We start from the raw sequence: 57,671 nt of genomic DNA, 5'->3' as shown, positions 1-57,671 counted from the left end.
GAACAAGCATCGGATGCATATCCTTCATCTCGCGGCCGGCTTGCGGATTGCAGTCGATCCAAATAATGTCGCGTCGTTCGGGCGCCCATAGCTTGCCCCCCATTACATGGCCTCCGCGCCCACACGCTGCGTGGCCATGGCTTCGCCGCCGTGCTTGATAGGGTCAAACAGAGCAAGCTTTTCCGCGAGAGTGAGGGCACGACGACCAACTGGTCGAACTGTTACACCAATCTCATCGACGGACACCTCCACTTCCTGACCCTCGACGAAATGTGCAGAACGAGCCACCGCAGTGGGGATCCGAACCGCCAAGCTGTTGCCCCATTTTTGAATCGTTAGGGTTGCGCTTTTTCGCATGATACAAGCCTCGAAAAGATGTTGATACAAGTATAAACATAATGAGGCCATGTTTCAACGCGTATCTACTTCGCTCATCTATCTCTTCCATGGAGGTCGATCGCTCGAAGGACGTGACCATCTCCGGCGGGAAGAACCGAGACGTGTTCGACCGTCACGCTGTGCTGATTGCCGCTGTAGTGGCACAGCTGGATGCACATGGGGGCGAGTCTTCGTGCGCAGTCATCGAACTGAGCCGGCTATCGATGTGCGGCCGGCGCGCTGATCGCCGATGCCGTCAGCGGCGATGCCTCACGATTCTTTTGGCGAATACAGCATCACCGCTTTTCGGCGGGGCTGTCTTGCGCACGCTCGCACTGGTGTTGGGGATGTGGTACCACAAACTGCGGGCTCTGATCTGAGGCTGCGTACATGCAAATACCATGCTGCAACCGCCCCAACGTGCCTTCATGACTGGTGCCCTATCCTATGGATCTTGCAGGGCGCCCGCTCCCCCTGCATTTCCTAAGCCTGCCCGAGGTAATCCGCGCCGGTCCCATGTCACGGGGCCATCCGCGCTAGTTCGATTCACATCGAGGCCATCCCCGGCGGGCAAATTGGTCATTGAAGCACAGCCAACTGACCAGCAGCGGCGCCTCCAATATCTGGAGCCGCTAGTTCAACCCTGCCTCGGGATCAGGTCGGCATGGAGGTCAGCGACAACGCCATTGCAATCTGGACACAGCGCGACGGCTAGCTTGCGGGGGCGCCGTCGGATGAAGCGCTGGCCGTATGGGAGCTGAGCTAACTGGCCAGCAACAGCGTCTGGACTAGCCGTTTCGGCGCCAGCGGTAGCTGCGATGCAGCCCGGCGAGCTTGAGCGCGACGCCGGGGTCGACCAGTCCCAGGGCGACCCCGCCATTGCCATGGACGGCAGGGGCAACGCCACGCGGGTGCGGGGGCAGTCGGATACGGCGAACGACACCATGCAGAGCACCCTGGAGTCAGCGGTATACCTCGGCGTGGCAAAAACCAGGGTCCAGGTGGCGCCGTTCACACCGTCAAAAATCCTGGCAAGCCGCTACACGGCAGGCAGGCTGGGGGGCGGAGGTTTTTTTGCTATGCCCAAATGACGTCGGCGTGCAGAACCTGCGTCCGCAGCCGAGGGTGACCTGGGGCCACACGACAATGCGCTGCTGGCAAGCCTGGCGCCGGCCAACAGTGCCTGGGTGCCGCTGCGGTACTGTTCGACGCCAGCACGCGAACCCCGAGCCTGCGGGAGGCCCCTTCATGACACGCACGCAGAAAGGCCAAGTCCCAGGCATCGGGAATCGGGGATCCGGCACGACCGCTGGCGAATCTGTGCGGCAAGGCCAGCACGCCGCAAGGCATCAAACAGGAATTCTCCGAAGATGCCATTTCTCCGACTTCAGCAAGGCGACTGACTGCGCCCCGGCGCTGTGCAGCCGAACGCGCGAAGGAGTTTGCCGGCCAGCCCGCCTACCTGAGTGGCGCCGCGTCGGGCTCCGGTTACCTCACCGGCGCCATGCTGCCGCAGCCGCGTTTCGCCACTGCCAGTTTCGACATGATGGCGATTAGCAAGCGCCGAGCAACTTTGCCAGCTTTCGAGCTTCCGCCAGTATTCGCGACCGAGGTGGCCCGGTGTTTGTGCGATTCGTAAAAGGCTGGCGTGGATGTTTTGGATCGCGTGGTCACCTGATAGCAGTTCACCTTTCCCGCATTCCAGAGGCTAGTCACCGACCAGCGCGAAACAGATCAGCACGGGAAAAGATGGTCTCGCCCCGGCTGCGATAGCCCTTATTCGCCCCTTAGAAATTATCGGCATTGCGTTTTGGTGTGCATTTCGCGCCGGTAATACTGACGAGTGCGCAAAATTTGTTAAGAATCAGTATCTTATCGTGCGTAGCCGGCGTCTCTCTGCCCCAGCCGAGGGGGCAACGGATGGGCTCGGTCTCGTTGCGGAATGCCTGGCAGACCTTGGGACTTCGGTGCCGCGACGGTTACCAATGCGTGCCGGCAGCCGTGACGTCCCCGTCAACGAAATGGGTGACTCTGCGGTCGTGCTTGTGCCGCGCGGCCTTAACGGACGCGAACCGGACCAGGGCCGAGACGCATTCCACCCCGCAAAGATGCCACTCCGGCCTTCGACCCCTTTCTCTGCGGCGCACTGACTTTGTTTGTCATTATCCGAATAATGGTAACTGAATGACTGGTCTGGCTATAATGCGTCGCATTGGGCTGGAGAGCCGCCGCGGGCCTGGCCCGGCGACGCGCCGACCTGCCTCCCACCGCCGCCTTGGCCCGCCATGACGACTGCCCAGACTCCCCTGCCCCTGCTGCCGATGGATGCCTCGGCGCTTCCGCCGAATGCGCTGGCTAGCCCGGTACTGCCAGCCGGTCTCTCCGATGCCGAGCTGGTGCGCGCCTGGCTCGAAACCAAGTCCGCCGGGGGTCTCGGTCTTCGCACCAGCACGCGTAGTCAGTACGAACTCGAGGCGCGCCGACTGCTCTGGTACGCGCACGCGATCGGCCGGCCGCTCGCCACCTGGCAGGTCGCGCATGCCAGCAGCTACCTAGCCTTCCTGCGCGACCCGCCGGCGCACGCGGTCGGCGACGGCCGAGCGCGCCGCGCCAACCCTGGCTGGCGGCCGCTGCGCGGCCCACTTTCCGAGGCGTCGCGGCGCCAGAGCGCAGTCATCGTGGGCATCCTGTTCGACTGGCTGGTACGGGTCGGGGCGTTGCGAGTTAATCCGTTCGTCATGGTTCCGCGTGCTCGTGCCGTTACCGGCCCGGGCTCGCAGCGGCGCTTCCTCGAACTGGAACAGGTCGCCGCGGTATTCGAAGTGATCGAGGGTCGCCCGGCGCCGACGTTGTGGGCGCAACTGCACAAGGCGCGCGACCGCCTGTTGCTTGCGCTGCTGGTCCAGACCGGGCTGCGCGCCTCCGAGGTTACCGTGCTGACGTGGGCGGACTTCGAACTCCAGCCTGGCCGGTCACGCGCCTTCTGGACTGTGCGCATCCGGCAGGCGAAGGGTGGAGACGATCAGCTGGTGCCGTGCGACAACGCGATGGACGAACTGGCGCGCTTCCGTCGCCTAGTGGGGCTGCCGCCCGCGCCGAGCGCCACTGACACCATCGCGGTCATCCCGGCGATCAGGGTCGGCCGTCAGCGCGCCGCGCCGATAGCCGACCCGATTGAGCTACATGCAATGCTGGGCCGGCCGCTCCGTACGCGCCAGGGCATCTACGCGATCGTGCGCTCGGCCTTTGCCGAGGCGGCCGACCGCCTAGAGCGAGAGCACCAAGGCGAGCAGGCGGCCAGGCTGCGCGCCGCGTCGACGCACTGGCTGCGGCATACCCATGCCACGCAGCTGCTACGCGCTGGCGTGCCGGTGACCGACGTGCAGCGCGCCTTGCGACATCGCGACATCAACACTACGCGGCGCTACACCCACGAGGCGCTGGAAGACGTGGCACTCGCGTTGGCCGGCAAGATTCCGGGCGCCGCGTAGGGGGCTTCCTCGAAGGACACTCTCGTATTCGGCTCGATTGCCAAGCATTCCCCGCAGTTGGGCCAAGCTGCGCCGCATACTCGCACGCGCTAGCGGGATCCTTCGGTGCATTCGGTCGAATTGGCCGTGACTTGATGACGTAGACAAGCGCCGCCCCGGCGACTCTTTCCACTGAGCGCTGAAGCAAGAATTGTGTCGGTATGCAGTGCTGCGCTGGGGATTCTTCTCTCTTCCCAGGCTTGGCTGCACCCCATCTGTGTGGCCTGCTGCCCCGCACGCGCTCAGACATACCCTTGGGAGCCGGGCCGTCGGCCGCGAAACAGTACCCCGTCTGAGAGCAGAAGCGGCTCGTCTCGGCGATACGCAGCGGCATGCGACGTGGGTCCATCGGCCGCTTGGCTAAGCGTCTCTGCAAGTTCGCGCCAAGTGGGCACGGCGCCGGCAACTCGCCGCGCTCTATCGCAAGCGAACGTGGCACTCATGGCTAGGCGGTGACCCGGCCTTCCTCGGGTGAAGGGGTCAGCCTGGCGGCGGATATACCGCTACCCAAATCCACTTTCTCAACTGTCGTGACCTCCCGGGACTTTGAGGTACGGAGACGGCTTTCCCAGCTTGGTGCCGTTGGGCACATCACCAAACAGTTGTGGCATCCGCGAGCGGCACTTGGCACCGTCCCAACTTGGGAAGGTCATGAGCCGGACTTGGCCCCGTCCCAGCTAGGGAAGGTCTGCGAACCGCCCCGCTCACCGTCCCATCGGGGAAGGTCTGCGAGCGGCAATTGGCAGCGTCCCAACTTGGGAGAGCCGGCGAGCTGCAATGTGGGGGGCCGTCCCACCCCGCATTGGGAGCGCCAGCGAGCCGCGCCGGGACCGTCCCACCGAGAAAAGGTCTGCGATTGGCACCGAAGCGTCCCAACTTGGGAAAGTCTGCGGCCTGCGTGTCCGCATCTTGGGAACGTCGGCAAGCCGGGCCTGGACCGTCTTAACTTGGGAAACTCGATGAGCTGCGACTACCACTGCCCCAGCTTGGGAAGGTCTTCGAGCCGCACGTGGTCACCGTCCTACCGTGGGAAGGTCCGCGACTCCCTGAAGCGTCCCAACTTGGGAAGGTCGGCCGGCATGGGGCGCCGTCCTTGGAAACGTCGGCTTGGCGCGCCGGACCGTCTTAACTTGGGAAACTCGATGAGCTGCGACTACCACTGCCCCAGCTTGGGAAGGTCTTCGAGCCGCACGTGGTCACCGTCCTACCGTGGGAAGGTCCGCGACTCCCTGAAGCGTCCCAACTTGGGAAGGTCGGCCGGCATGGGGCGCCGTCCTTGGAAACGTCGGCTTGGCGCGCCGGACCGTCCCAACTTGGGAAACTCGATGAGTTGCGGCTACCACTGTCCCCGCCTGGGAAGGTCTTCGAGCCGCACGTGGCACCGTCCTACCGTGGGAAGGTCCGCGACTCCCTGAAGCGTCCCAACTTGGGAAGGTCGGCCGGCATGGGGCGCTGTCCTTGGAAACGTCGGCTTGGCGCGCCGGACCGTCCCAACTTGGGAAACTCGATGAGTTGCGGCTACCACTGTCCCCACCTGGGAAGGCCTTCGAGCTGCACGTGGCACCGTCCTACCGTGGGAAGGTCCGCGACTCCCTGAAGCGTCCCAACTTGGGAAGGTCGGCCGGCATGTGGCGCCGTCCTTGGAAACGTCGGCTTCGCGCGCCGGACCGTCCCAACTTGGGAAACTCAAAGAGCTACGGCTACCACCGTCCCAACTTGGGAAGTCTTCGAGCCGCACGTGGCACCGTCCTACCGTGGGAAGGGCTGCGGCACTGAAGTGTCCCAACTTCGGAAAGTCCGCCTGCATACATGTGGTGCCGCCTTGGGACGTCGGGAACTGCGCCTGGACCGTCCCAACTTGGGAAACTCGACGACCCGCGGCTAGTAGCACCGTCCCACTTGGGAAGCTCCGCGACCCCGCAGTCAGAATTTGGAAACTCGAGCCGCATTTGGTACCGTCCCCAACTTGGGAAGTTTGCAAGGCGGCGCCTACCAACGCCCTTAATTGAGAAAGCCCGCTAGCTCCCGCGATAGTTGGCGTCGAAAAGACAAAAAAAGCCCGCTCGCGGCGGGCCATGTATTTCTAGGGGAGCTTATTTGGGCTGGTGGTGGAACGTCTCGCTAATAAGCTCACGTATCTGCGTCTCCAGGGCTGCGGTTAGCACCCCAGCTTTAATTTTCACCGTGAAGCCGTTGACGTCCTTCGTAATGGAACCTGCTTGTTCCTTGCCCGAGAAGAATTTGTCAATGCTTCGCTCACTCGCGGCGCTTGGCTCCGAAGCGCGCCGGGTCGCAAGTGCCTTGATAGCGCCAGCGGCTTTCCCTTGCTCCATCTTTCCCGATGCAACCAGTGGCCAAATCTCTTTAGCGGCATCATTCCCCGCCTCGCCATACTTTCGGATTGTTGTGACGATTGCTTCCGCCGCACTCCCACCGAGCAGACGCGGCTGAAGGTCGAGGTCCTGCAACACGAAATCTGGCAATTGCCCGAAGCTCAGGAACCGATAGAGGCCGCTTTTGGACAGCCCAAGCGCCTCCGCGAGTCGCACACGCGACGGAAATTCCTTCTCCGTCTGCCGAATAGACAGGGCGATTTCATAGTCGGACAGGTCATCGCGGCTGATGTTTTCCACCATCGCGAGCACTGCCATATCGGCGTCAGAACACTCCACGACAACCGCCTTGATCGTATCGAGCCCGAGCATTTTGTGAGCGCGCCACCGGCGCTCACCCGCCACGATTTGGTAGCCGCCTTCAGCGCGGCGGACCACGATGGGCTGCATCAGCCCGACTTCACGAATCGACTCCGCCAGTTCCGAGAGCTTGGATTCGTTGAAAACGCGCCGCGGCTGCCACGGATTCGGCCCGATATCCGCAACAGCGAGTTGCGAAGCGACGCCGGCCGCCTCCAACTCCTGGACACGGATCTGCGCTACGGCCAATGCGCCAGCGAGGCCCGGTGCCGTCTGCGTCCGGTCGTTACGCTTGACCTCGTCCTGCTGAATCGCCGAGGTCTTCCGGATGCTGGCCGTCTTGGCCAACAGCTGTTCCCGCATATTGCTCATTGCGCGTTCCTCCACTTTTCCGCATAGATTTCGTCCAACCATCGGCAGTATTCGACAATCGGCTGGCGCACTCGCTGCAGCGACTTGGCTGCGCTATGCGTGCTGCTCACATCAAAAACTGTTGAGAACGCCAGAGCTCCGGTGCTCATCACTGAACTCGCCGGCACTTCAATCGAATGCAGCCAGCTCTCATAAGCGCTCTGAGCCCAGGCTCGTACGATGGGGGCGGACGAAGTGCGCCCATAGTCGACCTTCGAGAGCAGCAACGAGACGAAGTCGTATTTCTTGTCCGCCTCGTATTTGATGAAGCTCTTGGAGACGTCTGAAAACAGGCGCCAGAATGACAGCGAGCTGATGAAGTCCAGATTCTCAGGGACCATCGGCATGACCATCGCGTCTGCAGCCAGCAAGGCGTTCAGGTTAAGGTACGAAAGCGACGGCGACGTATCCATGAGGATGTAGTCGTAGTCCTTCCGCAATGGCTCCAACCCCTCCCGTAGTACGGTCCAGAAACGAAAGCCCGGCTTCATCTTCTGCATAGCGGGCAGATGGAACTCTGCCCCAATCAACTCGGTGTGCGCTGGAATAATGTCAAGGCCATCCCAATAGGTCGACTGAACGCGTGCCTGCAGCCCACCTTCGATCTGCTGGTCATAGATATACGGCAGGATGGTGTCTTCCGGCGTGACGTCTTTTTCGGCATACAAGCCACAGAGCTCCGAGAGCGAGGCTTGAGGGTCGAGGTCGACCACCAGAACTTTTCGGCCGCGCAATGTCAACCCCTGGGCAAGACACATCGTCGTGGTGGTCTTGGCCGACCCACCCTTGAGCTGTGCGGTAATGACGATTTTTCCTTCAGGCTGTCTCGTTCCAGTGACGAGCGGCGTCTGATAAATGTCCGAGACCTTCTGAACCCAGATGCGAGCCTCCGCCAGTGTGAAGGTCCTGGTACGCCCGGTACCGGCCGCAGTACCAGGGGGCAGTTCGCCATCCCCCTTGGTCGCCAGATACTGAACTTGGGAGTGTGAGATGTTGCACATCTCCGCAATCTCCCCTGTCTTGAAAATCGGTGCGGTTTTTCTTGGCCGCGGTGCGAGAATCGTCTCGCGAAGTTCATCCGTAAAAATGGTGACCTTTTCCGCGAACTGGGATATCTGCTCAAGCGGTACAGTTCGGTCGACTGCAGGAAGTTGGCTCGTTTTCACCATTCTGAGGTTTTTCCGGAAAATTCGAGAAAGCTCACAATACAGGAAATACTTGAGCCGCGGCTCATAAACCGCTGTTTTTTAAACAAAGACTCTTCAAAAACCACAGTTTTGCCTAAATTTTAGGCACTTCCTGTAAGCCCCGGGGGTCACAAAGGGCAAGTCAGCCTGCAGGGTTCCTTCCGTCCCTTGGAGGCGGTCACCGAAAAGTGGCACAAATGACCTCACCTTCAATGGTCCGCATCCTTGAACCCCATCGGCAAGGTGAGGTCGTTTGTGCAATTCAGCGGAGCTCCACAGCTGTACTTGCACCGAGGCGGCACAATCAACCTCACCTTCATTTGCCCCGTGAGGCCCAGGGGTAGTGCGGAAGGGAGTAGGTTCCTTGTTTGTGCACAATCGACCTCACCTTTGCCCTGTCGGACAAAAAAGCCTCAGCAGGGAAGCCAGTCAAGGTGAGGTTCTTTGTGCCGCTTAACGCCCTGGCTTCCGCGCTGCACAAACAACCTCACCTTCGTGACACGTTGAATGCGTTATCCAAGACGAGCAGCGGGGAGGGCGGCCCGAGGGGTGGCCCGCAAGGGCGTGCCCCCGATACAGCACAATGAGCCTAACCTTGAGCCGTGGTCCTTCTGTGGCGCAATGGTGAGGTTCATTGTGCGACTGCACGTTTGGAAGTTGGGGTCAGCACAATGAACCTCACCTTCAATCCTGCACAAATAACCTCACCATGATGCTGGGCGCCCGGGTGCATACGTCTATGTGCACGCTTCGCGCGTGCCATTTCCTGCGGTCGTAAGGGGGATTTTGTTCGGCCGCACGAGCACTTGCTCCGCTTCCTGCCCTGAGCTAGGGCCTATAGGAAAGCCAGGAATGCATCCAAGGATGCCGGCTCGGTACCGCAAGTCTGGTGCTCCGCAGTGAGCGGCTGGTATGCGCGGACAGGTTTCATGGACTGGGGTCCGGTGTTGGTTAGGTTTTTTTGGAACTAAACAAGCCAACCTACAAACAAGGAACGCCGACTTCCTTGTTTATCAATGACTTAACATTCAAAAGGTGAAGTTCATTGTGTCAGAGGTGAGGTTTGCTGTGCTGCAATGGTGCAGTTTACTGTGTGGGCAAGGTGAGATCTGTCCAACAACAAGGTGAGGTTCGTTGTGCTCGTGCCACGAAGGTGAGATGGATTGTGCGTGATCTGTGGAGATGTCTTAGCTACCCAAGCTAGACAAGGGCTAGAAGGAAACGGCCTACTGATGTAGGTGAGGTTGTTTGTGCGTGTGGTGAGGTTCGTTGTGCGCGTCGACCGGTAGGGCCTCGGCACGTCGTCAATGGTGAGGTTCATTGTGTTGACAGAACCTCACCATCACATGCTAGAGTGCTCGAGCACCAAAACGAGCGGGAAGACGAGTATGGCGACGGACAATCCGGTGGAGGCCGCAGCAAGGACAACGCCTCGCCAAATGGCGCTCGCGTTGTTCGAGGACATGTTTGACCTCGGTATGCCTATCAACGAGGCCAACCGCGAAATCGGCTATCAGCGCAACAATTTCTTCACGGAAATCGTCAACATGGGGTTGGCGGCGAGACGGTTCCTCGATGCCGCGTATTTCATCGTCGCACAGGAGCCAGAAGCTCGTGACCAATACGATGTCGAGCTGAACTACTTCAAGTGGTTGATGCGCTATGACAGCCGCAACCTGAAGCATCTGCGTACCATCGCGGACGAAGCACAGAACGCGAAGATCCGTGTCACTAATACGCCGTCAGACCGTGAGCCCGATGAACAGGATATCTGGGTTCAGGTTCAGCTGATAGGCATGGTGGCTCTGCACCGCGGCCGCGTCCGTTTCGATGTGCATCACAGCTTGATTCCACACATTCGAGACCCCCGCAAGTCGCACTGGCTCAGCCTTCGAATCTCCACGTCTTTTACCCGCAGCCTCGCGCGTGCGATCTATGACAAGGTCCTGCCAAGTGTGCCTAACGGGCGTACCGACTGGATCAAGCTGGATGAGATGCGGACCTGGCCGGGAAAGATGGGCGCGAATGCGACCATCTTTAAATACTTCAAGCGTGACTGGCTTGAGCCGGCAGTCCGTGAAATCAATGAGATCTCGGACATCGACCTGTCATATGAAACCAAGACCGAATCCACGTCGTCGAAGAAAGTCGACCGGATTCGGTTCCTGCTCAAGCGTAAGGACACTGCCGACGCCGTCATGGCCAGCCTGTCCGATGCCAGTCAGCTCTACAAGATTCTGAAGGAAGAGTTCAACCTCTCCACCCGGCAGTTCAGCGAGATTTCCGAGAACCGCGAGACGTGGAACGATGATCGCATTCTGCAGGCCATCGAGTACACCCGGTTTAAGTTGAATCGCGGTCAGATCAAGAAGAGCCCTGCCGGGTATCTGATGAAGGCCTTGCGCGACAACTGGCGGATGTCAGATGCCGAACGGACGATGGTTCAAGTCCAGACCAAACTCCTCACCGAGGAAGCAGAGAAGGAAGCCGCGAAGATAGCTGTCAAGGCAACTGTGGAGCGCAGCGTTGCCTCGCGCGAAGACGAGACCCGCGCTCGTATGAACGAAGAATCGCGGCAAGGGCGGGAATCTTTCACGTCATCGGAGGCCAAAGTACGCCGAGAACTCGTTCGAGCATGGCTTGCCTCGAGGGAAGGCAAACTCGTGCTAAGGCGGATGAAACTTGAGCCGTCGTCGGTGCCCGAAGAGGTCATCCTGGCAAATCCGGATTTGGCCTGGTATCTGGGCCAATTCGTGTTCGGGCGCATCAAGTCCCAGCTGACATCCTCCCCAGCCTGAAAAGGCAGGAATTCCTGCCCCGCTCGCGCGGTGCTGTGGATGAAAGGCCTCTATGCCTGCGCCGTGCGAAACCTCGACACCGCCTAACGCTCACCCTTCAATACTGCGGGAGAGGCCTTCTTTTGGCCCGACCATTGTCTTTGCCGGAAGGGTTGCTGCTTGTCTCATAACTTCTCACTCATTTTGAGAATTCTCATCTGAAATGAGAAGAGATGATGCAAAATTCGCCGTCCCTTGGCACTTTGCCAGACCTGAGTTGGCCACGGCCTACTTGGACGCTTTCGACCTGAAGCTGTCCGCAGCCCGCGGACTCCATACGAAGCCAGCCCGGAGAGAGAGGTCAAACGCGGCACTGATCGCGCGTTTGACCGGGTCCTCGGCCCCGAAACTTAAGCATCCACTCGCGAACCCCATCGAGGACAAGGGAAAAGGACTCGTGGTCGCAGAGAGCTTGCACGGCACGCGTTACAATTGCCGTACTAAGAAGTGCACGCGCAATTGCTCAGGGCCGGACGCCGTGCTAGTTGCAGGCAGCGGACTCATGCAGGCAGCGGACTCATAATCCGCCTCCGAGAGGACACCGTGGGTTCGAATCCCACCCGGCCCACTCTGCGCAACGCAGAAGCCCGCATCAAGCCGACTGATCTAGCGCCTTCAAGCGCGCCTTAGCGCGCCCAAGCGCGTTGAAGCGCATTGAAGCGCGTAACTCTCACCCCCGCGCGGTTCACGTAGCGGGTTCAAGCGCGTTCAAGCGCCTCCAAGCGCGTTGGATCGCGTAACTATGCTCCCCGAGCTCAGCCCCAAACATGTTGGGAGGCCTGTCTGCCGCCGACGAGGCTGCGAAGATGCTCAATAGCCGCGTGTGCCATGGCCGACGATGATCGTGTCGCTGACGACGGTTGGGCCAGGGAACGCGAGAGCCCAGTCGCTGCTCTGTCCATCTCGATGAGCCAGGCTCGCGCCTGGCCATGCCCTAATGAACTTCGGCGGCCGTTGGTCTCAGTGATCACGACCGACGCCGAGTCGACCTCATAGATCCGCCCGTCGGGTGCTGACACCCGTCTACCGCGGTACCGCTCAATGAGTTGACCAACCTCCTCCCGGTCCTGCGCGGCCCGAGCGTCGGCTGCGTGTCTCTCGTCTTCTTGGGCCTTCCGAGTCCGGACCACATGGCCATAATCGATGGGCTTTCCGAGGAGCGACTTGAGGTAGGCGAACAGTTCTCGCCCCCGGAGCGGCCCGAGTGCATGGCCGGATGCCGAGACGACGTCCGACAGCCGGTGGCCAGCCTCCCTGGCGAGCCGCATCAGAAGGAAGAGGGCGGACGTCTTCAGCTCTTGATCGCGCACGAGAGGCGCCAGAGAACAATGGGCACTGCCCGATCGTCAATTTGCACAAAGGCTCCCGGCCCAGGATGTTTCTTCGTAGAAGACTGCTTGGGTTTGTTTACGCCACTCACCGGTGCGAGACATGCAGAGCTGGACCGCGACGCATCGGAGCCGGTCGAAGGTTCAGGATGGATAGCGGACCCAAGCTGCCGGCCAGCGACCCCGATGCACTGGAGCAACTTTGCAGTGAACCCGATCCGCCCAACGACCTCGAGGTGCGCACTGGTGCGTTGCTGCCGTTCACGCTCAATCAGCCCAGCATCTTCAACTGCTCCAAGCGCTCGATAGACAGTGGCCTCGCTAATCGCGAGGTGCTGCGCAATCGTTGCCTTCTTTATGGAGGCGAGCGAGGTGGGATCCTTCTGGTTCAGTGCGAAGCGGATGAGCGTGGCCAGGACTTGGCGATTCGTGATGTGCAAAGCCCGGAGCCCATCGGCTCGTAGGCCAACGCGATCGCTCTGAGAATCCGCTCAGGCAGCCGGCCGGCATCGCACCTGGCTGCCTTGGGTTGCCGGCCGGCCATCGATGTCGACAGGGGCCGGAGCATGCGGCGCACCACCGCATGCTGTTGTTTTTTTGGGCAATAGGAAGCCCTTCGAAGCCAAAATTCATCTTCGATCAACGCGCAAATTTGTGGAGGGAGCATTGCCAGCGAAGGGCGAGTCTTCGTAGACTCGAACTGTCTTAGAGGTCGAGTCAAGAGGGTTTCGAAGCCTGCCACCCCTTTTGTCTATGCCGATAAAAAGCCTGGAGCGCCAACTCCAGGCTTTTTTTGTTGGGGGAATGCCTACGGACTCAACGACAGCTCCTTCAAAATCCGAGTGGTCACGCTACGCTCAATGAAGCGTCGGGCGGGAATAGGATTGGCGGTCTGCGGGGGCCGCCGCCATCGGCAATTCGATCCGAGGGTTCCTTGCGCGCAGGTCTGCAATCACCTCATCCGGTACGTGCTCGCCCCGTTCGCAGGCCGCGACCACCAGGTCACAGTGGACCATCGAACGGACTGAATGTGGATTCAGGCGAGGGTTGTCCGCGTGAAAGAAGATCATCGCCTTCGCACCTGCCATCTGGAACGTCCGGAGGTCGCTGTCCAGAGCGCGGTTCAACAGCTGCGTCACCGACGATGCGATCCATTCCTGCCGCGGCGCCAGCTCTAGCCCATTCTTGCCGACGGTCGCGCGATCGTAGATGCGGCCAAGCTCGGAGCGGAGCGCGTTGAGGTCCTGAGCGCCGGCCGGGGCCTGAGCGCCTTCAACAACCAGCAGACGGGACTCCTTCGCACCGTTTCCCCTGGTCACCGGAATTGCCAGTGAACTGAGCTCGAAGTCCTCAAGAGGCATGCACCATGCATCGACATCGACCAGCCGCGCAATGCGGGCGGCGCGCAGGGCCATATTGCTTTCGACGTCGGCGGCTACAACGTTACCCGCCTGGTCCAGCAGCCTGTACTCGACCATGTAGCCGCGACGGCCTTGTTGCCAGACCAGGTCCTTCAGGAGCGGGTCCGCCTCGCGGGCAACGTTGCTCGCGTGTTGCATGAAGGTGACGATCGGCGCTGCGCCGAAAGTGTTCAGCAGCAGCCGCTGCGCGCTCTGACGTCGCATTGGCACCTCTGCACCAATCGGCACTTCATATGGCTCAGGGTCAGCCCTCGGGGCGAGCCCGCGGCCGGTTCGCCACGCGTCACTGAGCGCAACAGCCAAGGCCTTGAGCACGTCACCAGTCAATGGGCCGCAGCTGGCAATGCGAGCAGGGGTGGTTTCAGATGCCCGGGAAGCGTAGAGCGAAGTGATATCGCCCTGGGCTTGTGTGAAGCACTGGCCCACCCAGTCCGCAGGCAAACGGATCTCTTTGAGGTGTAGTTTGTTACTCATTGAAATTCTCACGCCGCCATCGGCAGCTGTTGTTCATCGGTTCGATGTCGGCCGCCCTCGGCCGGCGATTCGCCCCCGAGTGCTCCGCCGAGGGCAGCAATCAGCTTGCCAAGCTCGCCAGCCATCAGCGCGAAGTCGGCATTGAATCTGGCGTCCGCGTCCTCGCCGTTGTCCTTCGTTTCGTCTTTGATCACACCCAGGGCCTTGATCTTTTTCAGTCCCAGGGCGCTGGTGAGGACAAACGAGATTCGGTCTTCCCAGGTCATTGCCAGCTGCGTGCACCGCTTGCCGCCGGCAAGGTGGTGACCGAGATCCGCCGCATCCAGGCTATGGTTTGCGAACTTCACGGTAGACTTGCCCTCGCCAGAGTCTTTGAGCTCGGCATCCTGGTCGACAGTGAAACCGGCGGGTGCTTTGTCGCTGGCCAGCCAGTCCGTCATCGCGGCCGCGGGGGACAGGTTGCAATGCAGCGGCGTGGCCTCAAGCCGATCAATGGACCGGAAGAGGGCGGTCACGATGGTGTCGACCTTGGAACCGACGGCGTCGATACAGATCAGGTTGTTGACGGGATCGATCCATACTGCGGTCTTGCTGCGCGTTGCGAAGGCCTTTGGCAGCAGCTCGCGCGTGACATCTTCCTTCAGCTCTTTCAGCTGCTTGCGGCCTACTTTGAAGCCTTGGCGGGCCTCAATCTCCGCTGAACGGGCCGCCAGTGCGTCTTTCACCACGGCACTTGGCAGTACCTTCTTCTCGATGCAATAGCTAAGTAGAACTTGCTGACCCACTACATGGGCCAGCGATCCATCGGCGCGGGGCGGTACCCAGCCGCTGGATGCGAAGTCACTGCTGCCGCAGGACGTGAAAGCTTGTTTTCCGAGCGCATTGTTGAGCGCGTCGAGATGCTGGCCGAGGCTTACGAGTCGAAGGACTGTTGCGTTCTTGAGCCACATAGAGGTGTCCTTATTGGTGATGGGCCGGCCACGCCGGCATTTCATCGTTCGAAAATTACTGATACGTCAAAATAAATAGACCGATTAGAGAGCGATGCGCGGCGATAAAGATCGCTCCGGGCCGGGGTCGGAAAGTAAGAGTGGTACGTCGACGCGGCGCTCCTCCGGAGTACCATCGGCGCGACCGTCCTCCAAAATGCTCACCGATCCTATGGAGGGGTCATACATGGCTACATTGAGCTCATCACCGCGGTTGAAATAGACGACGGAGCCTGGCGTTGGTCCGGCGCGGCTGTACGCGCGGTCAAACCATACACCAGCGTCGAGCAGGATCTGCTCTGCGTCGACTTGCGTGGTCGCGTGTTGGCGGCCAGCCCATCGGGCCACGTGGTCGGTTCGGCTGCGAGCGAACTGGTGGCGGACGAAAATGGCCAGCTGGCTGTTCAAGGCGGTCGCTGGAACACGTACGGTCGGCCCCAAAAGGCGGGTGTCACCAAAGGCCGGGGCACCGAGCCAGTTTTCACCGTCTGCGCCACGGATGACACGGCAGACATTCATGGTGTCGGCGTCCTCCACCAGGTAAATGTCCGCCCCTCCGCGTTGCCGGAGGGTGTTGAAGCCGGCGCGTGCGAGCTCGAAGAAGTAACCAGGGGTTTGGCGCTCACGATAGGCAACGCGCCACCAGTGGAAGATCTGCTCAACCGAGCGCGGCTGGGCAAAGAAGTGGCCCAGATCGTCAAACTCGAGATCCCGCTCATCCGCGAACTCGATCGCTGCGCGGACAAAGGCCCGGTCGGCGCATTGGCTCAGCGCCAATTCGCCATGCGCCCCATCGGGCGGATGCCCGGTTAGCGCGGCATCGAGGATGCCGCGAGCCGAAGGGAAGGCGTGGATCAGATCTTCGATCAGAAGCGCGGTAAGGCTGACAACCTGGAGCGCCAGGCCGCGCGCGTGCGCCTGCTTTTCCAACTCCGACGCGATTGCCTTGCGCTCGTGCTTCGAGACGCCATTCAGACCGATAATCTGTGGATCCATGATGTAGACCTTAGCGATGGCAGGGGGCTAGCGCATCCGCGGCCGTATCGCGACCTCATGACCGTCGTCGCCAGGGCTCTCTCCCTCGTGCTCCGCCAAGTCGCCAGAGGCCAATTGCTCGAAGATCGCCGCAACGAGTTGCACATCGGTAGCATCGCTCTGAATTTCAGCCTCGCCAGCAACCCGACGCATCCACGCGAAAAAGCTGTCAGCCGTGCGACCGACCGCCCCGAAGGTATTGGCAACCTCGCTGGTGTCCGGTGTCGCCTCGGTTGGGAGGGCGAGCGCGCCAGTCTTCCAAAGCGAGAACGCGTGCGCAGCCGCCTCGCGTGGGTCATTGCACTGTGCTGCCGCTTTATGCAGTCCGCGCTCCGACAGGCACTTTACCGTCAGAGCATGCAACGGCGAGCCGGCGCGGAACGCTCGGTCGATCGCGTCGTTCTTCTCCTGTTCAATCAAGTGTTCCTGTGCGTAGTGCCAACACTCGTGATAGAAGACGCGGTCGGGTTCCTTCGCACGCAATGAAAGGAGTATCATGCGGTTGATCTGGCTACCGGCGACTTCCGAGCCTGCAGCATCGTAGATCTGAGAAGCAAGGCGGACAGAGGCGACGGAGCCCAGCATCTCGCGGGCACGGCTCAGGTAGGCTTGCTGGTGGTCGGGAAGGTCGTCGATCAACACTGCCAGGGTGTTGTGCAGCACGTCGCGGGAATACATGGGTTGCGGCTTCAAGAGGACCTCCCTTGCCTGTGGCGTCATGTCAAACCCGGGCACGCTGTGCTCGGGACCGTTCTCCTGGAACTTGACTGTGTTCATCCGGATTTTCTGGTCGCTACCCTTGAGGGCCTTCTCGGCGATCTTCGGGAGGATCTTCAGGTAGAAGTCGTTCAGGCCGTCGCTCTGGCGCTCGTTGTTCCAGCCATTACGCATGTTGGCGGTGATCCATGCCACACGACGGATTGCCGGATTCTCAGCTGCCCGCTGAAGGGTCCGGCGCAGGATGAGTCCCGACCAGACTTCGGTGTTCGTCACGAACGGACCCTTGGAAATGTTTGCCCAATCCTGGCGGCGCCCGCGCTGGGCCCAATCCGACTGAATCTCCTCGATCATGAAGAGGTCGCCGCGCACGGTCGTCCGGGCATGGGCGAGGAGGTTGGCGACCTTCTGACCGGGCCGCTCCGGATCCTCCATATCCGAGAAGTGGTGGTGTGAAAAATCATGAGCCTTGTCGACGGATGCCAGCAGAGCGCGGCGCTCCGCGTCGAGTCGGACTACGACGCCAGGGTCCCGCGCTAGGCGATCCAGATCGAAGTCCAACTCCTCCAGCTCGAAGCGGATCTCGTCCATCCGGTCCTCTATGTTTGCCTTCTGGCTGTTGAGGACATAGAGCGTTTCCTGATAGGCGCTTGGACCGGGTTGCTTGTAGTTGGCGTACTTGGGCCGCGCAAGATCGATCTCCTTGATCGTCGGAGTCGTCGACACAAGCATCTGCAGCAAATCGTCCCTGGTAAGCAACTGCTTTGGGTCGCGCAATTCCAGGGTAGCGAGGAGGTTCGAATCCTCGATCTCGTTGCCTTTGACGCCTTTCTGAGTGAGCTTTCCGATCAGCGAGATCCACTGTGCCACCGGCGCCTTTGTCTGAGACTTGGAGATCTGATCAGCAAGGACGCTATAGAGCCGGGACGATGGGCCGGAATTGAGGTATCGGTACGGGCTTCTCATAGCAGGTCAGAAAGGGCGGCACGCCGGTCGAGAGGCGTCCGAAAGTTATTTTGTCGTATGATTATAATTGTAAACTTGACGATGTCACCGGTATACGTGTCCAGATGGCCATTTTGTCCAATCCGACCCTTGACAGGACCGTCTCGCGGCTGGGCCTACGCCGGCTTGAGGAGGCGCTTCTGTGCGCGCCCGCGAGGCATCAGGATTTCCGCCGGGTAGCCCAACAGTTCGCGGAGGTGGCCGGGGCCGAGCGGCCTGTCCCAATGCTGGTGAGGGTGGGTGAGCGTGAGGACGGGAGGGAGCCAATCCTGGGGTTCGCGCCCGGATCGAAGGTGCCGCTAAAGTCCCCATTTGGAAAGAGCACTGCGAGACTGGACATCTCGGTCGCCGACGCAGCGGGCGTCCAAGCCAGCATGGGGATCTTCGGCGCGGTCTGGGGATGGAAGGACATCCAGGTCGGCGATTCTCTTCTGATCATGGCCCGGCCGGTTCGCTTCGGTTCGATGCTCTGCCTGGACAATGTCGAGCAGCTCGACACCCGGTATGTTGGCAAGGTGATGCCGATTTACCTCGGTATCCCGGGCCGAGTGGCCGGCAACGCCGTGAACGCCTTGGTCGGACACGTACTGGATCAGGACGTCGACTTGGCCCTGAGATCCGCCGCCGAGGCTATCTGCGAAGCGTGCGGTCTTCCTGAGGAGAAAATTCTCGAAGCCTGCGAGGCCCCGGACCAGTTCGCCGACCTCGAGGATCTGTTCGCCGGATTGCATGCCCCCGCCACACCCGAAGAGGGAACCGCAGCGCTCACAACCGCAAAGCGCATCGCCTGCCTGGCGATCCAGGCTGCCGCGCTGCGGCAGAACGCAAGAGCGCCACACCCGGATGCCCCGATTGGCGGCAGCGGCGAAGGTGGCATCGTTGAGCGGGCCGCGAAGATTCTCCGGTCGCAACCCGAGAAGCCGACCGGAGATCAGGAGCGCGCAACGGCTGGGATCGCCGCGGCCCTGCAGAACAGCACGCCGATGAACGGCTTGCTCTGTGGCGATGTGGGAACCGGTAAGACGCTCGCATATCTGGCACCGGCCGTGGCCGCGAACCAGCTGGGTGCTCGCGTGGCCATTGTCGCACCGACCTTCCTGCTGGCCGACCAGATTGCCCGGAATCTTGTTCGTCGCTTCGGCGATGCCGTGGCAGTACAGCGGGTGGAGGCCGGGGGGAAGATCGTCGATCCGCAAGCCATCCTTGTCGGCACCGCGGGGATGACTACCGTGGCGGCCAAGGCCAAGTACACGCCCAACCTGCTCATCGCTGACGAGCAACACAAGCTTGACACCACCACGCGCGAGCGGATGGTCGCCCCTTGGACGCACGTCCTGGACGTGTCGGCCACACCCATCCCTCGAACCATGGCGCTTTCGTTGTTTCCCGGCGTGCAGGTATTCACCATTGGCGAACAGCCTGTCGAAAAGTCCATCCAAACCCGACTCATTGACGTGGGTCAGAGGAAGATGACCGTTGGCGCGATTCAGGCAGCCGTCGCAGCGGGAAAACGCGCAGCGATCCTGATCCCCCGGGTGGGTTCCGCCAGCGGCGAGGGCAAGGAGGGGGACATCGTCGCCAATCGCTCCTCCGTCTTAAAGGCCGCCGAGCAGTTCGAGAAGGCATTTCCAGGCAAGGTTGCCACCCTCTACGGGGAAATGAGCGACGAAGAGAAGCGCGTCGCAATCGAGAGTGTCGCCAACGGACGGACGCCGATCGTTATCGCATCGACGGTATTCGAGACCGGGATCGACACTCCGGACGTTGCAGTCATGGTGATCCGGGACGCCGATTATTTCGGCATGTCACAGCTGCACCAGATGCGAGGCCGCCTGGCGCGTGCCGGTGGAAGTGGTGAGTGCTTCCTAATGGTCGAGGACTTAGCGGGCCTGTCAGTCGAAACGCGCGGCCGGCTGGATGCCTTGACGCGGATCTCCAATGGTTTTGAGCTCGCGGCGCATGACATGGTGAGCCGCGGGACAGGTGAGTTCGAGGGAACGGCACAGAGCGGGTCAACCACCAGCGTATTCAAGCTCATTCCGATCCGCCCTCGCGATTTGCTGGAGAACCGGATTGACCTCACGGTGGCCATTGATCAGGCGGAGGCGCGTGACGATATGGCCAACAAGCGCTTCTCGCAGAGTCGGCTGTTCAATTAAAGAGGGCCTTGGGGCCCGTTCTTGCAAAGAAAGGAGAATTTATGGTTGCAATTACCTTCGCCGGCGCGCAGCCGGAGGACGTTCAGTACAAGGAAGTCGATGCCTCGACGCCGTCGGGGCCAAGGCGCCCAGTAGCGCAGGCCGCAGCGCAGGCGACAGGGACCGACAAGCCTGGCTGGTCGGCCGGCTACTCGATGCTAGACAAGGATAGGTCGATGATCGCCCAGGTCGTCGACTCGATTACGCGGTTTCTCAAGGCTGTAATCGCGTTCATCAAGCGGCTTTTCGGCGACAAATCAGCCTTGGGCAGTCCGGCCGAGGGTGCCGGTACGGAAAAGGCCGGTCTACCTAGTGCGACGACGCCTGCTGAGCAACAAGGGACAGCGTCCGTGAGGTTCATGGAACGCGGCAATCCGACGCCCATTCACGGTGACCCTGGCAATGCCGCCTTCACAGAAGTGCAGCCCCTTGGCGTAGCCGCGGCACAGGCAAATGGCTTTCCCTCGGATGCGGTGCGGCGGGCCGCCGAAGAGTTTGCAGAGCGCTGGCCGGCAATCGGTGCAGATATGCTCAAGGATCCCGCGGTATTGCAAAAGGCGCAGTCGAAGCTGCGCGAGGGTGGGGGCGCCGACCGCGTTGGGGAATACCTGATGCGGCTTGCGATGGAACATGATCACGAAGCGCAGGCTCAAGCGCTGATCAGCCAGCTCGAACAAAAGCTCAAGGAAGCTGGCATTTCCGATCGAAACAATGGCCTGGGCCTGAACCGCCGTGACCTTGCGACGATGATGATCTTCGGGATGGAGGAGCCAGGGACGCGGCAGGCACTGATGCCGGAGGCAAAGCGGATCGTGGAAACCTTTCTGCGCGAGCCTCAGCTTATTCAGCAATTGGCGGCGAACCTTGCCGTCCGCGCCGGAAAGCTGGGTATTCAGCAGATTGCTTTTGATGCTGAGAAGCCTGCAGCGGATGCGCCGGCCAAGCCGACCAAGGGACTGACCTTTGGCCCGCCGACCAATCGCCCGGCGAGCGGACCGATCGAAGATCCGGACGACGCATACCTTGCTAACCGAGATCGAGCGGCTTAAAGGGGCGGCAGCAGCGAAACATGGTGCGTAAGGACGGTCACCCACTCGATTGTAAGGGAGACCGACGGACAGACGGTGGCGGTCAGTACGAACCCCTGGCTCGTCGACCATGGTTTGATCATCGGACAGCTTCAACGACCGGAAGGCGTGCTCGTGATCATCCTTGCGGACGCGCAACACGACTTTCACCGGTTCAGTAGGGAAGAACTCAAGCTTCCGCTGCTATGTGATGTACCTGTCGAGGCTGAAAGCTCTTTTCGCGCGCCAAGTCTACTCCTAGCCTAGCTGACTGGCGCCCGCGCATACAAACCCGCAACTCTGAGAGGTTTGTGAGCTCTATTTCACGAACGTGAAACAGGTTTTTCGGCCATATTGCTCATCCTTGCGCTCGCTTTCGCCCCAAAAAAATCGCCGACCTGTGTTTAGGTCGGCGTTGGGCGGGCCATGTTAGCTCCACGGAGGAGCCACGCCTGGCTCGGGGGCGTCAGTTCGCTTGGGACAGGCCGGCGATGCCCGCCACGCCGTTAGCTGCCTGCACGCCGACGTTCGCTGCCACACCGTTGATGCCGACCAAGACCGTGCGGGCGGTGTCTTCGACCACGAACTTCGATTCGCCCAGCGCGACGTCGGCCTTGATATGGTGCTTGCCAGCGAGAGCTCCTGCCAGGAGGCGGGCGGCGGTCGGGCGGGCGCTGTATTCCTGCACGGTGATGGTCACCGGCACGCCATTGGGGATGACTTTCACGCCAAACTTGTCAGCCTGTGCAGCGAACGAATCGAGCAGGCTCTTGCTGACTTCCGGGTTGATCTGATGGCCATTGGCTACGACGACCGGTTGAGCCACGCCCTTGCTGACGGACGCCTTGAACTCGCTCGAGACTCCGTGACTGGTGGGGGTGGGGTGCGTTGCGGCGCAGCCTGCCATCAGGGTGGCGACAGTGACGGCGGCAACAACGGAAATCGTGCGGATCATTCTGATTATTCTCCAAGTGGTATATGCCTCAGCCGGCCCTGTCGTGGCTCGAATCGAGGTGTGGCAAGCATAGCGGTTGCGGAGTTCATGTCCAGCATTTCGTGCTGAAGAGCCCTCCAACCGGCCGCGACGCAGCTTGCCGGCCAATCTAGATCCGCCGCCTTGGCAGGCCAACACTGCCGCGCAGGCCAACCGCCCGGCAAGCCTGAGATGGAACCGGACACGTTCCACCGGAATGCGCAATGTATGCTCGCCGCCGACGCGCCTGCCTGCACGCTCGATATGTTTCTGGCCTGCGCGGCAATACGCGGCGGCAACCACGCTCAAGCCGGATGATGGCGTTGACCGCTTGCGCCTCGCCCACACGCGAGTACTGGCCATTGGATGACGCCACCGGCATGTATCGCTGATGCCGGGAATTGTTAGGTAGACTCCGCTTCTGAAACCCGGTTGGCCTGGCAGCCCTTTCACCTCTGCGCGCAGGCAACGGCCCGTCGACAAGTCCCTCCGGGAGTATCTACCCATGGCAAACCGAATCGTCATCATCGCAGGCGCTACTGGCCTGGTTGGCAGGGAAATTCTCAGTGGCCTGTTGGCCGATGACACGGTGACAGAGGTGCACAGCCTGGTCCGCAGAATGCCGGCGATCCGACATCCCAAGCTAACGAACCGGATCGTCGATTTTTCCGCATTGCCGCCGTTGGCGCATGCGGACGAGTTGTATCTGGCGCTTGGAACGACAATCAAGGTCGCGGGCAGCCAGGAAGCATTCCGCGCGGTCGACTACGACGGCAATCTGGCCGTGGCCGGCGCGGCGCTCTCTGCCGGCGCGAGAAGGGTGGGCGTGGTCAGTGCGATGGGCGCCGACTCCGGCTCCAGGGTCTTCTATAGCCGCGTGAAGGGCGATCTGGAGGAAGCGTTGACACAGATGCCATTCGAACGGCTGGTCATCGCACGTCCGTCCCTGCTGGTCGGGGACCGGGAGTCTCTCGGTCAGCCGACCCGGCGCGGCGAGGAAATAGGATTTGCACTCGGCAACGCGCTTGGCTTCCTGATTCCAGCCAACTACCGGCCAATCGAGGCGGCTGCGGTCGCAAGGGCGCTGCTCGCCGCCGTCCCGTCATCCAAGGGCAAGACCATTCTGTCATCCGGTTCCATGCAGCCAAAGGCATGATGTGCGGCAACACCCGGCGCTTTCACTGGCCGGGCAGACAATCCGCGTGCCGGCGGCTTGGGCCTGCTGCTCGATCTGTTGACTTGCGAGGGACAATGGCAGGCAAGTTGCGTCGGCGAGAATATGAGAACAGGTCGCTTGCCTGCCAGTTGCAGGCGTTCGACCTTTATCGTACCAAAGGCCGAAGTCGCCAGGAGCAGCCAATCACTTCTTTAGTCCGGACGGCTGCTGCTCTGCTTTTCGGACTACGGGTCTAAGTGTTACCTTAGCTGACGCCCGTTAGTGACGGTCAAGCAGGCGAGCTACACGCGTGTAGAGTGTTCACGACGACTGCAGTGTCGGCGAGTGCGCGAGGAGATCGCGCCGCACCATAGAGGACAAATTGATGACGGCTACCAAGCCAACGATGAAGATGCCCGAGTTACTGGTCTTCGCCAAGTCGCTCGCCGTTGGCTTCGTAAGTGCGGAGGTTTGGCGGGCCGCCTTCTACCTCGGTGCGAACTTCGCTCAGACGTTGTCTGGCATACCCCTCTGGGCGAAGGCCGGTGGGGTACTGGCCGGACTGCTGCTGTGTCTGATCTACTCAGTTAAGCGGGGCGCGCACAGCGCTGCTGCGCGGATGGGCCGCAGCCTCCGCCTCGATCTACTGATCGCCATCGGCATCGGCATCTGGACGAACGAGTTGGCCTCGCCTTGGTTGGCTAAAGCTCATGCAGCACTTAAGAATGCGGATCCTCATTGGGCGCCAGCGGTCTTCGCTCTACTCTGCGCCGTGCTGTTGTCGCCACTGGTTCAACAGTACTGGCCGAGACCCCAAAGAACGACTCCCCAGCTGTACTTCCTTGCGGATGAGGAAATCGGAGACGAGAACGAAGATCTGCTTGCGAGCGAGGCGCAAGCCAAGTCGTTCGCGGAGACCGTTCTCGCAAGCGGTGCCCACCCAGGGCTTGTCTTCGGGGTCGATGGACCATGGGGAGTCGGCAAGACAAGCTTCATCAACCTGGCTGAGCGTTACTGGGCAAGAGCAGAAGACAAGGCCATTGTTTGTCGATTCGAACCCCTTCGGTATGCATCAGAGCCTGACCTTGCAGACCGCCTGATTCGCGACTTGTCCGCCGCAATTCAACGAAAGGTCTACGCTCCGGAGTTTCGGCCGGCGGCGTCGCGGTACTCCCGGTTGATAAAGGGAAAGGCCGACGTATCGTTCCTTGGCTTCAAGCTTTCCTTGGAACCGTCGCAGGAGACCGTTGATGAACTGCTCGATGACATCGACGAGGTCCTTAGGCGCATTGGCCGTCGCGTGATCATTGTCATCGACGACCTTGACCGTTTGGACGCAAAGACTACAAACAACGTTCTGTTCGCAACGCGGCGAACGTTCAAACTCTCGCAGGCTACCTATGTCCTCTGCTACGACACGGAGGTACTTGCTGGAAGCCAGGAGGAGGGTTCGAGGGCGCGGGAGTTTCTTGAGAAGTTTGTGACAGTCAAGTTGAGCTTATTCGTTGACAGCTCAAGCATTCGGGACTTCTTGCGGAGAGACTGGCAACGCGCAGACAACCAACTCGGCTCGATTCCTTCCGACACAATGCTGAAGCTTGGCGCAGTGCTCAACGAGTTGGCAAGCATTTTAGACGGTGACTTGGCGGCGAAGTACTTACCCCTTGTCGGCGACCTGCGCAAGGTAAAGCGCTTTGTCAACGCCATGCTGCTCATGCAGATTGAGAGGAGCGACTTAGGCCGGACGGACTTCAATAAGCGCGACCTCATCAACCTCATGCTCTTGCATCTGAACTACCCTGGATTGTTCAGGCGCATCTACGCAGAGGAGACGGAGGGACGTAGCGGGACCTTCTCTGTGCGTCGCGAGTACGGAGAACCAGAGTTCAAGAACTCTGCTGACTTCTCGAAGCTTGTGGCGGACCACAAAGGGACCGCAGGATTCCTATTGACACAGCTTTTCGACGTGACGAGTTTGGAGCTTGGTGATCGGAGCGCCGTTGAGGAGGCAGTTCTGAGGTCGCGCGCGTGCTTCAACCATGAGGACTTGAGGAATCTGGAGGGGTACCTCAAGCTCATTGTGCGGTTCGCAACACCAGAGCCACGGGAGACATTTGTTCTTTACCAGGAGGCCGTGGAACGAGTTCGGAAGGGGACGTCTATTGCTTCGGTGCTGACGTCGCCTGACTTCCGATTGGAACGCGGGGAGCATGCGCATGACCAATTCTGGAGGGTGCTTGTCAATCAATCTCATGATTTCACTCGCGCTGTCGCTGAAGACGCCATTGACACGCTCATCGACTATATGCCGCGCTACTCGGCAATCGAGAACCAAGATAGCGGTTTGCGGCAGAGGTCGATCTACTCCCTATTGCGGCTCTTGGATCGAGCTGGTTGGGGAAGGACATCGGGTCGTCGTCTTCCGAATACCGCGGAGAACGTCATAGAGATCGCATGGCGGATCTTTGGCGAAAGATCCTATGAAGGCAAAGGTCTAGTCCAACGGCTTGCCAGCAGCGATCGCGGCGTCCTCGGCTGGAACGATCTCATGTTGTTCAGACTCCAATGCTCCGCAGATCGTCAAGGACAGATTTACAATCTGCATTCAGCCCTCATCGTCCATCAGGATGGGAGTGCTGCGACAACAGGTTTGGTCAGTAATCTCGCATTGATGGGAATGAGAAGACTGTCTCAGGAGGTCTTCGCGCTGTTCAAGCGAACCTACATTGATCCGCGGCGAAACTTTTTTTCAGAAGTCAGTGATGCCCCAGTTGAAGCGTTTCTCGGCGAAGCTTCGTCTCAACTTGGTCAGCAGGCCTCAAGGGGCGAGCAATCCGAGCAAAGTGCCCCTTCGCTTGCTCAGCGCGTTTCCTCGGCGCGCTCTGCCGTCAAATCCTTCGTGGTCTACCAACTGAGCAATTCACTGCCCCCAAATGGGTCAGGTGTGGGCTGCGGGCATTACGACGAGTGCGGGGCTGGTGATGGTGGTGGCATAGCAAGGCAGATGAACGAGTACGCGTTTGGCGTCTGCTTCAACCCCGACTTCCACGAGGACAACGTCTTCCATTTCCTCGACCACTGCCTGTCGCATTTGAGTAACTCATTCTTTGCGGGCGGAAATGAAGAGGGCTACTTTGCGTCCAAAGCTGGGCTTCCAGGAGGTTTTGATCCGAAGGAGATGGGACGGTACTGGAGCCAGCACCGGCAACTCATTCGCAAACGAGTCCTGCAAGTCGAAGAGCGGGACGTAGTCACACCCAACTACATTGCTTCGTATCGCGAAGATCTGGCTGGAGTCTTCACAGTACTTGATGGATTGGTCGACGAAGCAACAGCGCTTGAGGTGGAGTCCGACAAGCTTCTGCCGAACCCGTCTTGAGCAGGGTCGGACGGGGGTTGAGCCCGCCTCTGGGCGGTGCAGCCAGCGTTCAGAATACCTAAACCTTACGATGAGCCGGTACGGTATTTGGTGCCGTCGAAACTAGCCGCAAGTAACGACGGGGCGCTGGAGCCTGGCTGACCGCAATTTTCCGAAGTGGTGATGAGATTTTGGTTATCACTGGCTGCAACACGCTGCTGACCGGTCATCTAACGGAGTTCCTCCAAGGACCTCAACGGGTCGACAAGTGACATTCAACTTTCCGGCACACTGGCAATGCCCGGCCAGCGGAGATGCGGCATCAAGCGCTTCGCTAGCTCGGGCGACCAATCTTAGACGGGGCCGGGCCCAACTTCGTCATCCGCCGGCGGTGCAAACTGCGAAAAGAACGCGTCAATCTGCTCCATCGTCAACTCGCCCTGGCCAATCGTATTGGGGGTGACCTGGGCGGCGAGGATCTGTTGCATCGTGTGGGCGGACGCCGCCGGCGTCGGGCTGCCAAGCTCGGCCTCGACATTCACTAGCTCGGACATAGCTTCCTCGGAAAGGCCTACGACCGTCGAGTCTGCGGAGCGGGGGTGATGCGCCATGCTCTGCGCCGCCAGCACCGAATCCGCAATCCACCGCGGCGAGCCGGGCGCCTGCCCCAGCGATTCGCTAGCCTCGCTGTCCAGAATTGCATTGAGCTGCTGATCGGGTGTCATGTCGCTGGGATCGACCAGGTCATCCAGCCCGCTCGGCCATCCAGAGCCGCCAGCAGGAGAAACTTGAGAAATGATCTCGTCCTCTTCCTCGAACTGGAGGTCTGGAGGCGGGGCGAAGATGAAGTCCTCGCGCACGTTAGCGACGGGCGGCGCCCCGAGTACTTCCGCAACCGGGCGGCGCATGAGCGCTAGCGGATCGGGGAGGCCGTGTTCGTCCAGAACGCCAGCAACCGTTTCAAATGCACCCTCCGTAGCCAGGACGGCGGCAAAGTGAGTCACGGGCGCGCGGTCGGCAACAGAATGCCGCTCGCCTAGCAGCTCGTCCTGGGAGATGGATTCGTCAACTGGCTGGGCAGGGACTGTCGGAGCGGCGCCGGGAAGCCCTTCCGCAGCGTAGCCGGCAGGGAAGGTCCCACCCAAACCCAGTGCGTGCTTCGCTGCCAGGTAGAGCACGATCCCTCGCTCCATCGGATTGATACCCTTCTCCACGGTATCCAGAGCCTTAGCCACCTTGCCAAGGGTTTGGAAGAGCGGCAGCACCGGCTCCGACGTAGCCGAGGCGACGTGGGAAAGGTGCGCGACCTGCCTCACATAGCGCATGTAGTCAAGCATGCGCTGGTGTACGTCGATTGAACCGCCGGTACTGGTCGTCCGAATCGGCATGCACAAAGCGGCCACGTCTTCATCGGTAGACGGGGCCACCTGCAGGAAGCGGTTGATGTGAAATTTCTGATTGTTGAGCTTGGTGAGCCAGCCTCCCATATAGAACGAGCTGATGCGGCGTGTGACCCCGAGAGCGTTCATGACGCCCTGACCTGGCTTCATCGTTTGCATCTCGTTGAATGAGACCCGCTCGATCTCCGTGATCGAGGCATTCTCTTCGCGCCGGAAGTTCTGGCCAACCTGCTCAAACCGGTTGTAGACACTCACATATGCTTTGCCGACGATTTCGCGCACGAGCTCCCATGTCTTCTTGGGATCGTCGATCTTCATGAAGACCTTGTTCACGGTGTTTCCAAGCATAGCGCCGGCTTCCGCGGCGCGACTACCTTCCGTGAGCTTCTCAAGGTCCTGGGTGGCGGCCATTAGCGACAGACCCAAACTGCGTGCCTGGGCGAACATCACGGCGATGCCATCGGCGAAGTAATAGCCCAGTTCATCAAGTGCGGCGATATAGGGGTAGGGCGCATTCGTCGCCTTGGAGTCGAGCAATTCCTCGCGGCTACCCTCAAGCTCCGCCCCGAGGTTCTTGGCCATCATCACCCGCAAGCAAGCAATCGTGAGCTTGCCGAGGTTCTCTGCCTCCTGGCTCGACTTCTCCAGAGACGGGATAAGCAGGAATAGGATCCGGTTGTGGAGCGCCACGTCGATCATGTCGATTTCGGAGAACGCGGAACGGAAGATATAGCCGTACGTCTTGTCCAGCAGGTTCAGCACCGGCATCAGCTGGCCAGTGCGATAAGCGTGCTGCTCGTAGGCGACGTTGTCCTGCTCATTTGACGGGGCGCGGCCGCCGGGGCGAGCTGGCCCGCCGGGCGCGGCCCCCGGATCGACAATCCTGTTGTTCTTCTTCAGAAGCTTTTCCACCTGGTAGGCCGGGCAGCCCGAATCCAGATAGTTCTTGATGCCGACATAGCCGTAGGACCAAGATTGGTCGGCGCGCTCCTGCGCCTCGTCGTATCCCTCGAGGTACAGCTCCTCGATCTTGGGCAGCGCCAGGTAATCGATGATCATCCCGACTGACAAGGCGGTGCCCTGGGTGTCGCGCTTATAGCAGAGGGCGGTAATGACCGCCCGCCAAAGCGCGAGCGCCTTCTCCTGCCAGGCCTTGCCGTCGCCCTCGGCCTTCGGCAGCAGATTCGCCCCCATCTGAATGATGGTGTCGGCATCGGCCCCTGAAAACGGGTTGATCTTGTTTGTGCGGCGCCGGCGGGATCGGGCGACCTGCTGGGGGGTCTTACCGCCCAACAGGAAGTTCAGCACCAGGAATGAATCGTCGCGACCGAACGCTCGGGCCATCGTGTAGCCGTCGGCAGGGAGCTTGTTGTCGGCTTTGCCGTCCGCGGCAAAGAACCCGCTCCCCCAGCAGAGTGCGTTGTAGAAGATTCCCTTCAAGGTCTCGCTCTTACCGGAGCCCGTGGAGCCGAGGATCAACCAATGCTTGCGCAGGTCGTCGTCACTCAGCCAGCACTGCTTGAACTTCTCGAACGGCGAGTCGGAGCGGACATCGCCAATCAGCAGGATGCCGTCCCCCTTCTTGCCTTCCGGGTCCGTCGTGCCATTGGAAGCCGGATATCGGTAGGGCAGAACGCTCTTCAGGCTCATGACCCCCCAATGCGCCAGGAGAAATGCTGGGGCAACAAGCGGCAGGAGCACCGGAGCTGAGCTGCAGAGATACACAGTTGGGCCGGCAACGAAGAGGAAGTTGGAGGGCTTTGACAACCACTCTTGCGCCCGCTCAGTCCAAGGGCGTACGTCGGCAATCCGCCGGCTGATTGGAACTTCGTGATGGGACTCGATGAACTTCGTCACAGCGCTCGATGTGGAAGGTTGCGGGCTTTCTGGGCGGCGAGATTATTGATCTCGCAGTACGTGTTGGCAGACGGCGATAGCGCCAAGGAAAGCCGCTGCGGCATGCCCGCGGCCGGATGGCGATCCGATCAATCCGCCGATCCGTGAGAGGTCAGTCTGGCCGGTATCACCGGTGGCGATCCCGGAGATGGACCAGTCGATCAATGCTTCGCGCCACGTTGCCAGGATGCCGGCCGCCGTCGCTCCACTGGGATGCGCCTTTTCACGGATGAGGCTCAGGCTGGGCCCCATTGCTTCAGCCAAGGCCTTGACCGCTGGTGCTCCACCGGGTGAGCGGCCTGCAGTGAGGGAGATGGCGTCGCCAGCAACGTCCAGCAGGATCGCGGTGATTTGCCTGCCGTCGCCTTGGGTTACTGCTTGACGAACGTCGTCCAAGGCGCTTGGCACGAGGAAGCGATCCATGCCAATTCCCGCGGCGCCTGCCATGACCGCGTCAGTGAGTCGCTCGAGTTCGAGGCTCATTTCCGGACCTCGTTTTGCTTCAGGAACACGGAAAGGGTCTCGGCCGTGTCGCCGCCGGTCGCAATGACGCCATTCGGCGCGATGATCGTCGGAGTGCCGGTCAGGCGAAGGTAGTGGAAGAAGAGGTTGCCAGCATTGACCTTGGTGGTGCCATCCTTGCAGACCTCCCCCTTTGGGGTGGGCGGCTCATCCCCCTCCAGAGCCTTCTTCCATGCGCTGACTGGGTCCTTGCTGCATTGGATATTGACGGCCAGGGCTTCTCCACCGGTCTGGAACCCGACGGGAATGATGATCGGCTTATAGCGCGCGGGAACTTGGGTCCAGATTGGCTCAAGGGCGCGGCACGCCGCGCAGGCCGGATCCGCCAGGACATAGAAAGGAAAGCCGCCGCCGCGCAGTTGAATACCGACCTTTTCGCCCATCGTCCTGAGGTTGCCCAGATCAACGTCATTGAGCTGGTTCCCTGTGACATCCATGTCCTTGTCAGGACCGGACGGCGCGAGCGGCGTGGACTGCGCTAGGGGCTGGGGGAATCCCGGTGACGCAAGTGTGGCAGCCAAGCCCGTGTCCGGCTGGGGAGCGCGCTCATCCTGCTGCTGAGCATTGCCGCGATGCCCCATGGCGAAGACAAGCGCCGCGGTGAGTACTCCGCCGGCGACAAGCCCGCCATAAGTAAGGCGTTTGCGACGGAGGGAACGGCTGATGCTGTGCAATGGCTCAGCGGGCGGAAGGGACGGCGCCGGCCGCACAGGCGGTACGGCCGCGGCTCGGGTTTCGTACAGTGCGGCGTGAACCTTCTTCGAAAGCTCGCGCTGGATCTCCAATGCCGTTTCCCGGGTGGGTGCGTAGAGCTTGAGAGCATTCATGCTGAGCGGCGCCATCAAGGTAAGGTTGATGGTGTGGCGCCGCTTGTTCTCCAGGAGGTCAGGCGTCTCCTCGATCGACACGGCGAAGCCGTTGGCAAACGATTCGGCGGGAAGGTCTGCAGTTGCGGCTCCGCCTCCTGCAATGACAGCTGAAATCGAAATAATCACTGCGGAACCGGGCTCCGCGGCAGGCAGGCGGCTAACTTCGACGGTATTCGAGGCTTGGTTGTGGTCCATGGGTAAGGAAGGTATCGGTCGTTGGATCAGTGCTCGCTAGGCGGTGGCGGCGGCGGGGCGGCGTTTATCGCTGCAAAGGCGTCCAGGATGGCTGTGCTGGACGTGTGCCAGGTGTCGGCTTTCTGCCACCAGTCTTCGTTGTCGTCCGCGCCGGCCCGCCAGCTTTCCCATTCTTCAGTCAGGCCCTGATGGACGTACTTCGACAGGACGATGTGCTCGAAGGTGTTGTCTTCCCGGCGCCTAATAGGCAGATATCCGAGGCGGGCACAGCGGACTTCGAACTCGGCCTGGCTGAAGGCCAACGCGCCTTCGGTGTGTGGCGTCTCGCGGCCTTCCGAGTCAAGCACGTAGAACATCACCCGATCGGTCGGCTTGAGCCAGATGAACGACCAGGGGCCAAACTTGCCATTGCGACGTGCTTGTTTCAGTAGGCCAAAGAGGAACGTGTATTCCCAGTGATGAATCTTGGCGAGGTTGCGGACGAGGGGGTGCGCCCGCCATTTCTCGAAGGTCTCGAGCGCCAGCGGGATCGACAGGTTGGCCATGCCTGTCGCGGATCCGAACGCAGACAGATTTAGGGCGTCGTAGAGGCGACGGCTCTCCGTGCGACCGGTCGGTCCGCCAAAAGCGTAGGGAGCCATGATGGCAAAGATGACCTTGCCGGCGTCCGACAACCGGTCTGGGAACACGACCTCCTCGGGTTTGCGCTTCATGTCGCGCATCAGATTGACGATCCGCCGGCCGAGGTAGCGCTTCTGAACGAGTTGCTCGCCGCCAACCGCGATAAGGCGGTCCGCTTGCAGATGCTGCTCGAGGCGCTCGGCGTGGACGGTTAGCTGGCTGTCGCGGTCAGCGTTCGGGATGTCCACGCTGTCGGACGCTTCGTCCACGACGAGGATGGGCTTGCCACCGGCGCGCGCGCCGCGCAGGAACTCGTCCGGGAAGGTCTGACGGCGCCAGCCGGGCAACCGATCGTCGATCAGAGCCTTCTGGATCTTGACCACCGGGGCGATGTCGGTGAAGACCGTGATCATGTCTTCGGCCAGCCGCTCTGGGGTCATCTTCGCGTTCAGGCGGGACCGCTCGACTTTGCGAACTTGACGTAGGAAGAGAACCGCCGCTACACCAAAGAAGGCTATGGCTGCTGGACGCAGTGCGACGTTGCAGTAGCAGATCCAATCCAGTAGCCCAATCCGGTTGGGGTATGCCCGGTATAGGGTATAGGTGGCGTTAAGGTCGGCAGGCGTGGTCCCACCAACCGAACGCGGAAGCCAGTGGTACGGGGTCGCGAACAGATCCAGCACGGGGGTGAAATAGTAGACGACCAGATGGGAACCGACCATCCAGATCAACCCGCCGAAGATGGCGATCGTGCCGAGAATGAGTAGTCCCCACGACAGAACGCCGTCTTCTTCCTTCTTAGGCTGCGCCATCAGAACACCCCGCGGGAGAGAATGCTCTGGTATGCGCCCCAGACTTTCCGGATGTAAATCTCCTGGTACTTCGCGGTCGGAGAGTGGTACTTGCCAATGGCGCACCAGATATCGCCCCGGCCTGTCCGGCGGCACCAGTCCCATTCGGAGCGCAGTGCGTAGCCCTGGACCATGAGGGCCTGACACATGTTTGTCAGGAGCTCGGACTTGGGAATACCGAAGCGCTCGACCATAATGCGCCCCCAAGACCGGCTATTCACTTGGGCGGGCCCCCAATCTTCGCTCCCATCTGTGTTTTGCCCAACGACGCCAATCCGGCCACCAGACTCGACCTTCATGATGGCGAGGAGGGCAACGGCGGGAACGTCATATCGAGCGGCAGCGTCGGCGACGCATTTCGCCGGGATGTGCGCCGGCAACATTATCTGGCGCGAAGCGTCGACCGTCGCCCCGACTGGCGCTTGTGCATTTGCACTTGTCAGGGCCGAAAGCAGTAGCACTGAGCCCGCGAGTGCGGATTTCAGAGGGAAGCGGTTCTTCACTTGAATAAGCGGTGGAAGAAGTCGTCGCGCGACAGGAAGGCGCGGAAGGTGATAAGGGCCCGCAGATCAATCTGAGCCTGGTAGAGGGCACACTGAATCGTGCGCGCTCCGCAGATCAGTGCGCCGAGGCCAAACGCAAAGACGCCGATCAGGAATCCGATAACACCGGGGAAAAACCAAACGACGCCGAACATCAGGCACAGGAACACCCAAGAGGTAGCGAGCATTGCCCACTTTGCGCGCACAACGGCACGCCGTTGGTCTGCCAATTGCTCAGCGGTCCAGGCATTGCGGGCGAACAGCGCCTCGAAAGCGGTGCGCTCATCATCGGCCTCGATGAGGGCCGCGGAGGCGGCAGCCTGCTCTTTCAGTTCATGGAGCCGCTGGTAGGCGGCCTTGATGCCCTTGGCCGCATTCGCTGACTCGGATGCAAGGCGGATGTACGGGGCAGCGAGTACTTTCGCCAGGGAGCTGGCAACACCCATCAGAGCTCTCCGTTTTCGCCGCCGGACGGCAGTGTGCGCTCGTCTCGGATGGCAGCAGCGAGCCGAGCGAGGCTGTAGGGATTGAAGAGGGCGGCCCACGAGCGGCTCGCTGTCACGTGCTCGCGCATGGCAGCCAACTCCGGGACCTCGTCAATCAGCTTGGGATCAATTTCCTGAACTGCTCGGGCCGCCTCCAGGAGATAGTCACCCGACAGACGTTCGAGTAGCCCGTCCACCTGCTCCAATGCGTGGCTGCGGGCGGGTTCAGGCTGGCTCACAATCTGCGGCAGCCCGGCAATCAGCTTGCTCAACGCAGCGCGCTCGAGTTGCGCGCGGCCAAGTGGGCTTTGAGTGCCATAGAGCACGCTGGCCACACCGTCGGCGAACAGCCCATGGGTTTCACGCTCTACGCGACTCATAAAAACGGCGTCCTTGATATTGCACGGCAGCATGATACTACGAAATAAAAAATGTGGAGGGAATCTTCTTTCGGGAGCACCGTGGGACCGGCAAAAGGTGTCATTCGCGCGTACGGGCGGCGAGGAAGGCTGAATCCGAGATCTCGCCTCGCGCGAGCTGGCGCGCCGCGGCTGCGGCCTCTCTGCTGCGTCGAATCTCGCCGGCGATCGCGCTACTCGCTTCCAGGACACGCGCATAGGAGCGGCGCTCCTGCTCGGAGCACTGCATGGGGACGGCCTTCCCCGCTGCGATAGCAGCGTCGAGCCTGGCGAGGAACTCCCGCTCCACCATATCCGGCCCTGCACCGACCGCGAAGACCGAGCGAACGGTAACCCGGGCCCGTATGGCTTCGTCCGGTAGGCGCATGGCTGCGTGCAGAAGCCGCTCACCCGCGGAAGGAATTGCAGGCGTGGCGACTGGTTTGGCTGTTGGCGGGCTGGGCTGGTGAGGCAGGGGAAGGGCGGTGAGTGCCCCAATCCTCTTCACGCGCGCGCTCAGGTCTACCGCGAGTGGGTTTGAGGGATCCAGCTTCTCTATCACGCGCGCGGCGCGTTGTAGTAGGCTGCGCCTGCCTGGTTCGTCCGCCCCCTCTACCAGTTCGGCCAGCAGTTTGCTCAGGGCCTCCCCGATACCAAGGTGGTGATCCTCCCTGAAGACTGCCGGACCATGGGCACGAACGTATTCGTCCGGATCTAGGTAATCGGGCAGCAGGAGAAACTGAAACCGATTGGCGGCCGCATAGGGAATGACGAGGAAGAGGGCGCGGAGCATGGCTTTTCGTCCGGCCGCGTCTCCATCCATGATGAAAAGTACATCCTTGGTGTGCGCCAGGATCTGCTCGATCTGGATCTCGGTGAGCGCAGTGCCCATGCTGGCCACCGCGTTCTTGACGCCTTTCGCGGCCAGGGAAAGCACATCCATATAGCCTTCGACTACGCAGGCACGCTGGGCTCCGCGAATGGCACTGATCGCTTCATACAGGCCGTAGACGACCTCACCTTTGTGAAAGATTCCGGTTTCAGGTGTGTTGAGGTACTTGGGGCCCTCGTCCCCGGGGAGGACGCGCCCGCCGAACGCAATGGGCCGGCCTTCCTTATCCCGGACGCCAAAAATGATCCGCTTGCGGAAGAAGTCCCAGCGGGTCGTCCGGTCCGGGGTGACCTTCTCTTTTGACAGGCCGGCGGCGATCAGGTCGGGGTTCTTTGCATAGTCGCCGAAGGCTGTCTTCAGGAACCCAAACTCGTCCGGAGCGAAGCCGATGACGTAGCGCCGCGCGATATCGGGAGAAATTCCGCGACTCTCCAAGTACGCGATTGCCTCGGGCGCGCGCGCAAGTGCCGAAATGTACGCATCGGCTGCGATTCGGGTGACCTGGTAAAGGTTCTCGGCCGGCACCGCCGGCAGCACCTGCTTGTCGGTCGGTCTGGCCTTTACCACCGGTGCCGGCCGGGGAATCGGGTTTGGGGTGGTTCCAGAGTGCGGAAAAGGGATACTGGCTCGCTCTGCCAACAACTCCACCGCCTTCGGGAAGGTCAAGCCGTAGGTCAACTGCGCCCACTTGACGGCGTTGCCTCCCGCCCCGCAGCCAAAGCAATTGAAGAACCCTTTCTCCGCCGAGACGGAGAGGGAAGCCGTGCTGTCATTGTGGAAAGGGCATTTGCCCATCACGGTCGTCCCGCCGCGCCGCAGATCGACCGATTCGGAAACCAGGTCTTCCAGGTTGGTGGCTTCATTGACGCTGTTGATAAAGGCGTCAGTCAGGCGTGGCCGGGGCTCGAAACGAGGCCCGGGCTTGCGGGAGGAGAAGCTCATGGTGGGCAGCCGTACTATTGTGTATCACCATCCTACCATGCAACATGATGGGTGCTTGGGCTCAAACCCTTGACACTGCAAATTCATGTAATTAAATTGCTAACTAACATATTGAAACGCAAAATATAATGGCGAAGTCGCCGGAGTGTTTTGATCTGTAGGCGAGGGCCTACGGGGACCATCGATGACCGCTAATCTGGATCCGTCCGCTCTGCAGCAATTGCGCCGGCAGCTTGTCGCGCAGCTCGACCGGCTGCCGCAACGCGACGCAATCGACCTGGCCGATGCCAACCAGTGGATTGACTACGTGATCGCGACAATGCCCCATGAGGCGCCCTGGCACATGACCAGAGCGGGTGGCATTGGAGGGAGCGAGATTGGCGGACTGGTGAGGAACTACCTTGGCCACCGGGCGGACTTCATGTTCAGCGCCCACGATTGGGCGATGGAGAAGCTGCTCAAGAAGGTGCCTACGCCCACGACCCCGGCGATGCTGCGTGGTAAGGAGTACGAGGACAACCATCGGGGCCGGTTCTACCAGCAGTTCGGCACCAATCGGGACGCGGTTGCCTACGGAAAGCTGGCGAAAGCCCAAGGCACCCGCCCGTGGATGCGTTACTCGCCCGATGACCTTGTGGTCCTGCCTCGGCAGACCATGGAGACCGCCGCGGGGGAGGTCTTGGTCCAAGGCCGCTACCTTACTGATTACAAGTCGCCGACTTCCGTCGACGAATCCGAAGCAGTTTCCTTCCAGTACACGGCCCAGCTCCACCAAGGCGCCATCCTATGCGCAGAGCAAGGCATACGGATCAATGGCGCGATTCTTTCCCAATTTGACTGGGCCAACTGGCGGCTTCGCAATGACTTTGTGCCGATCCGGCCGGAGCTCTGCGACCTGATCCGCGAGACGGGCGATCACTATTGGGCATGTGTCCTGCGCGGCGAAATTCCGCCCTACATCCGAGCCCAACGCATGGAGATTGAGGACGCGCAGCGCGAGGCCTGGGCGCCCCACGCGGCCCGGATCGCGCGCCAGCTCGCACTCTCCAAGGCGCTTGGAGACGCGGCAGAAGCCGAGCGCAAACGCCTTGTGACGGGGTTGGAGCTGAGCACCAGGCGGTTTGGCGGCGAGCGCCTGGTTTTCGCTGGCGACTTGTCGGTGACAGCGAGCGCATCCATAAATCTCGAAAAGGCACGCGAGCTTCTCGGCGAAGCGGTGCTGTCGACCTGCACGAAGAAGGCCAGCGGCAAACCCAAATACGACACCGAGAAGATGGTCGCCTTCCTGACGGAGCAGCGGGTTGGGCTCGACCAGTTCATCGTGCCCTCGTACGACAGCTCAAAGATCTACCAGGCGCTGGCTGAGCATGGCCACGACGCCGACGCCGTGGAAACCGAGACGATCAAATTTGCCGCGGATAAGAACCTCAAGGCCCAGGCGGAAGCCTGGGTCGAATCGAACTTTGCCCCGCTCATTTCTCCGAAAGAAAGTGAGGGCGAGGAAGACGACGGGCAGTCGGAGCATGAGGTGCCCGCCATCCAACGCGAGCGTGCCTAAGCGACCGATCGAACCCAATCAAGCCCCATCATCTCTTCTAAAGGAGCTCATCATGGCATTCAGCCAACGCGGTCCCGGTCAAGGCAAGGTGACCTTTGCAGAAATCAACGCCAAAGAAGGCACCATGAAGGTGAACACAGGGGAGCGCGATCAGGCGACCGGTAAGATGATCTACCAACCGGTCGATACGATCGAAGGCCAAATCAACGGCTTCCAGATCCGCGAGCAACCGAGCAATAACCCGCAATACAAGGACAAGACCGTTGCGACGATCTACTTTGCGGACAACACCGCCGTCAGCTTCTCGCTGAAGTCCGGTGGCGATGCAACTTACTTCGGTGCGCGCCTGATCGCCAAGCTACTCGGTTCTGATCTCAGCCGGCCGCTGTCGATTACGCCCGGTCTGACCAAGGCCGGCGAGAAGATCGGCGAACAGGTCGTTAAGTCGGATATGGCATGGGTGAGTGTCAAACAGGACGGGGAGCCCGTCGCTCCGAACTATGGCGTCGATGCGGAGGGGAATCCCCTGCAGGGTCTTCCAGCAGCGCCCTTCCACAAGCTGGCGAACGGCCAAGATTCGAACCAACGCGACTACAGCGCGCTGAATGAGTGGGTCGAGGGGGCGACCGGTTACCTCAAGGAGACCGTCGACAAGATGCGAGAAGCGGCGAAGAAGCCGGATCAGCATGAGCAGCAAGGTGCGACTGACGACGACTTCATCGATCCGGACGACATTGCACGTGCTGCTCAGCAGCGCGAAGCCGCCTAACCGCCCTCTCAGGGCGCGGGGATCACAGCGCCCGTTTTGGCCTGGCGCCACCTGGTGCCGGGCCCTTTTTTCCTGAAACAGTCCCTGGGTGACCCCAGAAATCGGTCTCCGGTGCACGGAGCCGTAACCTTGCATCGGAGTGCGCGATGTCTGCCACGACCAAGTGGATCGACCTGAATGACCCCGTTGGAGTACGCCTGCGTGTTGCCTCGCTGGATAACCGCCTGCTCTATGTCATCACCGGCATCAAGGCCGGAACGCGGCTATTCAACAGGGTCATTGAGGACCTGAAGTTCCGCTCGAGCCCGACTGGCGCCTACCTCATTCGCCCTTTTCGCGAAGGAGAGCAAGCCCGTCCCAGCGAGTTTCGATCCATCTGGCCGAATGCCGCCACGCGGGTGATGACCCGCAGCGAGTTCTTCATTGACCTCGACGCGGCGCGTCGCGGCCGTGCAAACCGGGAAGAGGCGGCGAACCAACAGCGAGAGCAGGAGGCCGCCGAACTCGCCCGACTGATCGAATCGGGGTTCTTCCTTGGCCGCAACGCCGACGGCGCACGGATCTTCGAGGACATTACTGGCCGATCCCTGGTGACTGATGGTGGCGCGATGATGCGCGAGGGCACGGGCATGGCCCCAACGTCCTTTCTGCGCGCTTCGACCGAACGTGACCTGATAGCCTGTGCGCGAGGCTTCCTGCGTGAGGTCAGCCTGGGTGAGATCCAGCGCGAGGCGGACTTCAATCGTTTCGTGCGCGCTACGTTCCCCGACGCGCCCACGGATGCCGCGAGCATGCGGATGGCCTGGAGCGCCATTGAAGCTGCGTTTGTTGAATACCTCATGCGGGAGCATGACAGTGCCGCCGCTGCGTGGGGTGATGCCGTTCACATCTACGAATCCATGCCCGGGGGGGCGCTCACGCGGGAGGTGGGTGTGGCCCCGGTACCTATGCCCATTGCCTTGGCCACGCAGCGCCTTCTGGCCATCGGGCCTGCGCAGGAGGGCGCCTCGGAACCTAGCGTGCTTGTGCCCTCGGCAGGCAATGGCGCCGGCTTTGCCAATTTGCCGGAGGGCGTGAAGATCCTGGCTGTCCGATCCGAGGCAGGCGGTGCGCTGGCCGAGGCCAACATCCACTGGAACCCGGGCGTAACGTGGGCTGACAGCGTGGATCCGCAGGCACGACACGATGGCATTCTCGCCCACAACGTGGACTGGCAGGCCGGTACACGGGGTGAAGGCATCGCGGCCGCCGGCGCCCTGTCGGCTTCGCTGCAGCCGGGCTCGCGCGCGGTGCTTACCCTGGACGCCGGCGAGATGCAGTCGGACTCCGGGCGGCTGGCGCCCGAGATGCGGCAATATCTAGCCTCCCTGGAGGCCGTAGGTACCATTGAGTACGCATTCGACGTCTCGCGCGCGCTGACGCAAGCCGGCGGCGCCCCGAATGGTACCCGAGTAATCGTCTTCCGGAACCAGCCGCGGCGTGCCGACGACCGCCAGTACGCGGAAGCCGACAAACTGCCGGTTTGCTTCGACTGGGACGGCGTCAAGACCATCGTCGACGAAACGCTCACCTTGCGTGAGAACGCGCCTGAGCTCGAGGTCGACCCCGACGAGGCCATCAAGGTCGGTGATCTGCGGGAAGAGAACCGCTACCAGCGCCCGTACACCGCCTTCTCCCGCACCGGGGCTGGCAGCACGATGGTGCCCAAGAACCTGCAGGCCTCGCTGAGCTACGCCTTGGCGAAGCTTGAGGAGGAGCGAGGCCAGATCGACGAATTCGTGGCGCACGAGCTGGGCATGGGTTACGAAACCCTTCCGGAGCGATTCTCGCCCGAGCAGATCGATTCCGTGGCGCTGATGATCAACCGAGTCCAGCAAGGCCGCGGTGCGATCCTTGGCGACGAAACGGGGATCGGGAAAGGCCGCAGCCTCAGTGCGCTGGCCGCGTGGGCAAACAAGCAGGGCAGGCCGGTGATCTTCTTCACTGACCGCGCGAACCTGTTCTCGGACCTGGCACGTGACCTGATCGATATTGAAGAGTGGGGCCGTTTCCGCCCGTTCATCACCAACCAGGATGGCCAGATCCTCGATATTGCCGGAGAAGGCCAAGTCCTCGCCGAGCCGGTGCCGGCCGCCAGGATGAAAGCGATCCTTGCGGATAACCTGTCGCCTGAGCAAATCGGGGCGAACATAGTCTTCACGACCTACTCGCAGGTTAATTCCAAGGACTCCCCCAAGGGCGACTGGCTGCTCAACCACTGCCAGGACGCCTTGGTGTTCTTCGACGAAGCGCACGTGGCGGCCGGCTCCGACTCGAATACCGCTGAGCGTGTGCACCAGATCGCGGAAAGCGCTTGGGGCGTCGTCTATTCGTCGGCGACGTGGGCCAAGGCCGCCAAGAACCTGCACATCTACTCACGCGCCTTCCCGGAATCTGTGAATATTCAACAGGTTACTGACGCGATGAACCGCGGCGGCGAAGAGTTTGGCGAGGTGTTCTCGGCGATGCTGGCGCGCGACGGAGGCTTTATCCGACGTGAGCACGATCTGTCGAAGATCGACTTCGTGGTGGAAGTCGACGCAATGCGAACGGACCGCAATACGGCAGTGGCCGGCCAGGTCTCTGAAATCTTGGGCATGATGGCCATGGTCTCCGGAGAGATCGACCACCTGTTGCAGCGGGCCAACTCGCAAACCAAGTCATTGTTGCTGGCTGCGCAGGCGGCGCGTGAGGAGATTCGCAGGGCTGAAGCAGCGGAGGAAAAGCGGGAACAGGAGGCGATTGAGGCGGTTGAGGAACGGATTGCGCAGTGGAGTGCTACGCGCGCAAATACCGCAGCCCAGCGCGAAGCAGCACAAACTGAGCTGGCAAGCTTGGTCGCCGCTCGCGCGCCAGCGGACCCACTGTCGCAAGAGGAATTGGCTGCTTCGGGCCGCATTGATCAGTACGCGGTGGGGCTGGAGGAGACCGACGCCACCTTGGAGGGACTGCGCGGCCAACTGGCACAGGCAAAAGCGACAGCGCGGGAGAACGCGCGCACACGCGTGGGCCGCGCGCGCGCCAGCATCACCCAGGCCGCGGGACGGCTCTTCGCCTCGCGATTCGGTACCGGCGGCGCCATCTACCAGGCGATGCGCCGCACCCTGGCGGCGCTTTCCGCAGACCATGCCATCGAACGGTCCCTGAGGGCGATTGAAGCTGGCCGGCGGCCGGTGATCGTCTTCGAGGACACCGGCGAAGCGATGGTGCGTCAGCTCATCGAGGAGGAGACGCTGCGGATGCAGCGGGTGGCCCAGAACGCCACGCAGGAAGAGGCTGGCCAGGATGCCGAGCTCGTCAATCAGGCGACGCGGATCCTCGACGAGCGGATACGTGCGCAGTCGCAGGTCGATACCATCCGGATGCCGACGCTGCGCGACCTGATGAAGGCGCTGGTGAGCCGTCTTGGCGCCATCCGGTCGGTGGAGGTCAGCGCGGACGATGAGGATGGTCGCGGCGCGCGGGCCGATGACGACCAGGACCGCCTCGGGGGGTTGGCCATTGCGGATGTCCCTGGAGTTACGCCAGATCAGCTCGCGGCGTATCGCAACGGTATCGAGCAGATCATGGAGAAGGTCGCCGCGTTGCCGGAAATGCCGATCATGCCGGCGGACGTGATCCGGGTGGGGCTGGAACAGGCTGGGCAGCGTGTCGGCGAGATCTCTGGCCGCGGGCTGCAGCTCACCCCGATCGACCCCGCCCGACCGGCTGGGCTTGCCAAGATCAGCAAGCGTGCACGCAAGAAGACGGACATCATGCGTACGGTCCGGGACTTCAACTGGGGCCACCTGGACGTGCTGACGATCAATCGCGCAGCCGCCACCGGTTTGTCGCTGCACGCGTCGCCGCGCTTTGGCAACACCCAGCAACGCGAGCTAATCGAGTTTCAGATTCCGGAAAATCCGACCGAGCGTATTCAGTTGTTCGGTCGGGTGAACCGCTTCGACCAAGTGGTGGCGCCTCGGATCTCGATCTTGACCACTGGCCTCTATGGGGAGATGCGCACCCTGATGATGCAGAACCGCAAGCTTGCGGGACTGTCGGCCAACATCCGCTCATCGCGCGACAACGCCGCGCTGATCGAAGATGTACCCGATCTGCTGAACCGGATGGGCGACGAGGTCTGCCGTGACTACCTGCTCGAGAACCCAGGAGTTGCCGGGCGCATGTCCATCGAGCTGCGCAGCGCCCAGGACGCCGCCGGACTGGCCAACAAGGTCACGCAGCGCATCGCCCTGCTGTCGCCGCGTGACCAGAAGAAGGTCTACGACGACCTGTACATGGCCTACGAGGACGCGGTGATTCAGAACGAGATCGCCGGGGAAAGCTCCGGGATCAAGGACAATGACTGGCGTGCCGGCACCGAACGTGAAGTCCTGGCATGGGGTACTGACCAGAACCTCGAGCTTCTGAGCGCTTTCGACGGCCCGGTCTACCTGCGCGACGTTGCGTATGAGAAGGACTATCAGCCGCTGCAGTGGGCGCAGCTCGAGGCACGGATTGCGGAGCAGATCGCCGTGCTCAAGGACTCCGACCGGACCGGTCGCGTGCCGGTGCGTGGCGTGGTGCGTTCCATGACCGCCCCGATGCTGCGTACCCTTGACCGCGAAGCGGCTGGGAGCGGGGCCGAGCGGGCAGAGCAGTTCGCGCGCGCCATCTTTGAAGAGATCATCGACGAAATCCCGGCGGAAGCGATCCCCGGCACCGAGGAGGAGGCAGCTGGCAAGCTGAAGGGTCTGGCCTCGATTGGCGGGAAGATGCTGACCTTCGGAGCTCGCGTGCCTGGTTCCGAGATGGAGTTGCGCCTGATGGCGCTGATGTCTCGCTCCGGCGAAACCGCCACCATTTGGCACTCGAACCCGGAGGCCGCCCAGATGGAAGGCAAGCCGGCCGGCATGCAGTGGCGGATGAACGTGAGAGCGGCTGTGATGAGCGACGGAGAGGCCTGTGCCGCGGCCCTGCTCAAGCTAAACACCTGGAGCGCCGATGACATGCCCAGCGACGCCTGGTGGGTCGAGCGCTTCCGCCGTGAGTGGGGTAACGATCCCAGGTTCGAGGCGCTCACCTTCATGCCGGCAGCCCGCAAAGCCGCTGAAGTCCTGGAGGCGAAAAAGCTGATTGGCTTGTCCCAAACCAAGTTCGGGACGATCGAGGAAGCCTTGGCCGACGATGAGCACAATGCCGTCAAGGAATCCCATCAGCGCAAGCTATTTGCAGAATCGGTGCTCCCGTACCTGACTCCCGGTACCCAGATCTGGGTGCGGGAGGAAGAGGGCAGCAAGTTTGCGCACTTTTTTGCTGACCGCCGGATGGTAATCGTGGGCGTCGACATGCCTCCGCCCAATGAAGAGAGCATGCTGTCCAAGTGGCGGTTCCACTTGGCCAGCCCTGGCGAGGAGAAGCCAGTCATCCTGTCTGCTTCACACTTGCTGCGCCGTGCCGGCGCCGCGCCCGAGTTTCCGCGCATTCACATCGACGGTAGCCTGTTCAGCCAATCCAAGCGCTACGAGTTGCGCGATGCAGCGCGTCGCTTCAACGACTTTGAACCTGGCCCGGTCCGGATGACTCGGTCGCTCTTGGTCGGCAACCTGTTCCAAGCTGCTGAGTGGGCGGCTGCAACGAAGAAAGGGACGGCCATCACCTACACCGACGAAACGGGGCAGCGTCATCGGGCGATCTCCATTCATAAGCGCGGGTGGGGCGGGGAGTCGGAGTTCAGCGTCATGTCGATGCCGCTGCGCCTCCACCAGAAGGGCATGATCGTCAACTTTATTGAGGCGGCTGTAAGCGGCCGTGGCGACCCGGATCACGTGGATTCCGGGCGCGTTTATGCCTACGTCTCGTTCAAGTCGGCGCTGTTGTCCGGCCAAGTTGGTGCCAAGAACGAGAACTGGTTCAACCTCGATCTGACCAACAACCGCATCGAAATGGACCTGGAGAAGTCCGAAAAGACCAAGTTTGTGAAAACGATGCGCCAGGCTGTCGAGCGTGACCAGAAGGCCTGGGAAGCGACGCACCCTGACCAGCCATATCCCATCACCCTAGTGCTATCGGCGTCTAAGACCGCAAAATCGGAGAGCCGAACGGTGATGTATATCGGACTGCCGGAGACATGGGAAGGCCGCGAACGCCTGATCCACGCGATGGTGAAGAGCCAAGGTCTGCAGCTCTATGTGTCCCGCCGCAACCGAGGCTCCTTCCGGACTGCCCGCTTGGCGGAGCAACGCTATTACGAGCAGCTCGTCGGCCCGCTGGCGCAGGAGCGTGCCGCGCGCGTGGCGGAGCAGGAGGAACGCCGGCAACAGGTCCGGCAGTTGCTGGCGGCCGGTGTGGAGGCGGGCGCCGCCGCGCAGGAGGCGCAACTGGCCCAGCCAGTAGCCAACTCAGAGGTATTGGACGTTGTGACGGGCGAGCCGGCAGCCCGACCGGATGGTATCGGTGATCCCTACGACGAGGCGGATCAGGCTCGGGTTGTCGCATCTCCGCGGGAGCTTGGCTAAGCTGTTATCTTGTGGGGTAGAATATGAAAACGAAATAAGAAAAAGGAAACACCGTTGAGAATCGAGCGCCTCTGGGTCCCTGAGAAGCCGAGTGTCGGCAAGGACATCGTTCAAGCCCTGGTCCGAACAAAGCGCGCCCGGGTTCTCAACGCGAGATCCGCGGCGGCGGATGGTTACTTTGCCCTCGACAGCGGCGACGTCATTTGTCCACTGTTCGGGCATATGCTGACCATGTTGCCGCCGGCGGCATACCTGACCAAGGAGCAGAACGCCGGCAACTACTTCGACTTCCTTCCGCTGGTCCCGCAGCCATTCAAGTACGAGCCAAAGCCGGATGTAGACGAGAAGGGCAAGGCGCATCCGCCGAAGCGCTTCAACCTGATCGGGGAACTATCGAAGAAGGCTGGGCAGATCGTCAATGCTTGTGACATCGACCGGGAAGGGCAACTCATCTTTGATGAGATGTTCCTTTATTGGGGTCTCGATCCAGCGGGCAGTCGATTCCTCCGCGCCAAGATCACTTCGAAAGCGGAAACGGACCTCGACCGGTCGGTCACCACCCTGGAAAAGAACGGCTCTGAGCACTGGGTTCGCCAGCGGATGGCCGCTAATGCCCGCCAGGTCATGGACTGGCTGCTCGGCATGAATGGATCAATGGCCTATCAGCAGCTCACCGGTGTCAAGACCATGTCCGTGGGACGTGTCCAGTCGCCGGTACTGGCCATGGTGGTGTTGCGGGACCTAGCGATTCAAACGTTCAAACCTCAGACCTATTACGTTCCAGTTGTGACGTTGGCCGACGGGACGACCCTGCGCTGGGAGAAGCGCAAGGACGCCGCGGGCACGGCGGGGTTTGACGCGGCAGGGCGCCTCATCGACAAGGCCTTGGCGACAGGCCTGGTAGGAGCGATCAAGGCGGGCGCGCGCGGCTCCGTCGCGGTGGCGTCCACGACGGTCGAGCGGGAAAATCCTCCGTTGCCCTTCTCCATGGGCCGGCTGCAGGCGACTGCTTCCAAGCAGCATGGATTGTCTATTGAGCAGGTTACCAAGGCGGCCCAAAATCTCTACGAGAAGCACAAGGCGATCACCTACGTTGGCACGGACTGCGAATACCTTCCGACCGCAATGCATGCGGACGCCGGAAAGGTAATCGAGCAACTCGCATCTGTGTTTCCGGGCCAGTGCGCCAAGGCGGACCCGGCTCGGAAGTCCCGCGCTTTCAACGACGAGAGGGTGGACGAGCACTTTGCGATCATCCCGACCGGAATTGTGCCGGCCCTGTCGGACGCTGAGTACGCTGAGCGCGCCGTTTATGAAACCGTCGTGCGCCGTTACCTTGCACAGTTCTATCCTGCCTATGAGTACCAGAAGACCAGTCTAGTCGTGATGTTCGGTCCGGATGAGTTTCGCGCATCCGCGCGTCGAGATTTGGTGCTCGGTTGGCGTGAGCTGGAGAGGCCCGATGCCAACGAGGCTGAACCGGAGGCACCTATTGGCAGCCGAGAGTTGCCGAAGCTGGAAGTCGGTCAGCAGATCGTATCAACGGGCGTTACTCTGGAAACTGGGCAGACCAAGCCTCCAAGCCGCTACGACGAGGCGAGCCTCATGGACGACATGATTTCGGCGTACAAGTTCGCAAAGACTGATCGAGACCGTGAGCTGCTTAAGGAGACGCAAGGTATCGGTACATCCCGTACTCGGGGGCCGATTATCGCGAACTTGCTCAAGCGTGGATTCCTTTTGTCTACCAAGAAGGGAAAGCGGCATGAGATCAGCTCCACACCCTTTGGCAAGGAGACCATTGGCCGGCTGCCGCCGTGGCTGACGGATGTGACCACCACTGCAAAGTGGGAACTCATGCTGAGCGCAATTGCTCGGGGGGAAGCCGACATGCAAAGCGTCATCGAGTCCCAGGTCCAATACGTCAAGACCGTGATCGAGCGGGCAAGGATGCAACTCGCACCCCAACGATTTGCAGCGAATGAAAAGGGCGCCGGGCCCGCAAAACGGGCGGCTTAAGGCGTTGCCCATCCATACCGACCACTGACATTGGAGAAGTCTGTGCACGACAGAAACAACTCTCGACCGCAGGAAGGGCGGGCAAAGAGCCTGCTTAACGACCTTCTGTCGTCCATGGCCGGGCGGCCGCAGGAGCAAGCAATGTTTACCGCCCTCTTTGTTGACGGGAAGCCCTCCGCGGCCGTCCGGAAGGACTTGAACCTCTCCGAACAGGAATACCAGGAGCAGCACCTGGCAATGATGCGTCGCTTCCGAAGCGCGAAAGAAGTTTCGGTGTAATGGGAGACACCGAAATGAAAGCCGCTATTCAGAAAGCCTACGCGCTGGACACCCCGCCGGAATGTGAAGCTGCCGGCCCGGACGCATGGAGCATCGAGGGCGCAGCCCGTTTCGCCAATCGCCTGTTATGGTCCGCCCTGATGGACGTCGTAGCCGTCGAACAGGCCGGTGCCGCCGGGCGCCCGATCTCAGCCGAGAAGCAGGAGCTCGCCGACGACGCTTGCGTGTGGATTGCCGGAGCCCAGGACTGCCGAGTGACCTTCGACATGTGTGTCGAGCTCCTATTTTCTTCGGACATTCCCGACCTGGCCGATAGGCTGCGCGAGGCCATCGAGGCCGAGCCCGCCCGCGTTCTCACACTGGTGGCAGAGGCAATGCGTGAAGCCGAGTACGAAGCGGCAAGGTATAGCTTCATGCAGCGCACGCCTGTCGACGACGCGGCACCACAAACGACCGTAGATCAGGTGCAAGAGCCTGATCCCGGGAAGAGCGATCGGACGTCAAACACCGGCGCAGCAGAGCTGATGATCGACTTGCCTCCGCTGCCAGTGCCGAACACGATCGAGGTGCGGGCGCTCGCCGGCGGGCAGTATCTCTTGCCGCTCTTCGATAGCGAAGAGGATCTGGAGCATCTCGCCAGCGCGGATGACTACCGGTCAGCTCCCATCGAGCGCCTGCGAGGAATGTGATATGGCCGCCGTCAGCGACGCTAAAGCCGAAGTCGTGGTGCCGATGCAGCGGCATTGCCCATATCGCTTGCTTGCGCGGTATGCGGAACGCATGTCGATCCGGTTCCATATCGGCGACGCGGAGATCTCGGCTGCGGCGGTATTTCAGCCCGAATCGTTTGGCCCCGTGGTCGCCATTGAGTCGGAGAGGGTTTGGCAGCGGATGGAAGGCGGGTGCCACGACGGTGGCACCCTGGGCATCACCCTGAGTGCGGATGAAGAATCGATGTTCGGGGTCAACGCTTCGTTTCCTGCCATCGGCACCGATGTCGCTTCGACTATGCGGATTCTCGCAATTCTGGAGGGCGCAACCAGGGTGTTCGGCTTGTCCGCCGGGGCGGACCTCGATCTTGCCAAACATATCCAGGCGTACGACCAGATCAACTGGTATGCGGACGGCCTCCCGGCAATCCCAATGCCGCAGGACTTCAACCCTGACTTTAGGCGTGAAGCCGGCCCGCCCCGCACGGAAAAGGAAAGCCACCATGCCAGCGCCAACGACAACGAACATGAGCGAACCTGAAGGTGAGGGCCGCGGCCGGCTTGGCATCGCTGCATCGGCAATCGCCAAGATGGCCAAGCGAGGTCTAGTGCCGACGGGGATGCCGTCCGCAGACCTGGCTGCAGCGACCGGCGTCGAGCTCGGAGGCGGGCTTGCCTTGGACCCACCGGCAACGCCGATCGTGCGCGTGAAAGGAAAATCTGCTCCGGAGACGTTGCCGGCACTGAACAAGGACCGATACGCGCCCAAGGCCACGCCCTTTGGGGCAAGCGTGTTGCCGCGCAAGGAACTCCAGATTACAGCGGCTGCAGCCAAGAGCCTCACCCAGCTCGCGGCCGCCGTCTCCCTGGATCCGGGTAGTGGCCCAGAGGTGCCGCGCGAAGTGCGAGTCGCCGCGCTGAACAAGCTCGTTGAGGGTGCGCATGTAACGGCGGACAGGCTGGCGCGGACACTGGTCGGCCCCGACCGCAACATTCCGGACTACCTGCGCGCGCGGTTGCTTCAGCAGGCCTGCTTCTATATTCATGACCAGTGGTCCAAGACAGGAGAACTCGATGCCGAGCCGCTGTTGGCTCTGAGCGAAGACATCTTCAGCGGATTTGTACCGGCGATCGATCAGCAGGTGGTCGATCTGTTTCATCACGCCGCGGACTATCGAAAGGTAGATGAGCGGGAGGTGGCGCGAAGCCGGCTGCAAGTTTCGGCTACTAAGGCGGTTTGGTCGCTCCTGGACGATGTGAACACCGTCAGAATCGTCAAATGGGATCCAAACGCACAGCCGGATGCTGTTTTCTCCTTCAGTCGCTCTCCCGAGAACGTCGCGTCTGATCTGCTGACCGGGGTACTTCAGATCGTGAATGAGAACAAGGTCGAGGTCGCGGACATGGATATGGCCACCTCGTGGATGCAGGGGGCCATGGGGCGGGCAGCGACGTTGGTCGGCGCCGAGTACCGCTTGCTGACAGGCCGAGTACTGGACAACGCGCATCGCAATGAGCTGCTGAGCCAGCAGGCACTGGCATCGGCCACCAGCCTCTATCAGGCCCTAATCGAGAAGGCGACGGTACGTGCTCGAAATGTCTTTGTGAAAGTAGAAACGGAGGCGATGCAAAAGCTCGATGTGCAGCTGTTCAAGGAGTTCGTGAAAGACGCTACTCCGGCCAAGCAAGCTGCCAGAAACCCAGGCCGGGCCGCGGATACGAGCCCCGCCGCAGATAAGGAATCAAATCAAGACCATGCACAGCACAAGAGTCAGTCGGATCAGGCACAACGCCCGTCATTTAATTTTCGCCAGCGCGGTTAGCTTGGCGGTGGTAACTGGGGTCGCCCGCGCTGAGTTCGCCGACCAATCGTGCGCCGACTTGGAATCGGCACGGCAGGCGGGAATAAACCGCGAAACGGAAAGGATCAACACCTCCGATGAGAAGATCTCAGAGTCGAGCCAGGCGGCACAGAAGTGCATGCTGGATTTCGGGATCGGGGGGGGCGCCAGCATCGGAATGGGATCGACCATCGACGGCATTCTCAACGGCCTGGTGAAGAGTTTGCAGTCGTCCGCATGCGGCGCGCTGTCGAGCCGCAGTATTCCTGACATTACTCAGATCGCAAAGAATGCTGGCACGACCGCGACGAATACGGCTACCAGCGCTGCGACGTCTGCGGTCAACTCGGCGAGGACTGGGGCTACGCAGACGGTCACGTCAGCGTCCGGATCTGGCCTTGGCGGGCTCTGGGATCGATTGAGCGGCGCACTCGGCCTGTAAAGGAGTTCTTGGTATGAAGTACAGACAATCGGCCATGAAGGTGTGCGTCGGGACGGCGATGGTGATCGCCGCCGGTCCTGCGTCTGCCGTGATGGTGTGCAGTGTTGATGTCGTTGGGAAGATGCAGATCCTCGACCGCATCGAGGCAAGTCGGGATTACGTGTCAGACCGTATCGACACCATGCGCTCCGATATGGTTAAGGCAATCGGTGAGCAAGGTAAGCTGCTTGCCACCCAGGCAGCAAAGGCCGCTGACCAGGTGAGCACAGCAACTCGCGGCTCTGCAAGCGAGACCGAGCGCAATCGTACCCAGAACCGATATCCCTCAACCCAGTGCGGCGTGACCTCAACAGCAAAGGGCGGCGGCGGTGGCGGCGGATCTTCCGCAGGCACCGGGGTGGGCGAAGGCTCGGCAGCATCACCGACTTCCAAGAATACCTACAGTCCCCGCCAGGTCACGGCCGCGGAAGTCGCGCGCAAGGAGCAATTGCCTCCCTCGGATCCGAACAAACAGGCGGCCGACATTGGTATCGGATCGTGCGGCACCTTTGCCGACGGTGGCTCGATTGGCGACCAGGTGCGCCGTTTCCTCTGCCGCGGCGCCGGCGTCAGCCCCTCGAACAAGAACCGCTTTATCGACGCCGACATTCGAGCAGATACGCTGTTTGACGGCCCGCAGCAACTGGGCGCGGAGAAGCGTCGTCTGACCCTCGACCCCGTTGGCGACGAGGGTGAGGCGTTGTCTGCATATCTGAACAATGTTGGTGATCCATTACCCCCGCGCATGGTCGGCGCGGAGGAACTGAAGACGCTGAACGGCCAGGCCTATCTTGGTCTGAAGAACATCTATGAAGCAAGAATGTCGCTCGCGAAAAAGCCGGCGAATGACTATGGGGCATGGCTGCTCGCGAGGACCGGCAACAAGGCTGCGGCGCAGCAGATGACCAGGGATGCGGACACGGGCGCGTGGGTCCAAAAGTACCTGGACACGAATTTTCCGAGCTGGAACGCAAAGGGTGTGTCGGATGCTGACTTGTTGAACCTCGAAGTCGAGAAGCGGGTCGGCAATGAGGACTGGTACAAGCTAATGACCGCTGGCGGGCCGGAGATTCAGGCGCGGGAGCACCTCTACGTTGCGGCGCTCGGCAAGCGGATGGACTTTCTGACGCTGCAGGAGCAAAAGCGGACCAACGTGCTCCTTGGTCAGATCTACTCTGCATTGCTGCAGCAGAATCTGCGGCCGGTGCTCCAGGGCTACCTGAACAGCTTGAAATCGAACGCCGCAGCGAACCGATAGTCGCTTTTTCTAAATACCACCGAAGTCATGCCCGCCGAATGTGCGGGCATACCTTTTTCTAAAGGGGAACGACAATGGATCGCTCTATCTGGCGCAAGCAGCCGATTCTCGTGCTTACGCTGGTGCTGTGCCTCGTGCTTGTCGCGTGGTCGGCACAAACGTGGGCTCAGTCTGTGGGGGACATGCCGACGTACGGCCAAATCGAGGCCGCTGGGTCGGGGGCCGACGATAAGGCTCGGAATATCCTTAACAACATGCTTGGCGACTTCGGACAAAACCCGTTCGCCGCTGTTGGCCCTCCCACTGAGCTGCTCGGCAGCATGTTCTTCATCTTCAATGCTTGCCTGTTCGTCGTCGGGGCGTCCTGGGTCGGCTACCACGTCCTGTCAGGGATCGCCCAGACCGCACACGAAGGCGAGGTCCTCGGCAAGCGGCTGAGCTCGCTTTGGCTGCCCATCCGTATGACGATTGGCGTTGGTGGGATGTTGCCGGTGTTTGGGGGCTTTTCACTCGCGCAATCGGTCATGATGATGGTGGGAATCCTGGGGATCGGCTTCGCAAACTTGCTCTCCAACACGGCTATTGACCGTGCGGCCGACTTCGAGGCAATCGTCCCGCCACCGGCGATTGCTCAAGGTGTCGGGACAGTTGGCTTTACTGGGGAGCTTGGCCGTGAACTCTTTTCGATGCACGTGTGCACGATGCTCAGCAACGACTATCGGAGCAAGACCGGCCAGGCAACGCAGGAGATAACCTTTGACGGCACCAAGTTGGTGGCACCGGATTCATGCGGCAGCGTCACCATCGTCACGCACGGAAATGGCGCTCGATCGGGGTATAGCTTGGGTGGATTCCGCAATGCTGCAGTGGACTATGACAAGATCACGGCAATTGCCGCTAGGACTAACCAGCAGTATCCAGCGATGCTGCAGTCAGTGAACGGCAGTATCCAGCAGCTGGCAAAGGCGTGGTTTGATATCTACGCGGCGGAAGACGGTCAGACCCATATGCGCATCAACCCCGTGCCGACCTACCCGGACATGGACGTGGCGAAGACCATGATTGAGGCGCAGAACCAGTTTCTGACGGCCGTTCGTGGCGACCCGAAGGAAGACCACTCGCTTAAGGATCGGGCGCTTCAGAATATGAAGCAGGGCGGGTGGGCGACCATTGGCTCCTGGTACAGCGCATTCGCGGAGATGAACGCCGCAATTCAGACCGCCATGACCCAGACGACCTTGCAAGTTCAAGGCGCAGAGGAGGCGCTTGCGGCCGCCGGAGGCCAGCGGATCGAGTCCGTGTCCGATGGGCTAAAGTCACTTGGCATCAAGGCGAACACAGCGGTGGCCAGACGGGCGGGTGATTTCTGCGACGAGCCGGGCCTCTTGTCGAGCGTGAGCAACAAGGTTGGAAACGCTGTGGGCGCCGGGACCGCGACCGGTAACTGCTCCGTGGGACAGTCCATCATCATGGCGATTACTAACGGTGTGGCCGCCGATTCCGGTGGAACCGGGATGGTCAACCCGTTGATCGCGGCCAAGAATCTGGGAGACTGGTTGCTCGTTGGCGTCCAAGGCGCATACTTGGCGTCCGCAGTGGCACGAAGCACGCCGGTGGGCGCCGCCGCTGAAGCTGCAGGGCAGGTCGCCTCTGAGAGCCCCGGCGCCAAGGGACTGGGTGGCAAGTTGCTGAAGCTGAGCGGCGGGATCTTCGGAACAATCTTGGCAGACTTTGCTGGGATGGCGCCGATGCTGCTCGGTGCGCTGATGGTGATCGGGATGGTCCTTTCGTTCTATGTACCATTCATCCCGTTTATCACCTGGTTCACCGGCTTGGTGAGCTATTTCGCGAGCTTCATTGAGGGCTTGATCGCGGCGCAGATCTGGGCTTTTTCCCACCTTCACGCAGAGGGTGAGGGTCTCGGCCAGCGAACCGAAAAGGGGTATCTCTACATCTTGAACATGCTATTGCGTCCCGGCCTGATGGTGCTCGCTTTCTTCTTCGCTTCAGCGACGTCTGTACTGGTGGGGACCCTGCTGTTTCAGATGTTCGGACCGGCGTTGGCTAATGTGCAAGGCAACTCGGCCACCGGGGTGCTGAGCATCATCGGCTTCTTCTGCATCCTCTTGATGCTGCTGATCCTGATGCTTCAGGTTCTATTCAACCTTATCTACGAGCTGGCCGATCGGGTGATCGCATGGTTCGGGAGCGGCATGGAGGCGCGCTTCGCTAAGGAGCTTGACCACAAGATTGAGGGGACAGTGCAGAGCTTCGCGCGTTGGGGCGGGCAAGCCGCAAAGATATCTGGTTAGTCCTAGTGAGAAAGGCCCGCAATGCTCGCGGGCCTTTTTCGTTGGGGGGGCCCTAGCAGCAAGGTGCTTCGGAGGTGGTCATGCCCAGAATGGAAGAAGCCCCGGCTCGGCGGGGCTTCTCTGTGCGTAAAACTTAGGCGTCTAAGTAGAGACATCATCAGTGGCGAAGGTGAATGAACCAAATCAAGGCCCGCAGGGTGACTATCGCAAAACCAGTCCAGCCGCATATCCTTGCCACGAGGGCGGGAAAACCGTGCCACAGGTACTTTTCAACCTCGGTCATCGGCTGTCCGGCAGCGACCGGGTGTTTGGCAATCATTGCCGCCAGGTCCTCTGCGGCACTAACGGGATAGAAAGCGACAAGCACAGCGGCTATGTAGTAACCGGTCTTTTCATATCCGAGAAAGCCAGCTATGGCCGCCAGCGCAAAACCGCCTATTATGCCGAGCCGAACTATCCACGCGCTAGCGAGACTGAAAACGCCGGGGCCGAACTTGTACGCCTTCATGTAAAGAGCAGTCGTCACCAGGGTGAAAATGCAGAGCGCGCACCCCATCACCTCAAGGTGCGCGGCATTCAGGCCCGTTACATTACCGGTGAGAAGCGCATGTGCAAGCTCAAAAGGTACATAGCCCAAAGCGAGCACCGAAAATAGCGACGCGGGCACCAAAGTAGCCATCGTCAAAGTGCGGGAATTCAATACGCCCTGGACTGCAGCAGTCTGGGCCGCTACCACGCCAGGGCCGATAGCAGCCATCACAGCTGTAAAAGGCGCCAATCCCTTTTCAGATAGGTTGTGATTAGTGAACTTCATGGTCTTCGTCCTGTTATCCGGTGCCCAACGTCGGTGCGGGGCATCCGATTTATCCCCTCGGGTTGATGGCCGATTGTTAGGCGGTCTTCTGGCAGAAGGTTACCGTTACAAATGTCGTTCTTCTAGCCCCACGATTCGATGATGCCATGTCAAGGGGGGGACCACGTAAATCTTTCTCACCGTCCTTTTCCGGCGGCAAAAGGGGAGTTAGACTCCAGTCGGCCGGAGAGGTATATTTCGCAGTAGCACCCAACCCTATAGGATATTTGCTATCCCGATGATCTCACCGACTCCTGCCCATGCCGGCCAGCAACAGCAATATCTCCAGCGCCTGCAAGCCGCGGTAACGGCAAGCTCAGAACGCCTGGCCGACGAAATGTCCGGGGCCTTTGCGGACATCGACTTGCATCTCCAGTCCCCGCGACGGGCGAGTTGGGGCGCAGACTGCGAATGGCTATTGAGCGGGTTGCAGAACAGCAGCCGCACCGCCTTGGACCTCCTCGTGTACGCTGGCCACCGCGAGAGGAAGGAGGCAGAAGCGACTCAACGCCGGATCATGACCATCATGCACCAGGCGAGGGTACATGCCCAAGCCGCCGGCGATACGGTCGCGCCGATTGTTGCTGCTAGCCGGATCACATCACTGATTGCCACTGCCAAGGAAGACAGTGCCTCAATCTACAGCGATCTTCGGGATGCCCGTGCCCGCTTCGGCGAACAGGAAAGCCGCCAACGCTCCATGTAAGCAGCTTCGCTGAGCCGGCATTCCTCGGCCCTCTTCACTGGCCGGCGCAGCCGGCCTCCCTCACGCGTATTCTTCCAAGCCAGTTCGCCTCCCAACGGCGGCAGTTTGATTCACCGGTTGGGGAGGCGCCTCCAAGCGCGTCCAAGCGCTTTCAAGCGCTTTCAATCGCATTTAAGCACCCAGCCGCCCCGGAGGCGCAGAGGCGTGGCGCCCGACTTCCGCCATTCAAGCGCGCTCAAGGGCGTTCAAGCGCGTTCAAGCGCTTCAAGCGCGTCGGTAGCCTTGCTGCTCCGACCCTTACCCTTTTTCCCCGAAATTTCCAACCGTGTCCTCCCCTTACAGTGCTGGACCTATCGCCCGTGAATTCGGCCGGTGCGCCTGGGAGAAATCGGCAAGCGCGGTTCAATACATCAACGGCGCGGTTCAATACATGACGCACGGTGACTCGCCACGGGTATGGCTAGGTGATTGAAATAAAAAGGAAAAAATGAGCGTCGTTGGCACTCGTAAATCTCACATATAGCCGGAGACTAATTCACATCAAGATCACATAGCCGAGTTCAGGATGGCCTTGGCCTTCAGCAATTCGCGACGGGGGAGCAGTGGTGGCTTTGGAAGGGTATTGGCTAGTCGGCGAGCAAATTCAGCGCGCTTCCGAGGTTCCCACTGGCGCCTAAAGCGCGAGCGGGTGCAGAGTCGGGCCAGGTTGGGTAAGCCCGCGGCGCGGGGTGAAAAAAGTTCACATTTTTGCGAGAACAAAGATCACATTTTCACCATACCAGAGAACGCGCTTCACATCACATGTATAGAATACTCGACGGTGCAACTGCGACCTTTTCAGATCTGATCGAAGATGATTGAATGTAACGACAAAACGGGGGGCCATTCCGGAGCGGAAATGAACGATGGAACTGCAGCGGCGGGAGCCTATGAGCGGCCAAAAATTGGGTTAGAGGTCGCACTAGCCATGTTCAAGTCTCCGGCGGAGAAAGGGCAGATCCCGAGCTACGTTCTGTCGGAGATGTCTCATCGAGCAGGTGGTCCTGAGTCAGGACTGAACGTATACGATGAACACGGCGTCATGGGGGCCGACCCGGCACAAGGCAAGAAAGGGCGTCGGCCGCATCCGATCAGCGCAACTACCAATACCGCCTTCGGGCCCGCGGTGCAGAGAGTTTCCGACCCCATCCTTTTTCGATATCGAGCGGCGGTCGACTCGCTCTGGCGGCAGGTTGTCGCCGAGGATGAAGACGGCGCGAGACGCCGAGCTGTCGGCCCGCTGGAGATTGTGGATCTACTGTTGCGCCGGGTACCGGAACTGCGGCCGTCGACATGGAACACGAGCCGTGCTGCGGTGCTCTACTGGCTGGAGGGGATGGCAGACGATCCCGAGGCGATGCAGGCGAGGGTAATCATGCTGGCAGGTTGCCCGAAGGATGGATTCAAGGGTCCCAAACTCGGCACCACTGCGACGCGCTACTCCTCGAAGTCGCAACGCAAACGTACTTTCGCAAAGCGGGACTTCGACCGGCTACTGCGATACCTCGACCGACGCGCCGAGGTGTCATCCAGGGATATCAGCGTTGGCTTGTTGGTCGGTGCCTGGTTGCGAGCCGGATTGGCTGCGGGATTGCGTCCAGTCGAATGGGTGGAAGCAACTTGGGTTGATGAAGATAAAACTCGCCTGCAGGTCAAGACGGCAAAGCAGCGACGGCAGCAAGCCGACTGGACAGCGGGCCTCGCCCGGCTTGAGCTCGAACCGGTGGGGGAAGGGGTGGAGCAGGGGGAGCCAAAATACCGCCTGGTATCGATAGACGAAAGCGATAGGGCGGCCGTCGATGATTTCATGGTGACACTGCGCCGCCTGATGAATGCTGGCGAGGAATTCGATCTGATTTACATGCGGGCACGCCGTTATCTATGGAGTTCGTCACGGGCGGTGTTCGGCAAGGACGGCCCTAAATTCACGCTCTACC

General features: G+C 60.9%; 39 protein-coding genes and 1 tRNA gene (2 of these 40 running past the window's edge). 21 read left to right on the top strand and 19 right to left on the bottom strand.

Translation table 11 applies throughout. From position 1 onward, the window contains the following. Both K307_RS22460 and K307_RS22455 read right to left on the bottom strand, forming a co-directional pair. Positions 1–103 carry the 5' end (the start) of a type II toxin-antitoxin system PemK/MazF family toxin gene (locus tag K307_RS22460; protein ID WP_042882925.1) on the bottom strand. 260 nt of this gene lie to the left of the window's left edge, so 103 of the gene's 363 nt are visible here — the first part of the coding sequence; its start codon is at positions 101–103; the stop codon falls past the left edge of the window. Further along, the gene (locus K307_RS22455; RefSeq protein WP_042883333.1) at positions 103–357 is read right to left on the bottom strand and encodes an AbrB/MazE/SpoVT family DNA-binding domain-containing protein; all 255 of its coding nucleotides are present in this window, start codon (positions 355–357) and stop codon (positions 103–105) included. The genes K307_RS22460 and K307_RS22455 overlap by 1 nt, the downstream gene beginning before the upstream one ends. Before the next feature lie 839 nt (positions 358–1,196). On the opposite strand from K307_RS22455, the gene K307_RS22445 reads away from it, so the two are divergent. Continuing rightward, the gene (locus K307_RS22445; protein WP_042882921.1) at positions 1,197–1,469 is read left to right on the top strand and encodes a hypothetical protein; all 273 of its coding nucleotides are present in this window, start codon (positions 1,197–1,199) and stop codon (positions 1,467–1,469) included. A gap of 1,194 nt (positions 1,470–2,663) precedes the next feature. Continuing rightward, on the top strand, positions 2,664–3,869 hold the full coding sequence (locus K307_RS22440; RefSeq protein WP_042882920.1) for a tyrosine-type recombinase/integrase: 1,206 nt from the start codon (positions 2,664–2,666) through the stop codon (positions 3,867–3,869). Between the two features lie 2,132 nt (positions 3,870–6,001). On the opposite strand, the gene K307_RS22435 is transcribed toward K307_RS22440, so the two are convergent. Together K307_RS22435 and K307_RS22430 are read right to left on the bottom strand one after the other, a co-directional pair. After that, positions 6,002–6,973, bottom strand: coding sequence for a ParB/RepB/Spo0J family partition protein (locus tag K307_RS22435; RefSeq protein ID WP_042882919.1), 972 nt, complete (start codon positions 6,971–6,973; stop codon positions 6,002–6,004). After that, positions 6,970–8,181, bottom strand: coding sequence for a ParA family protein (locus K307_RS22430; RefSeq protein WP_196251608.1), 1,212 nt, complete (start codon positions 8,179–8,181; stop codon positions 6,970–6,972). The genes K307_RS22435 and K307_RS22430 overlap by 4 nt, the downstream gene beginning before the upstream one ends. A 1,406-nt stretch (positions 8,182–9,587) precedes the next feature. On the opposite strand from K307_RS22430, the gene K307_RS22425 reads away from it, so the two are divergent. The 3 genes from K307_RS22425 to K307_RS44500 all read left to right on the top strand — a co-directional run bounded on the left by K307_RS22425 (position 9,588) and on the right by K307_RS44500 (position 12,828). Continuing rightward, positions 9,588–10,997: a replication initiation protein gene (locus K307_RS22425; protein WP_042883331.1), complete on the top strand. Its 1,410-nt coding sequence runs from the start codon at positions 9,588–9,590 to the stop codon at positions 10,995–10,997. A 505-nt stretch (positions 10,998–11,502) separates the two neighbouring features. Continuing rightward, positions 11,503–11,604, top strand: a tRNA-Met gene (locus K307_RS47945). Positions 11,605–12,513: 909 nt separating this feature from the next. Next, positions 12,514–12,828, top strand: a complete 315-nt coding sequence (locus K307_RS44500; protein WP_051975104.1) for a hypothetical protein — start codon at positions 12,514–12,516, stop codon at positions 12,826–12,828. Positions 12,829–13,221: 393 nt separating this feature from the next. On the opposite strand, the gene K307_RS22415 is transcribed toward K307_RS44500, so the two are convergent. The 4 genes from K307_RS22415 to K307_RS22400 form a co-directional block, all read right to left on the bottom strand. After that, the gene (locus tag K307_RS22415) at positions 13,222–14,259 is read right to left on the bottom strand and encodes a hypothetical protein (protein ID WP_155301253.1); all 1,038 of its coding nucleotides are present in this window, start codon (positions 14,257–14,259) and stop codon (positions 13,222–13,224) included. 8 nt (positions 14,260–14,267) lie between these two features. Beyond that, positions 14,268–15,209, bottom strand: coding sequence for a recombination-associated protein RdgC (locus K307_RS22410; RefSeq protein WP_051975103.1), 942 nt, complete (start codon positions 15,207–15,209; stop codon positions 14,268–14,270). Between the two features lie 84 nt (positions 15,210–15,293). Next, positions 15,294–16,244 (bottom strand): hypothetical protein, encoded by a 951-nt coding sequence (locus K307_RS22405; protein WP_042882916.1) that lies wholly within the window; start codon positions 16,242–16,244, stop codon positions 15,294–15,296. 27 nt (positions 16,245–16,271) lie between these two features. Next, positions 16,272–17,870 (bottom strand): hypothetical protein, encoded by a 1,599-nt coding sequence (locus tag K307_RS22400; protein ID WP_155301252.1) that lies wholly within the window; start codon positions 17,868–17,870, stop codon positions 16,272–16,274. Between the two features lie 200 nt (positions 17,871–18,070). Here K307_RS22400 and K307_RS22395 point away from each other — a divergent pair, with 200 nt between their 5' ends. Next, on the top strand, positions 18,071–20,164 hold the full coding sequence (locus K307_RS22395; RefSeq protein WP_042882910.1) for a DEAD/DEAH box helicase: 2,094 nt from the start codon (positions 18,071–18,073) through the stop codon (positions 20,162–20,164). Positions 20,165–20,205: 41 nt separating this feature from the next. Beyond that, positions 20,206–21,252: a hypothetical protein gene (locus K307_RS22390; protein ID WP_042882908.1), complete on the top strand. Its 1,047-nt coding sequence runs from the start codon at positions 20,206–20,208 to the stop codon at positions 21,250–21,252. A 484-nt stretch (positions 21,253–21,736) separates the two neighbouring features. On the opposite strand, the gene K307_RS22385 is transcribed toward K307_RS22390, so the two are convergent. Next, positions 21,737–22,225, bottom strand: coding sequence for a hypothetical protein (locus tag K307_RS22385; RefSeq protein WP_042882906.1), 489 nt, complete (start codon positions 22,223–22,225; stop codon positions 21,737–21,739). A gap of 523 nt (positions 22,226–22,748) precedes the next feature. Here K307_RS22385 and K307_RS22380 point away from each other — a divergent pair. Both K307_RS22380 and K307_RS22375 read left to right on the top strand, forming a co-directional pair. Further along, on the top strand, positions 22,749–23,399 hold the full coding sequence (locus K307_RS22380) for an NAD(P)H-binding protein (RefSeq protein ID WP_042882904.1): 651 nt from the start codon (positions 22,749–22,751) through the stop codon (positions 23,397–23,399). 385 nt (positions 23,400–23,784) lie between these two features. Then, a complete protein-coding gene (locus tag K307_RS22375) occupies positions 23,785–26,778 on the top strand; it encodes a KAP family NTPase (RefSeq protein ID WP_042882902.1) in 2,994 nt (997 codons plus the stop codon). 332 nt (positions 26,779–27,110) lie between these two features. Here K307_RS22375 and K307_RS44495 read toward each other — a convergent pair whose 3' ends face one another. The 8 genes from K307_RS44495 to dnaG form a co-directional block, all read right to left on the bottom strand. Beyond that, on the bottom strand, positions 27,111–29,807 hold the full coding sequence (locus K307_RS44495; RefSeq protein WP_051975102.1) for a TraM recognition domain-containing protein: 2,697 nt from the start codon (positions 29,805–29,807) through the stop codon (positions 27,111–27,113). A gap of 249 nt (positions 29,808–30,056) precedes the next feature. Then, positions 30,057–30,536, bottom strand: a complete 480-nt coding sequence (locus K307_RS22365; protein ID WP_042882900.1) for a hypothetical protein — start codon at positions 30,534–30,536, stop codon at positions 30,057–30,059. Then, a complete protein-coding gene (locus tag K307_RS22360) occupies positions 30,533–31,639 on the bottom strand; it encodes a thioredoxin fold domain-containing protein (protein WP_042882899.1) in 1,107 nt (368 codons plus the stop codon). Before K307_RS22360 ends, K307_RS22365 begins: the two co-directional genes overlap by 4 nt. A gap of 26 nt (positions 31,640–31,665) precedes the next feature. After that, positions 31,666–33,072, bottom strand: coding sequence for a hypothetical protein (locus K307_RS22355; protein WP_042882897.1), 1,407 nt, complete (start codon positions 33,070–33,072; stop codon positions 31,666–31,668). After that, a complete protein-coding gene (locus tag K307_RS22350; RefSeq protein ID WP_155301251.1) occupies positions 33,072–33,614 on the bottom strand; it encodes a lytic transglycosylase domain-containing protein in 543 nt (180 codons plus the stop codon). Before K307_RS22350 ends, K307_RS22355 begins: the two co-directional genes overlap by 1 nt. After that, complete coding sequence (locus tag K307_RS22345) at positions 33,611–34,099, bottom strand: hypothetical protein (RefSeq protein ID WP_042882895.1); 489 nt, start codon at positions 34,097–34,099, stop codon at positions 33,611–33,613. Before K307_RS22345 ends, K307_RS22350 begins: the two co-directional genes overlap by 4 nt. Next, the gene (locus tag K307_RS22340; protein WP_042882888.1) at positions 34,099–34,551 is read right to left on the bottom strand and encodes a hypothetical protein; all 453 of its coding nucleotides are present in this window, start codon (positions 34,549–34,551) and stop codon (positions 34,099–34,101) included. The genes K307_RS22345 and K307_RS22340 overlap by 1 nt, the downstream gene beginning before the upstream one ends. A 67-nt stretch (positions 34,552–34,618) precedes the next feature. Continuing rightward, on the bottom strand, positions 34,619–36,370 hold the full coding sequence (dnaG, locus tag K307_RS22335; RefSeq protein ID WP_051975100.1) for a DNA primase: 1,752 nt from the start codon (positions 36,368–36,370) through the stop codon (positions 34,619–34,621). A 184-nt stretch (positions 36,371–36,554) separates the two neighbouring features. On the opposite strand from dnaG, the gene K307_RS22330 reads away from it, so the two are divergent. From K307_RS22330 to K307_RS22295, 8 genes are all read left to right on the top strand, one after another. Continuing rightward, positions 36,555–37,928: a hypothetical protein gene (locus K307_RS22330; protein WP_042882887.1), complete on the top strand. Its 1,374-nt coding sequence runs from the start codon at positions 36,555–36,557 to the stop codon at positions 37,926–37,928. A 52-nt stretch (positions 37,929–37,980) separates the two neighbouring features. Beyond that, the gene (locus K307_RS22325; protein WP_042882886.1) at positions 37,981–38,697 is read left to right on the top strand and encodes a hypothetical protein; all 717 of its coding nucleotides are present in this window, start codon (positions 37,981–37,983) and stop codon (positions 38,695–38,697) included. Positions 38,698–38,843: 146 nt separating this feature from the next. Beyond that, complete coding sequence (locus K307_RS22320) at positions 38,844–45,236, top strand: strawberry notch C-terminal domain-containing protein (protein ID WP_042882884.1); 6,393 nt, start codon at positions 38,844–38,846, stop codon at positions 45,234–45,236. Positions 45,237–45,290: 54 nt separating this feature from the next. Further along, positions 45,291–47,255, top strand: coding sequence for a DNA topoisomerase (locus K307_RS22315; protein WP_042882881.1), 1,965 nt, complete (start codon positions 45,291–45,293; stop codon positions 47,253–47,255). Between the two features lie 42 nt (positions 47,256–47,297). Next, entirely contained in the window at positions 47,298–47,534 is a 237-nt protein-coding gene (locus tag K307_RS22310) for a hypothetical protein (RefSeq protein WP_042882879.1), read from the top strand. Positions 47,535–47,548: 14 nt separating this feature from the next. Further along, positions 47,549–48,223: a hypothetical protein gene (locus tag K307_RS22305; protein ID WP_155301250.1), complete on the top strand. Its 675-nt coding sequence runs from the start codon at positions 47,549–47,551 to the stop codon at positions 48,221–48,223. Position 48,224: 1 nt separating this feature from the next. Beyond that, a complete protein-coding gene (locus tag K307_RS22300) occupies positions 48,225–48,785 on the top strand; it encodes a hypothetical protein (protein WP_042882875.1) in 561 nt (186 codons plus the stop codon). After that, entirely contained in the window at positions 48,772–50,067 is a 1,296-nt protein-coding gene (locus K307_RS22295; protein ID WP_042882874.1) for a hypothetical protein, read from the top strand. The genes K307_RS22300 and K307_RS22295 overlap by 14 nt, the downstream gene beginning before the upstream one ends. On the opposite strand, the gene K307_RS47940 is transcribed toward K307_RS22295, so the two are convergent. Beyond that, positions 50,041–50,277 (bottom strand): hypothetical protein, encoded by a 237-nt coding sequence (locus K307_RS47940; protein ID WP_155301249.1) that lies wholly within the window; start codon positions 50,275–50,277, stop codon positions 50,041–50,043. The genes K307_RS22295 and K307_RS47940 overlap by 27 nt on opposite strands. Positions 50,278–50,540: 263 nt before the next feature. On the opposite strand from K307_RS47940, the gene K307_RS22285 reads away from it, so the two are divergent. Next, positions 50,541–51,824 carry a hypothetical protein gene (locus K307_RS22285; RefSeq protein ID WP_042882870.1) on the top strand — a complete coding sequence of 428 codons (1,284 nt, stop codon included), beginning with the start codon at positions 50,541–50,543 and terminating at the stop codon, positions 51,822–51,824. Between the two features lie 74 nt (positions 51,825–51,898). Next, positions 51,899–54,136, top strand: coding sequence for a DotA/TraY family protein (locus K307_RS22280; RefSeq protein ID WP_042882868.1), 2,238 nt, complete (start codon positions 51,899–51,901; stop codon positions 54,134–54,136). Positions 54,137–54,293: 157 nt separating this feature from the next. On the opposite strand, the gene K307_RS48580 is transcribed toward K307_RS22280, so the two are convergent. Then, positions 54,294–54,950 carry a hypothetical protein gene (locus K307_RS48580; RefSeq protein WP_196251607.1) on the bottom strand — a complete coding sequence of 219 codons (657 nt, stop codon included), beginning with the start codon at positions 54,948–54,950 and terminating at the stop codon, positions 54,294–54,296. Between the two features lie 277 nt (positions 54,951–55,227). Here K307_RS48580 and K307_RS22270 point away from each other — a divergent pair, with 277 nt between their 5' ends. Together K307_RS22270 and K307_RS22265 are read left to right on the top strand one after the other, a co-directional pair. Beyond that, entirely contained in the window at positions 55,228–55,695 is a 468-nt protein-coding gene (locus K307_RS22270; RefSeq protein WP_042882864.1) for a hypothetical protein, read from the top strand. A gap of 898 nt (positions 55,696–56,593) precedes the next feature. After that, positions 56,594–57,671 carry the 5' portion of a hypothetical protein gene (locus tag K307_RS22265; RefSeq protein WP_230625998.1) on the top strand. It continues 221 nt past the right edge of the window, so 1,078 of the gene's 1,299 nt are visible here — the first part of the coding sequence; its start codon is at positions 56,594–56,596; its stop codon lies off the right edge, out of view.

Source organism: Cupriavidus necator A5-1, assembly GCF_000744095.1.
Taxonomy (GTDB): domain Bacteria; phylum Pseudomonadota; class Gammaproteobacteria; order Burkholderiales; family Burkholderiaceae; genus Cupriavidus; species Cupriavidus necator_A.
The sequence above is the reverse complement of the archived record's forward strand: the minus strand, read 5'-3'. Positions and strand labels throughout refer to the sequence as shown.

Excerpts from the sequence above, each read along its gene's own strand:
- K307_RS22410 (WP_051975103.1), bottom strand. The coding sequence starts at position 15,209 with ATGTGGCTCAAGAACGCAACAGTCCTTCGACTCGTAAGCCTCGGCCAG.
- K307_RS22340 (WP_042882888.1), bottom strand. The coding sequence starts at position 34,551 with ATGCTGCCGTGCAATATCAAGGACGCCGTTTTTATGAGTCGCGTAGAG.
- K307_RS22320 (WP_042882884.1), top strand. The coding sequence starts at position 38,844 with ATGTCTGCCACGACCAAGTGGATCGACCTGAATGACCCCGTTGGAGTA.
- K307_RS47940 (WP_155301249.1), bottom strand. The coding sequence starts at position 50,277 with ATGGTCGATCCCATTCCGATGCTGGCGCCCCCCCCGATCCCGAAATCC.
- K307_RS22295 (WP_042882874.1), top strand. The coding sequence starts at position 48,772 with ATGAGCGAACCTGAAGGTGAGGGCCGCGGCCGGCTTGGCATCGCTGCA.
- K307_RS22435 (WP_042882919.1), bottom strand. The coding sequence starts at position 6,973 with ATGAGCAATATGCGGGAACAGCTGTTGGCCAAGACGGCCAGCATCCGG.
- K307_RS22430 (WP_196251608.1), bottom strand. The coding sequence starts at position 8,181 with ATGGTGAAAACGAGCCAACTTCCTGCAGTCGACCGAACTGTACCGCTT.
- K307_RS22325 (WP_042882886.1), top strand. The coding sequence starts at position 37,981 with ATGGCATTCAGCCAACGCGGTCCCGGTCAAGGCAAGGTGACCTTTGCA.
- K307_RS44495 (WP_051975102.1), bottom strand. The coding sequence starts at position 29,807 with ATGAGCCTGAAGAGCGTTCTGCCCTACCGATATCCGGCTTCCAATGGC.
- K307_RS22445 (WP_042882921.1), top strand. The coding sequence starts at position 1,197 with ATGCAGCCCGGCGAGCTTGAGCGCGACGCCGGGGTCGACCAGTCCCAG.
- K307_RS22390 (WP_042882908.1), top strand. The coding sequence starts at position 20,206 with ATGGTTGCAATTACCTTCGCCGGCGCGCAGCCGGAGGACGTTCAGTAC.
- K307_RS22375 (WP_042882902.1), top strand. The coding sequence starts at position 23,785 with ATGACGGCTACCAAGCCAACGATGAAGATGCCCGAGTTACTGGTCTTC.
- K307_RS22285 (WP_042882870.1), top strand. The coding sequence starts at position 50,541 with ATGAAGTACAGACAATCGGCCATGAAGGTGTGCGTCGGGACGGCGATG.
- K307_RS44500 (WP_051975104.1), top strand. The coding sequence starts at position 12,514 with ATGGATAGCGGACCCAAGCTGCCGGCCAGCGACCCCGATGCACTGGAG.
- K307_RS22440 (WP_042882920.1), top strand. The coding sequence starts at position 2,664 with ATGACGACTGCCCAGACTCCCCTGCCCCTGCTGCCGATGGATGCCTCG.
- K307_RS22415 (WP_155301253.1), bottom strand. The coding sequence starts at position 14,259 with ATGAGTAACAAACTACACCTCAAAGAGATCCGTTTGCCTGCGGACTGG.
- K307_RS22365 (WP_042882900.1), bottom strand. The coding sequence starts at position 30,536 with ATGAGCCTCGAACTCGAGCGACTCACTGACGCGGTCATGGCAGGCGCC.
- K307_RS22345 (WP_042882895.1), bottom strand. The coding sequence starts at position 34,099 with ATGGGTGTTGCCAGCTCCCTGGCGAAAGTACTCGCTGCCCCGTACATC.
- K307_RS22405 (WP_042882916.1), bottom strand. The coding sequence starts at position 16,244 with ATGGATCCACAGATTATCGGTCTGAATGGCGTCTCGAAGCACGAGCGC.
- K307_RS22305 (WP_155301250.1), top strand. The coding sequence starts at position 47,549 with ATGAAAGCCGCTATTCAGAAAGCCTACGCGCTGGACACCCCGCCGGAA.
- K307_RS22380 (WP_042882904.1), top strand. The coding sequence starts at position 22,749 with ATGGCAAACCGAATCGTCATCATCGCAGGCGCTACTGGCCTGGTTGGC.
- K307_RS22355 (WP_042882897.1), bottom strand. The coding sequence starts at position 33,072 with ATGGCGCAGCCTAAGAAGGAAGAAGACGGCGTTCTGTCGTGGGGACTA.
- K307_RS22455 (WP_042883333.1), bottom strand. The coding sequence starts at position 357 with ATGCGAAAAAGCGCAACCCTAACGATTCAAAAATGGGGCAACAGCTTG.
- K307_RS22280 (WP_042882868.1), top strand. The coding sequence starts at position 51,899 with ATGGATCGCTCTATCTGGCGCAAGCAGCCGATTCTCGTGCTTACGCTG.
- K307_RS22395 (WP_042882910.1), top strand. The coding sequence starts at position 18,071 with ATGGCCATTTTGTCCAATCCGACCCTTGACAGGACCGTCTCGCGGCTG.
- dnaG (WP_051975100.1), bottom strand. The coding sequence starts at position 36,370 with ATGAGCTTCTCCTCCCGCAAGCCCGGGCCTCGTTTCGAGCCCCGGCCA.
- K307_RS22300 (WP_042882875.1), top strand. The coding sequence starts at position 48,225 with ATGGCCGCCGTCAGCGACGCTAAAGCCGAAGTCGTGGTGCCGATGCAG.
- K307_RS22330 (WP_042882887.1), top strand. The coding sequence starts at position 36,555 with ATGACCGCTAATCTGGATCCGTCCGCTCTGCAGCAATTGCGCCGGCAG.
- K307_RS48580 (WP_196251607.1), bottom strand. The coding sequence starts at position 54,950 with ATGAAGTTCACTAATCACAACCTATCTGAAAAGGGATTGGCGCCTTTT.
- K307_RS22270 (WP_042882864.1), top strand. The coding sequence starts at position 55,228 with ATGATCTCACCGACTCCTGCCCATGCCGGCCAGCAACAGCAATATCTC.
- K307_RS22385 (WP_042882906.1), bottom strand. The coding sequence starts at position 22,225 with ATGATCCGCACGATTTCCGTTGTTGCCGCCGTCACTGTCGCCACCCTG.
- K307_RS22360 (WP_042882899.1), bottom strand. The coding sequence starts at position 31,639 with ATGGACCACAACCAAGCCTCGAATACCGTCGAAGTTAGCCGCCTGCCT.
- K307_RS22425 (WP_042883331.1), top strand. The coding sequence starts at position 9,588 with ATGGCGACGGACAATCCGGTGGAGGCCGCAGCAAGGACAACGCCTCGC.